Below are 56,582 nucleotides of genomic sequence, written 5' to 3' on the forward strand. Positions count from 1 at the left end.
CGCCGCGCTCGGCGATCCGGCAAGTACCTTGTGCGACGACCGCGCCACCGAACGCGCCGAAACTTGCGCGGATCAAATCGCCGTCGCGCTGGACCTCGCCCTCACCGATCTAACGGATCGCTACGGAGCCACCATGGGTCGTTGGCAGTGGGGCGATGCACACCGCGCGCGCGCCGAGCATCGACCGTTCCACGGGCAACCGTTCGTCGGCGGTCTGTTCGACATTGAAATCCCTTCCGGCGGCGACAGTTTCACCGTCAACGCCGCACACCACAGGATCGGCGACGCGACGCATCCGTTCCGGCAGTTCCACGGCCCGAGCTTGCGGGCGATCTACGATTTGGACGATCTTGACCGGTCGATCTTCATCCACTCCAGCGGGCAATCCGGCAACCGCCTGTCGAGGCATTTCAGCGACTTAACCGAACGCTGGCGCGACGTCGCCTATATTCCGATGCGGATGTCGGGGGAAAACGACGACACCGGTGGGCTCACGCTGCAACCGGAACGGTGATCGAGGTGCGCCCCTCGCTTGACGATATCCGGGACTCCGCCGCGGTGATCGACGGCGCGGTCCTGCACACACCCTGCGAACACGGCCAGATTCTATCGAAACTCGCCGATACCGACATTTGGGTAAAGTTCGAGAACCAGCAATTCACTGCTTCCTTCAAGGAGCGCGGTGCCTTGAACAAGCTGGTGTGGCTTGTGTCCCAAGGGACGGTGCCCGGCGTCGTGACGGTCTCTGCGGGCAACCACGCCCAGGGCGTGGCCTACCATGCCCAGCGACTCGGGATCGGCGCTACCATCGTGATGCCGCGGCACACGCCGCTCAACAAGGTCCAGGCAACCCGCGCGCTTGGCGCCCATGTCGTACTGGAGGGAGAGGACCTCGAAGCCGCGAAGCTGGTAGCCGACCGCTTGGCGGACGATGACGGCCTGATCCCGATTCACCCCTACGACGATACCCAGGTCATTGCCGGTCAGGGCACCGTTGCTTTGGAAATGCTGGACGATGTCCCCGACCTGGACTGCCTGGCAGTGCCCATCGGCGGTGGCGGCCTGATCTCCGGAATGGCAATTGCCGCAAAGGCGATCAAACCGTCCATTCACGTCATCGGCGTCGAAGCGGAACTATATCCCTCGATGGTCAACGCCCTGGCCGGACTCCCGCCGACGCGCGGCGGACTCACGGTGGCCGAGGGTATTGCCGTCAAGAAGATGGGCCGTTTGACCACGGAGATCGTTCGCGACCTCGTTGACGACATCGTCACCGTGAGCGAAGCCGCGATCGAACGCGCAGTGATCCGCTATCTCGAAATCGAGAAGACCGTCGCCGAAGGTGCCGGCGCAGCGGCCCTCGCAGCGGTGTTCGCCCACCGTGACCGCTTCGCGGGACGAAAAGTCGGCGTCGTCCTTAGCGGCGGCAATATCGACTCGCGGTTGCTGGCCTCGATCGTTCTTCGCGTGCTTTTTCGCGACGGGCGTTTGTTGCGGCTCGAAATCGACCTCAGCGACACCCCTGGCGCCCTGGCCGACGTGGCCCGGCTGATGGCGGATTCCGAGGCGAATATCATCGAAGTAGCCCATCAGAGGATCTTTTCCCAGTTGTCGGCGAAAGGGACCGAGATCGAAGTCGTGGCCGAAATTCGCGACCGCGCCCACGCCGACAGCGTCGTGGCGGCCCTTCGCGGCGCGGGATACACTGTACGCCTACCCGATCAGGGTTAACGCATTCGTTGACAAGTGCGGCCACCGATACCGTGGCGTAGGGCTGGAAAAATCGTACAATGGCCCTTAGATCGGTAATGTCAGGTCGGCCATATTCTGCCCGGTGGCGCAGGCCTCGACGCATTCGCGTCGCCCGTTCGCGGGCCTTTGTTCGGGCATAGGAACGTTGAAAGGTTTAGGCGGGGCGAATAATCCGAATGGAAGCCGGCCACAACCAACCGATAATCATCAACAAGAAGGTCAAGAAGGGCGGTGACCATGGTCACCATGGCGGCGCCTGGAAGGTAGCGTACGCCGACTTCGTGACCGCGATGATGGCGTTCTTTTTGCTGCTATGGCTGTTATCGACGACCACCGTCGAACAGCGTTCCGGGATCGCCGACTATTTCACACCGACCACGTCGCTACGATCGGGCGAGAGCGGCGCCGGCGGCATTCTCGGCGGACAGACGCTGAGCGACTCGGGCGCGAAAATCGGCGAAGGCGGCACGCCCTCGGTGGTCGTCGAATTGACGCCGCCCGGCAGCCGCGATGCCAAGGAAAAAGACATCGAGGAGCTTGCAGCGAAACGAGAACAGGAATCGTTCGAAGACGCCCTGCAGGCGCTGAACAAGGCGATCACCGATTCGCCCGAACTCTCCGACCTGAAGGATAACATCCAAGTCGATATGACGTCGGAGGGGATGCGCATCCAAATCGTCGACCGCGAGGGTGGCGCCCTGTTTCGCGCCGGGTCGGCCGATATGAACGCGCGCACGCGCGATCTCATCGGGCAGATCGCGAAAGTGGTTGCGGCGTTACCCAACGACATCTCGATTTCCGGACACACGGACTCGAACCCGTTCAGCCGCGGCGATTACTCGAACTGGGAGCTATCCTCGGACCGAGCCAACGCCAGCCGGCGCCAGCTTGTTTCTTCCGGGATCGATCCGACGAGAATCGTCCAGGTCGTCGGTAAAGCGGACCAAGAACCGTTAGTCGAAGAAGATCCGTTTCTGCCCGAGAACCGCCGGGTGAGTATCGTTCTGCGCCGGACCTCGGCGGTGCTTCCGCCGGGCCTTTTCAACTAGGCCCCGCACACCGCGCGCAGGATGAACCAAGCGCCGCAAACCCCACTTGTACGATTCTACCGGACACCGTCGATGCGGTGTCCCTATTTACCCGACCGAACCGAACAACTCGTCTTTACGCACCTCGGCGCAGGTAGCGGCGAACGGATGCATGGGGTTCTTGCCCAAGCCGGTTTTCGGCGAAGCCACAACATCGCCTACCGGCCGGACTGTCCGTCGTGCAACGCGTGCGTGCCGGTACGCGTTCGGGCGAGGGACTTCCTGCCTTCGCGGTCGCAAAAGAGAAATCGCTCTCTGAACAAGGAATCGACAAGCGCCGTCTGCAACCCCCAGGCAACCCAAGAACAGTTCGATCTGTTCGTCGGGTATCAGCAATCCCGCCATGACGACGGCACCATGGCCAAGATGGATTTCGCGGACTACCAAGCGATGGTCGAGGATACGCCGATCAAGACGTTCATTGTCGAGCACCGCGACGCTGAGGGGCGATTAATCGCCTGCGCGTTGTCGGACGTTTTGGCCGACGGCCTGTCGATGGTCTACAGCTTTTTCGACCCTGCGGAAGGTCGCCGCGGCCTTGGATCGTTCATGATTTTGGATCACATCGCCCGCGCGCCGACGATGGGCCTGGACTATGTCTATCTCGGTTATTGGATCGCCGAGGCGCCAAAAATGGCCTACAAGGCGCGGTTCGCACCGCTTGAATCACTGGGCGGTAGCGGGTGGAAGCATTTCTCCGGATCGGCCTCGCCAAGTTAACCCTACGGCATGCACCTCTGCTTACTTCCCACCCCTTAAAATACCTGTAATCTTTGCTGACCCGTTCGATTTAGCGGGCGAAGAAACAAGATAGCGATGGTGGCAGGGATTCCGTCCCGTCGGAAGTTACAAGCCCCGAACCACTATCTCTGGACGACACTTTGTGGATGGGCTGACCGCACCGGCACCGCCCAAACAGTCTGATGTGACGAACGCTTCGCAGGACACTGGAACATTGAAAACAGGAGCAAGAAAATGAACCGTCGTAAGTTCCTTCGCGCAACCGCGCTAGGCGGCGCCGCGACAGCCGCAACGTCTTTCGCCGCACCCGCCATTGCGCAGGGCCGCATTACCTGGCGCATGGTCACTACCTGGCCACGAAACTTCCCCGGTCTCGGTACCGGCGCCCAGCGCGTGGCCGATCGGATCACTGCCGCCTCGGACGGCCAGTTGAACATCGAGGTATTTGCCGGGGGCGAACTCGTCCCGCCGCTGCAGGCGCTCGATGCGGTCATCGACGGCTCGGCCGAGATGATGCATGGCGCGGCCTACTACTGGCAGAACAAGTCCGCAGGCCTGTCGTTCTTTACCGGCGTGCCCTTCGGCATGGTCTCGCGGGAACTCGCCGCCTGGGTCCGCTACATGGGCGGCCAGGAACTCTACGACGAAATCTACGACCAGTTCGGCGTGCAAGGCTTCCTGTCGGGTGACACAGGTACGCAGGCCGGTGGCTGGTTCAAGGATGAACTCAAAGGCATCGAAGACGTACAAGGGATGCGCTTCCGCACCCCCGGGTTCGGAGGCCGTGTCTGGCAAGCAATGGGCGCCTCGGTGACCAACCTTGCTGGAGGCGAGATCTTCGCCGCCCTGCAATCGGGCGCTCTCGATGCCGCCGAATTCGTCGGCCCGTACAACGACCGTGCGCTGGGCTTCCATCAGGTCCGCAAGCACTACTACACGTCGTCGTTCAACGAGCCAGGACTGGCAACCGAGGTTGTCGTCGACAAGGCCAAGTTCAGTGCGTTGCCTTCAAACCTACAGGCCATCGTGCGCGATGTCGTGCAGGCCGAATACGATCAAGTACCCTCGGAATTCTACGCCAACGACCCCATCGCCCTTGCGGACATGGTGCAGAACCACGGCGTCATCGTTCACAAGGAGTGGCCCGAGAGCATTCTGAAGGCCGCGGCAGCGGCTGCACGCGATCTGATTGTCGAGTTCCTCAACAGTTCCGATCCATTGACCAAGAAGACAGCCCAAAGCTACGTCAAGGCGTTGAACTTGCTACGCACACGTTCCGAGAACGTCGACCTAGTGTTCGCCCGCGCACGCGAGCAGTACTTCGACATTTCCGACCTGGGCTGAACGATCGGGAAATCTCCCGCCGACTGCCCTAACTTTGCGCCGCCCTGGAGAGATCCGGGGCGGCGTCCTCAACGTTCCAAAGCCGGCAATGCTCGAGGACTGTCATGCTCTCCCTGGCCGCGATCATGAGTGCAATCAACCTGCTTAATCGACTCGTCGGTAACGTCTTCATGTGGCTGGCCGTTGGTATCGTCGTGGTTTGCTTTTGGGTCGTGGTGGAGCGCTACGTCTTCCAAAACACACGTCTTTGGATGCAGGACCTCTACCCCTGGATGAATGGGGCAATGTTTACCGCTGTGGCGGGTTATGCCCTCTACCGCGACGACCATGTACGCGTCGACATCTTCTTTCGCCCTGCTTCGACCACCCGCAAGGCCTTGATGGACCTCGTGGGCGTGCTCTTATTCCTCATGCCGTTCACCTACGTGGTCTGGACCTACAGCTTCGAATTCGTAGGGCGTTCGATCCGACTTCTCGAGGCTTCGGCCAACCCTGGAGGTGCGCAGGGATTGTTCGTGCTGAAGTCCTTTATCCTTGTCTTCGCGGTACTTGTCGCCCTCCAAGGTGTGGCGATGCTGATCCGATCCGCCCTTATTCTGCTTGGGCGCGAGGAGCTAGTCCCCGAAGACTATCGCTACAAATACGACACGGACTAGCACGCGATGGATCCTGTACTGCTGGGCGAGATCCTAGCCGGGTCAATGTTTCTCGGCGTCATCGGCTTTCTGCTCCTTGGCTTCCCTGTAGCCTTCACGCTGGCCGGCGTTTCAATTCTTTTTGTCGTACTAGGAAGTACGCTGGGGGTTTTCGACGTTTCGAACCTGCGCGCACTGGCGGGTCGGTACACTGGGTACATGCTCAACGAAGTGCTGGTCGCGGTACCACTCTTCATCTTCATGGGCGTGATGCTGGAGCGCTCGAACATTGCCGAACAACTCCTAACCACCATGAGTCGGCTATTCGGCAACATGCGCGGAGGACTCGGCATTTCGGTAGTGCTGGTGGGCGCACTGCTGGCGGCTTCGACGGGCGTGGTGGGTGCCACGGTCGTGACGATGGGCCTGATCTCCCTGCCCGCCATGCTGCAGGCACGCTACGACCCTAAGCTCGCATGCGGGGCGATTTGCGCAAGCGGAACTCTCGGTCAAATCATTCCACCTTCCACCGTGCTGATTTTCATGGGCGACATGATCTCGGGCATGAATAGCCAAGTGCAGATGAGCCTTGGCAACTTCGCTCCCAAGACCGTTTCGGTCGGCGATCTGTTCGCGGGCGCTCTAATCCCGGGGCTGGTGATGGTTGCGCTGTACATTGCCTATCTGCTGTACAAGGCCGTTGTCGACCCCACTAGCTGCCCCGCGACCCCGGTACCCGAAGAGGAGCGCGAGGGCCTTGCACTCGAAATCGCCACGGCGCTGGTGCCGCCGCTCCTACTCGTAGGCGCGGTGCTCGGCTCAATTCTAGGCGGCATCGCTACGCCGACTGAAGCCGCCTCGGTCGGCGCCGTCGGCGCCACGGTCCTAGCGGGGCTACGCGGCAAACTGTCGCTATCAATTGTCACTGAGGTTGCCCGCCGAACCGCGGTTATCACCTCGATGATCTTCATCATCCTTTTTGGCGCCTCGGTCTTTGCAATCGTCTTCCGCCAACTTGGCGGCGGCGACCTCGTAGCCGAATTCCTGCGCGAAATGCCGGGCGGCGCGACGGGAGCGATGATCTCGGTGATGGTAATCATGTTCGTGCTGGGGTTCATCCTCGACACATTCGAGATCATCTTTATTGTCCTGCCCATCACGGCCCCGACACTCCTAATGCTCGGCATCGATCCAGTCTGGCTAGGCGTGATGATTGGGGTCAATTTGCAAACCTCGTTCCTTACGCCGCCCTTTGGATTCGCTCTCTTCTATCTGAGAGGTGTCGCGCCGAACTCGGTCAGTACGATGATGATCTATCGCGGCGCAATACCCTTCGTGGGCCTGCAGATCGCCGCGATCGTTCTCCTGTTCATTTTTCCGGGCCTCGTGCTTTGGCTGCCCTCGGTGCTGTTCTAAGCAACTGCCCGACCGAACAGGACGATGTTCTAGGTCGCTACCTTTAGGTCGCCCGCCGCAATCCGCTTCAAGGTTTCAATCAAAAACGGCTTCTCGCGGTCTTGTACCCGCGCGGCCAGCGATTCGGGCGTGTCGTCCGGCGCAACCGAAACGGTTGCCTGTGCCAGAATGGGACCGCGGTCATATTCCGCATCCACGAGGTGCACGGTCACGCCGGTCTCGCGCTCGCCAGCCTCCAGGACCGCTGTGTGAACCCGCATGCCGTACATGCCGGACCCGCCGAACTTGGGCAACAGCGCGGGATGAGTGTTAACGATACGGCCCTTGAACGCACTCAATACCTCGGGGCCGATTTTCTTCAGATAGCCCACCAGGACCACAAGCTCAACGTCGGCCGCCACTAGCGCCGTTCGAACCGCGGCATCCGCGGCGGCGTCGCTTCCTTCGGTCTTGGCACTGATATGCCGGGCCGCAATCCCTAAATGAGCGGCGCGTTCGAACGCACCCGACGCAGCATTGTTGCCGATCAGCAGGACGGGGTCGAAGGGGAGATCGCCCGACCGGCAGGCACGGGCCACCGCCTCGAAGGTCGTCCCGGCGCCGGAAGCGAGGAACGCGATCCTGCGACTCATCGGCGGGCTCGGCTCAGGTGAACTTGTTGGTCGCGGCGAACCCGCGCGGTGCCAGACGGCCCGCGTTACCGCGCTTGTTGATCCAGGCGACCAGATCGGTCTCGGTGCGGAACTTGCCGCCGGTGCGCCAAGTAAGTCCCTCTTTTTTGATGAAACAAATCACGTCCGACAGACCGCCGTCCTTGTAGCGTTGCAAGGTGATGCCACGGCCACGCGTCATTTCGGGGATGTCGGCCAGCGGGAAGATCACCATCTTGCGGTTCTCGCCGACGACCGCGACCGAATCGCCTTCAGCCGGGGTACATACGGCAGCTTTGTTGGCGCCCGCGACGTTGAGCGTTTGCTTGCCGCCGCGAGTCTGCGCCACGACAGCTTGTTCGGGGACGATAAAGCCACGCCCGTCGGCGGATGCCACGAGAATCCGGCGGGCCGGGTCGTGCACGAACAGGGCAACGATGTCCTCGTCGTTGCCGAGGTCGACCATGAGGCGAACCGGGTCGCCAAAGCCGCGCCCGCCCGGCAGTTTGTCGCAGGCGATCGTGTAGAAGCGGCCGTTGGTCGCGAACATCAGAAGTTTGTCGGTGGTTTCAGCTTGGAGCCAGAAGCGCGGCCCATCGCCGTCCTTGTACTTCTCTTCGCCGGTTGGTTCGACGTGACCCTTGACCGTCCGGATCCAGCCCTTGGCGGAACAGATCACGGTGACCGGCTCCTTCTCGACGAACGCATCGAGCGAGACGACCTCGCCCGAGGGCGCCGTGCCAATTTCGGTGCGCCGCGCGCCGAGCGCTGTCTTGCCGCCGAACTCGGCGCGGGTTGCCTTGATTTCGTCGGCGATCGTGGCCCAGCGCTTCTTCTCGTCGCGCAGCAAGGCCTTGAGGCCCTTCATCTCGGCGGTAAGCTTGTCGTGCTCACCCTTGATCTGCATCTCCTCAAGCTTGCGCAAAGCGCGTAGGCGCATGTTGAGGATCGCCTCGGCCTGGACGTCGGTCAGCTTGAACGCCTTGATCAGCTTCGGCTTGGGTTCGTCGCTGTCGCGGATGATTTTGATCACCGCATCGAGGTTGAGGTAGGCGATCAGATAGCCCGCCAGCACCTCAAGCCGGTGTTCGATATTGGCGAGGCGGTGCTTGGCGCGCCGCACCAGCACGTCGTGACGATGATCGAGGAACGCCTGAAGGACCTCGCGTAGGTTCATCACCTTGGGCGTCCGGCCCATGTCGAGGACGTTCATGTTGAGGCCGAAGCGGACCTCGAGATCGGTCGAGCGGTACATCAATTCCATGAACTGTTCGGGATCGACGCCGCGGCTGCGCGGGATCAGCACTAGGCGCACGTCTTCGGCCGATTCGTCGCGGATGTCGTCGAGCAGCGGGAGCTTCTTGTCCTGCATCATCTCGGCGACGCGCTCGATCAAGCGGGCCTTTTGCACCTGGTAGGGCATTTCGGTAATCACGATCTGCCAGGCGCCGCGTCCGAGGTCTTCGAGCGACCAGCGGGCGCGAATCCGCATCGAGCCGCGACCCGTGGTGTAGGCCTCGAGCAGGGCTTCGGGGGATTCGGCGAGAATGCCGCCGGTCGGGAAGTCCGGCCCCGGCATGTAATCGAGCAGCTTGGCGACGGTGGCCTTGGGGAACTTGATCAGGTGCAGCAGGGCATCGCAGATTTCGCCCGCGTTGTGCGGCGGGATGTTGGTCGCCATGCCGACCGCGATGCCCGAGGAGCCGTTAGCCAGCAAATTGGGAAAGCGCGCGGGCAGGACCAGCGGTTCTTCTTCGCTGCCGTCGTAGGTTTCGCGGAAATCGACCGCGTCTTCTTCGATCCCATCGAGCAACGATTCGGCCACGGCCGTCAGGCGCGCCTCGGTGTAACGCATGGCGGCGGCATTATCGCCGTCGATATTGCCGAAGTTGCCCTGGCCGTCGACCAGCGGATAGCGCGCGGCGAATTCCTGGGCCAAGCGCACCAGCGCGTCGTAGACCGATTGATCGCCGTGCGGGTGATATTTACCGATGACGTCGCCGACGACGCGGGCGCATTTCTTGAAACCCGACTTGGGGTCGAGCTTGAGCTGGCGCATCGCGTAGAGCAGGCGGCGGTGGACCGGCTTGAGGCCGTCGCGTACGTCGGGCAACGAGCGGGCGGTGATGGTGGAGAGCGCATAGGCGAGGTAGCGCTCGCCCAGCGCCGCCGTCAGCTCGGTGTCGCGGACCAGCCCGGTGGGGGGCGGTGCGTCGGCGCTCCCCTTGCGGCGTCCGGATTTACGCGCAGCCCGCGCCATGTCTTAGGTCCCAGTCTTAGGGGTTAAAGTCTTACGGTTGAAGTCGGGGTTGAAGAAGACCCCTCCCCCAGCGAACCGGGGGAGGGAGAGACACGTCTCTGAGAAGTACCTTTGCAACGGGCACTTATATACCAGATGTTGTAGCAGAAAGCGAAAGACGATCTACAAGTCGTAGCCGGGCCGGTGGAAGATGCCCGCCGTGGGGCTCCAGCACGTGGTGGGCGAGGAAATGTCCGGTGAGCGTCAATCCGGCGACCAGCGCCCCGGTATCGGGTGCCGCTGCAGGCGCATCGGCCCGCAGGAAATCGGGCAAGGCCAAGAGTTTGTCGCGGTAGGGCGCGCCGGCCTCGGCCGATACCGCGCGCCCCGAGCGCGGCGATACGTAGATCAGATTATCGACGACTCCGGTCGCGGCGCACTGCGCGAGGTCCAGGCCATAGCCGAGGTCGGCCAAGAGCGCGAGTTCCCAGCGCACATAGGCGCGCACCCACGCCGGATCGCGGTCGAGCGCATCCAGCAGCGCACAGAAATCGGCGTAGACCTCGGGGTGGCTTTCGCGTTCGGGCAACGCGGCCTGGACCACGGCGGCGGCGGCGGTAAGCGCGCCCAGGCGGCCCGCATCGTCGAGCCAGGCGGCCGCGCGGGCAGCGGCAAGTTCGACCGCGAAACTGCCCAACTGTTCGTCGAGCCGACCGCGCCAGGTGACCGACACCTGGTTGCCGACCTGCAGGTTGCCGCGCTGGCGCCGCCCCGCCCCGCCGCGCACCAACCCCGCATGGCGGCCGTGCCCAGGCGTCAGCACATGCAAGATCGCGGCGCTTTCGCCGTACTTGCGCACCGACAGGACGATGGCGTCGTCAGTCCACTGCATAATTTTTTGTGCCGAACGAAGCCAAAAAAGCGTTTGGAATCAATGGCCCACCTGCGAATACGCCAAACGAAGCCAAATCGGCGTTTGTTTTCATAGGGTTAAACCCAAATCGGGTGCCGGAAATGCCGGCCCTCGCCCCACAAGCGTTTCGCCGAAACAAAGCCAACTGCCGCAGTTTTCCTGGGTTTTCCTTGTCGGTCGCGGCGGGATCGCCGGCCGTCGTTGGGTACGACCCCCTCCCTGCCCTCCCCCTTGATGAGGGGAGGGATTTGCGTCCGGCGGTATCGGGAAGGGAGCGAAACGACGTCAAACCGGTGTTCGGGCCGCGGGCCCACCTCGCGTTAACGGAAAACGATCACCCGAGTCTAGTCGCGATCGGGGTGCGCGGGCGAATCACCTTCTCTGTCCCCAAATGCGCTCTGGCCGACGCATAGGACGGTCCATACGTCTCGAAACATTGAATTAGCAATTAGCAAACCATTGCCCCAAACGTCGATTGCGATTAGTAAAGAAGCTGCGGGTGCGCTTCGGCGGATGCCACAGTCGACGGGCATGCGGATCACCGCCAAGATCCGTCGGTATGCGGACGATCCAGCAAGCCTTGCCAACAACGTTACCGCCATGATCGGGCAACCCGGCGTGTATCGGTTGCGCGTGGGCGATTGGCGGGTCGTTTTCGACCTGCACGACGCTGGCACCGTGCACGTGCGGTGGATCGGGCCGCGCGGCGCGGCATGCCGGCAAGGGAGGGGAGTATGACCAAGGTTCAGTTCATTCGAACGTCAAAAGGCGGCGACCTCGCGATTTTACCGCGCGCCGACTATGAGGTATTGGTTCGGGAGGCCGCGCGCCACGATGCCGCAAAGGAACGGCGTGCGGCGCAGCGGCGCACCAAGAAGTTGCGGGACGACGCCCTCCCGTTCGACGTGGTGGAGGCCATCGTCGCCGGAACCTCGCCCCTGCGCGCATGGCGCGACTACGCCGGCATGACCGCCGCCGAGGTCGCAGCGGCGGCAGGGATCAGCGCGGGCTATCTCTCGCAAATCGAGACCGGGAAACGCGCGGGCACGCTGCGGGTGCTGCGGGCGATTGCCGCGGCGCTGGGGATTGAGCTTGCGGACCTGACCGGGGAGTCGTTCGCGTAAGCGTCCTTCGGGACGCGCCCTGGCGGGCGCGCCTCAGGATGAGGTTGTTTGTGAGGGGGGCTGCGCCGGTGGCGCGGTCTCACGACGGATCGGATGTCTCACCCCGATCCAACGACCCGCGCGTTTGGTCTAGGACTTTTTCCAACAGGTTGAACATTCGGGCCGGAGGGCTTTGCGGCGCCTGTTCGACGAATGGGCGCACGAGTTCCGCCCCTTCCTCGAACGACGCGATGGCGTCGGCCACGCGGCCCGCCGCCCGGAGGATTTGCCCCCGCGCGCCCAGGCTCGTCGCCAGGTCGGGGGCGTAGCGCGCTGGGTTTGCCGACGCAAGGCCACGGTAGACCTTCACTGCCTCCTCCACCGCCGCCAGCGCCTCGGCATGGCGGCCCGCATCGGACAGGCGGTTCGACAGATTGTTCAGGCTAGTCGCCAGCTCGGGGGCGTAGCGCGCTGGGTTTTCCGACGCCAGGCCACGGCGAATCTCCACCGCCTCCTCGATCGCCGCCAGCGCCTCGGTATTGCGGCCCGCATCGGACAGGCGGAGCGACAGATTGTTCAGGTTCGACGCCAGGTCGGGGGCGTAGCGCGCCGGGTTTTCCGACGCCAGGCCGCGGCGAATCGCCACCGCCTCCTCCACCGCCGCCAGCGCCTCGGCATTGCGGCCCGCATCGGACAGGCAGCCCGACAGGTTGTTCAGGCTACCCGCCAGGTCGGGGGCGAAGCGCGCCGGGTTTGCCGACGCTAGGCCACGGTAGACCTTCACCGCCTCCTCGATCGCCGCCAGCGCCTCGGCGTGGCGGCCCGCAGCGGACAGATGGACCGACAGGTTGTTCAGGCTACTCGCTAGGTCGGGGGCGAAGCGCGCCGGGTTTTCAGACGCCAGGCCACGGTTGACCTTCACCGCCTCCTCGATCGCCGCCAGCGCCTCGGCGGAACGACCCGCGGCGGACAGGTCATTCGACAGGTTGTTGAGAAAGACCGCTTTATTCTCGGGCTCGTCCTCCGTACCGACCAGGTGCTGCCGCGCCTCGATCATCGCGCGGAGGAACCCCTGTGTCGGCGCGCGCTGCGATAGCGTGTCCAAACCAACGAGAAGCTCTCGTGCCTCCAATGTTCCGGCATTGATCGCATGGTCGACAAAGCCCTCGAACCATCCGCTCAAGACACCTTCGCCGTTCTGCCCCATCTCCAGGGCGTTTTCGGAATCGTGCATCAGGCGTTCGAGGTTCGTGAGGGGAAATGCGTCCCGCGATAGATTGATGGCCTGCCATATGATTTCAGCCGGCGGAGAAAATTTCTCGTGTTGGCGCAGAACATGCACAACCAACGCCGCGGCCAACACATCGGGTTCCGGCGGCGGAAAGCGATAGGGTGTGCCGGACTCCTCCTCAGTGCCCTTCCAAAGGCCCACCTTGTCGAGCTTTGGCGTAAGATCGGCGGCAGACGGCACCGCTGGCGGCCCGTCGGATTCATGGATCGCTTGCAACTGTTCGGAAACGAGACCGCCCGTCATCGCAGCATGCGCGCTGAGCAGTGGGAGAGCCCAGGCGTCGAGGCCGACGGTTGCGCTTTCGCTGATCTCTCGCAGTTTTTGCAACTCGCGCTCCGCGAGTGCGACGATGATGTCACGACCGCGAATGCCGAAGGTTGCGCTTTGACCCGCAGTGCGTTTCCAATGATCGGCGTGATGGACCGCCGCGGCCGCGATGTAGAGCGGTCGGCGGTTCTCAGCCGCACCGGAGTCGAACCAGGCGCGGAACATCTGCCGTTCGACGGCGGGCGCGCTGACGTCGATGACGCGATTGGCCTCCGCCAGCAGCGCCTCGAACATAGCGTAGGCGTCACGTGGACTGTCGTCCAAGGGGAGCGGCGTTGCGTCGAAAATGCCGGAGTCCTTTAGCCCGGTCCGATCCAGCCACGCCTCGAGCGGATCGCGCGACAGCAGCAAAATGCGAAAGCGCTTGAGCTTTTTGAACGACGGATTGGCACGTTCGGCCTCGACAACCTTGAGGAACTCCCGGACCGCATCAATGTCGTGCTCGGGATAGTCGACGATCAGGAGCGTACCGTTCTTGCCCGAGTCGTAGGAAGCCGCCGTTCTGAGCGAATGGGTGAAGCCAGCCGACCATTTCTTCGTTCTCAGGTCTGTGGCGAGCTTGGCGGCGAGCGCGGTCTTGCCGACGCCGCCTTCGCCGCTGAGTACTTTGACCGAGGCAAGCCGGTCGGACGTAGCCCAGGCGACGAGCGCGTTGAGCGCCGCCTCGCGGCCTCGAAAAGCACTACCGAGGTTCCGCCAACTCAGGAGTGCGGCAAAGCTAGGCTGGCCGACCGGCAGCGGATCGGGGTTGTATCCCGCGCTGAGTTCGACGCGCGGCGGCTGGTTCTTGCCGCCAAAGTTGAACTGAAACAGCGTGCCCGACGCGAAACTAAACGAGGCGCCCGTCACCGAAAACGGTGTGATGCTGAACGGCATTCCATCCCCCTACAACCAGGAGTTTAGCGCGGGCGGCCCTTCGACTCAGCCTTAATCGCCGTGGTCGGCGATTGAGGCTGGCTCAGGATGACGGTTTTGTTTTTGGGCGGCTTGGGTCCGGTGGCTGGGTCCGGTGTGCGGGGCCGGTGTTTGCGGCCGGGCCCTTCGACTCAGCCTTAATCGCCGCGGGCGGCGATTAAGGCTGGCTCAGGATGACGGGGTTTTACTCCCCCTTGGGAAACTCTAGGCCCATGGCGCGGTAGCGTTCGGGGTCGTCGACCCAGTTGTCGCGGACTTTGACGAAGAGGAAGAGGTGGACGCGGCGTTCCAGGATCGATTCGAGGTCGGTGCGGGAGTCCGCGCCGACTTTTTTGATTTGCTGGCCGCCCTTGCCTAGGACGATTTTCTTTTGCGAATCCCGGCGCACGTAGATGACTTGGTCGATCTTGACCGAGCCGTCTTTGCGTTCTTCCCAGGTTTCGGTTTCGACGGTGAGCGCGTAGGGCAGTTCCTGGCGCAGGGCGAGGAAGAGCTTTTCGCGCGTCACTTCGGCGGCGAGTTGGCGCAGCGGGATTTCCGAGATCTGATCTTCGGGGTAATGCCATGGGCCCTGGGGCGCGCGTTTGGCGAGGCTGTTCAGCAGGTCGGTGACCCCGTCGCCGGTGAGGGCCGAGATCATGAAAATGTCGTCCGCGATGCCTTGGGCGTCGATCCAGGCGGCGAGGTCGAGGAGTTTGGTGCGCTCGACCGCATCGACCTTGTTGATCGCGACGACGGCGCGGCGGTTTTGATCCTTGAGCGCGGCGACGATGGCTTGGGCGTCGCGGTCGGGGACGCCATTACGGGCCGCGGATGCGTCGATCAGTAGGACAATGCCGTCGGTGTCGGCGACACCGGTCCAGGCCGCCTCGACCATGGCGCGTTCGAGCCGGCGGCTTGGCGCGAAAATACCCGGCGTGTCGATGAACACGAGTTGCGCGGCGCCGTGCAGCGCGATCCCGACGATGCGGCTGCGGGTGGTTTGCACCTTGGGCGTGACGATCGCGATCTTGGCGCCGACGACGCGGTTGAGCAGCGTCGACTTGCCGGCATTGGGCGCGCCGATGATCGCAAAGAAGCCGCAGCGGGTGGGATCAGCGTTCATGCGCGCGAGGCGTACGCCTTTGGCGCGGCGAAGGGAAGGGAAAAGCCGTGCCGTGACTGCACGGGACGGTGGACCGGCGGTCTCACGTTTCCTGGTCTGCGGTGACGGCAGCCAACAGGGCTTGGGCGGCGGCCTGTTGGGCGCGCCGCTTGGAGGTGCCCTCGCCGTGGACCGGCGGGTGGCCCTCGAGCGAGGCCGCGATCACGAAGACCGGGTCGTGGGCGGGGCCGGAGCGTTCGACCTCTTCGTACATCGGCGGGTGGAGACCGGCGGCGTGGGCCCATTCCTGCAGCGCGGTCTTGGCGTCGCGACCGGCATGGCCGTCGGTCCCGACCAGGGGATCCCAGTGGCGGTGGATGAAGTCGGCCGCCGCCGTCAGGCCACCGTCGATATAGAGTGCGGCAATCACGGCTTCCATCGCGTCGGCGAGCATCGCGGCCTTGTTGCGGCCGCCGGATTCTTCCTCGGCTTTGGACATGCGCAGAAAATCGCCAAGCTCGACCGCGCGGGCGACCGTGGCCAGGGTTTCGCGGCGCACTAGGCTGTTGTAGCGGCGGGCTAGCGCGCCGGCTTCGGCCTTCTCGAAGGTCGCGACGAGGTGGTCGGCGATGACGAGGCCGAGCACGCGATCGCCGAGGAACTCGAGCCGGTCGTTGTCGGGACCGTGGGCCTGGTCGCGGCCGCCATCAAGACTGGGGTGGGTCAGCGCCTCGGTGAGGAGCGTGGGATCGCGAAACCGGTAGCCGATCAACGCACAGAATTCTTCCTCGGTGCGCAGCGCCATGGGCGCTCAATACTCCTGCACGGTTTTGAACAGGCGCTGCCAGCGAATGACCGTGGGCCATTTCCAGACCTCCCAGAAATGCCCGGTGCCGTTGGTCGAGAAGAACATGACCTCGGCGCGGCCGACGAGGTTTTCCTCGGGCACCTGCCCGACCGCGAAGGTGACGCGGCTGTCCTGCGAATCGTCGCGGTTGTCCCCCATCATGAAGTAGAACCCCTCGCGGATCTGATAGACCGAAGTATTGTCGAGCGGGCCGTCCGGGGTTTGGTCGAGGGTGCGGTAGCGGCGGCCGTTAGGCAGCGTCTCGACATATTGCGGCACACGCAGGACGTTGCCGTTGCCGCGGGTGACGATGAAGTCGTCGATCCGTTCGCGCGCGACCGGTTCGCCATTGATGTGCAGGACGCTGTCGATCATTTGGATACGATCGCCCGGCATCCCGATCACGCGCTTGATGAAATCGGTCGAGGGATCGCTTGGCAGCTTGAAGACTGCGACGTCGCCGCGCTCGGGCGCCTGGCGGAACACCCGGCCCGGAAAGAGGTCCATCCCAAGCGGCAAAGAATAGCGGCTATAGCCGTAAGAAAATTTCGAAACGAACAAATAGTCGCCGACCAACAACGTGGGGATCATCGAGCCCGAGGGAATGTTGAATGGCTCGAATGCGACCGTCCGAATCACGACGGCGATTAGGACCGCATAGATCAGGGTTCGGATGGTCTCGCCGATCCCTCCCTTGCCCTTGCGGGCGGCACGCGTATTCGACAAGGCGGAATCCTCTAACGGTCAGACGGGGGCCGGCTCGGCGGCACAGCGGTAATCACGACAATAGCCTGGGCAAGCGGGTGATCGTCGGTGATGGTGAGATCGATCTGAGCTTTCATGCCCGCCGGAAGCAACTCGTGCAAGCGTTTCAGCGCCCCGCCGGTCAGTTCCATGGTGGGTTTGCCCGAGGGCAGGTTCACGACACCGAGATCGCGCCAGAACACGCCGCGGCGAAACCCGGTGCCGAGCGCCTTGGAGCAGGCTTCCTTGGCGGCGAATCGCTTGGCATAGGAAGCGGCCCGATTGGCACGGCGGTCGGATTTGCGCTGTTCGATCGGGGTGAAGCAACGGGCGACGAAGCGGTCGCCGAAACGCTCGAGCGTTTTCTCGACCCGCCGAATATCGATCAGGTCGCTGCCAAGGCCGATGATCATGCCGGGCACCGCCCCATCAGGCGCTGCGCGCGCCGCTGGTTTCGGCGCGCGCCCGGTCCATCAGGGCGCGCATCCGTTTGATTGCGGAATCGAGACCGCCGAAAATCGCTTCGCCGATCAGGAAGTGGCCGATGTTGAGTTCCACCAGGTTGGGGATCTGAGCAACCGGCGCCACGGTGTCGTAGGAGAGGCCATGACCCGCGTGGCATTCCAAGCCAAGTTCGGCGGCCTGTGCAGCCGCTTTGCGGAGGCGGGACAGTTCTTTGTCGCGCGCCGCGCCCTCGGCGTGGCAATACGCACCGGTATGGAGCTCGACCACCGGCGCACCGATACGAACGGCGGCGTCGAGCTGATTCGGGTCGGGCGCGATGAACAGCGAGACGCGGATGCCGGCGTCGCTCAGGCGGGCAACGTAGGGCCGCAAAGTATTTTGCGCGCGGTGGACTTCGAGGCCCCCTTCGGTGGTGCGCTCCTCGCGCCGTTCCGGTACCAGGCAGGCGGCGTGCGGTTTGTGGCGCAGGGCAATGGCCAGCATTTCGTCGGTCGCGGCCATTTCGAGATTGAGCGGCAGGATGGTCTCGCGTCCCAATCGTTCGATATCGTCATCGGAGATGTGGCGGCGGTCTTCGCGTAGGTGCGCCGTCAAGCCATCGGCACCGGCCTCGGCGGCCAACCGCGCCGCGCGCACCGGATCGGGGTGCGGTCCGCCACGCGCATTGCGAATGGTTGCCACGTGGTCGATGTTCACACCGAGACGCAGACGCTTTGTCATTGCACTGGTTCCTTGCTCGCTTCGATCGCGCCTTTGCGACGGATCGTGCGTTGACGCACCATGCGTTCGACACGGTGCCGCCGGGCCCGCCGGTAGGATCGTATCAAATACTTAAAGGGAAAGTAGGATACGAACCACACGACAAGCGCCGTCGGCAGTCCGCCTACAAGCATCGGCAGGAAGATGCCGAGGAAATCGTCGCGGATCACGGTCAGCGTAAATTCCTCGGAGACCCCCGCGTCGGCCCCAAGAATCCAGGTACCGAGTTTATAAATCCACAACCAGATCAGCGGGAACGTCCACGGGTTGCCGAACGCGGTGCCAAGCGCGGAAGCGAGAAAGTTGCCACCCATCACCCACGCAAGGAGCGCCGCAACCAAGAAGTGAAACCCCATCAGCGGGGTAAACGACACGGCAATCCCGCACGCCAGGCCGATCGCGATGCTTTCCGGGGTGCCCGGCAAGCGTGCCACGCGGTGGCGCAAATAGGAAAACGTGCGGCCCCAGCCAGCCCGCGGCCAAAGGATATTGCGGGCGCGGTAAAGGATCGAGCGAGGCTTACGGGGCTTGAACAGCACGATCTACTTCAGTCCCCGGCTACCCGGCTTGACGGCGGGGATTGCAGCGAGCGCCGGTGGCAAGTCGTCTTCCGCATAGGCGGGCACTTTGAAGCCGGTCAGCGAGATCAAAGGTACGCCCAGATCGACCGCACCGTCGCTGCGATCGATCAGGCACGACGCCGCCACGACCGTACCGCCGAAAGACGAGATGCACGCGATGCATTCGAGCGAGCTTTTGCCCGTGGTCACGATGTCTTCGGCCATCAGAACGCGGGCGCCCTTGGGGATGTCGAAGCCGCGCCGCAGCGTGAACGATCCGTCGACGCGTTCGGTGAAGATCGACGGGACGCCAAGCTGGCGGGCGAGCTCGTAGCCGACGACGACGCCACCCATGGCTGGCGAAATCACCATATCCACGGCACCGGCGCCGATTTGTGCGACGATTTTGTCGGCAAGCGCCCGACACAAAAGAGCCCCGCGTGCCGGATCCATCATGACCCGGGCGCATTGCAAATAGACCGGACTGTGGAGGCCCGAGCTGAGGAGAAAATGGCCGTCGAGAAGCGCACCCGCGGCTCGGAACTGTTCGAGCACTTCGTCGCGGGTCATGCGCGCACCCGGTCAACTTTGTGAATACGCTCTTCGGCGCGGAGCGCCGCAATCATACCTGTCATGTGTTTCACGTCCCGCACCTCGACATCGACCAGAAACTCAAAGAAGTCGTCCGACCGGTTGCTGACCTTAAGATTGGTGATGTTGGCATTGTTCCTGGCAATAACACCCGTCAACGCATTGAGGGCGCCAGGTTCGTTGGTAAGCGTCACTTTGATCCGACCGAGATGTACGTCGTCGCTGTCGCGCTCGACATCCCACGATACATCGAGCCAGCTCTCAGGCGAACTGCCAAAGCTGCGCAGGGTCTCGCAATCGATGGTATGGATGCGAACCCCCTTCCCCTCAGTCAGGATTCCAACGATCCGGTCGCCCGGCAGTGGATGGCAACAATCGGCGAAGTGCACCGCAACGCCCTTGATCAGGCCCTTGATAGGGATGGCCTTCTCGACATCGCGGCCGGCGCGAACGCGGCGAATGGCGGCCCGCACGAAATTGGGGATGCGCCGCTCGTCCTCGGCCGGAAACACGATATCGAGGACCTCCTTGCCCGATACGAAGCCCTGGCCGACATGGGCGTAAAGTTCGTTCGGCGTCTTGAGACGCAGTACCGTCAGCGCGCGTTCCAAGGCTTTCTCGTTGATTTCGTGACCGGCTTTTTGGAAGGCGCGCTCGAGGATCGCCGACCCGAGATCGACATACTGTTGATCCTGCTGGCCTCGGACGAAGCGACGGATGGCCGAGCGGGCCTTGCCGGTCGCGACGAAGTTGAGCCACGTCGGCGACGGCGTTTGCGCGGAAGAACGCATGATCTCGACCTGATCGCCGTTTTCCAGCACCGTCCGCAAGGGCGCGATGCGACCGTTGACCTTGGCCCCGACGCAAGTATCGCCGATGTCGGAATGCACGGCATAGGCGAAGTCGACCGGTGTCGCGCCGCGAGGCAACGCGATCAAAGCGCCCTTGGGCGAAAAACAGAAGACTTGATCTTGATACATCTCGAGCTTGGTATGTTCGAGGAACTCCTCGGGCTGGCCACCGTGCTCTAGAATCTCCAGCAACTGCCGTATCCAACTGAACTGCTGCGCGCCCTCCTTGAGGGACAGGCCTTCTTTGTACTGCCAATGGGCGGCGACACCGTGTTCGGCAACAGCATTCATCTCGCGGGTGCGAATTTGAACTTCGATGCGCCGTCTCTGCGGACCGATCACCGTCGTGTGGATCGAGCGGTAGCCGTTAGGCTTGGGTGTCGAGATGAAGTCCTTGAACCGCTCGGGCACCATCGAATGCCTGCGATGAACGATCCCAAGCGCCCGGTAGCAGTCGTCCTCGCTGTCGACAAGAATGCGAAAAGCCATGACGTCCGCCAGCTGCTCGAACGAAATGTTCTTGCGCTCCATTTTGCGCCAAATCGAATAGGGCCGCTTTTCGCGCCCGAACACCGTTGCCTCGAGGCCGGCGGCGGCAAGGGTCTGCTGCAGCTCATGCGTGATGCGCGCGATGATATCGCCGGTCTCGCTGCGCAGGAAATCCAGCCGCCCGACGACCGACTTTCGGGCCTCGGGATTTAGTTCCGCGAAGGCAAGGTCCTCCAATTCGTCCTTGATCGCGTGCATGCCGATCCGCTCCGCCAGGGGGGCATAGATATCCATCGTTTCGGAGGCGATACGATGGCGCCGTTCCGGCTTGGCAATGAAGCTGAGGGTCCGCATGTTGTGCAGCCGGTCCGCCAGTTTGACGATGAGGACCCGCAGATCGTTCGACATCGCGACGAGCAGCTTGCGGAAGTTCTCCGCCTCGCGCGACCGTTGGGTCGGCCGCAGGTGTTCCAGCATGGTGAGTTTGGTAACGCCGTCGACGAGTTGGGCGATTTCGGACCCGAACTGTTCGTCGATCTGGGCAAGCGTCGCGACGGTGTCCTCGACGGTATCGTGCAGCAGCGCCGTTGCAACCGACGCGGCGTCGAGGCGCATGTCGGCAACGATACCGGCAACCTCCAACGGATGGGAGAAATAGGGTTCACCGCTGGCGCGAACCTGGGTGCCATGGGCACGATGGGAAAAATCGAAGGCGCGGCTGACCAGCGCAACGTCGACACTTGGGTCGCTGCGCTGAACCCGGGCGACGAATGCGGCTTGATCAATCACAGCGGGCCATTCGTTGCGACGCTTGCAGCGCCGTCGCACGATGCCCGCCCACGGTCACGGCTGCGACGGGGCGCGGGGCCGCGTTAGATATCCTCGGACGCGGCTGGCGCTGGCGTCGGTTTGCGGAAAACGTCTTCTTCGACATAGTCGGGTTCGGGTTTTGCTGGCGGCTGGGGTTCGGGCGTCCAGTCGCTCGACATCAGCATCGCCATATCGTCTTCTTCGGGTTCGTCGGACTCGACCTGCTTTTGCAAGCTGAGGATCAGCGCGTCGTCGAGGTCGTCCTTGCCAATGGTCTTGTCGGCGATTTCGCGCAGCGCAATGACCGGGTTCTTGTCGTTGTCGCGCTCGACCGTGAGCGGCGCTCCGGCGGAGATTTCCCGCGACCGCTGCGCGGCCAGCACCACGAGTTCGAAACGGTTGGGGACGATTTCAACGCAGTCCTCGACGGTGACGCGGGCCATTCAACTCTCCAATACGGCTATCTGAGGCATTCCCGAACCCGGATCGGCCTCCGGAACGCTTCCCTTAGATATGCGGTTGCGCTGCACAACGCAAGGGTTTGTGCGCTATTTCAAGGGATTGGCGGGCTCTGCAGCAGCGGGTGGACGTTTTGGTTGGGGTCCAGACCCGCCAGCAGGGCGGCCAACGGGCGGCCACTGCGCGGGTGGACCCAGTCCGGATCGAGGTCCGCCAGGGGATGCAGGACAAACGCGCGATCGGCCAGACGGGGATGGGGGAGCGTCGGTTCGTCCCCGGCTTCAGATCCGGCCTGGCATAGGCCGTCATAGTCGAGCAAATCCAGATCGAGTACCCGGGCCTCCCAGCGGCGGTGGCGGACCCGCCCGAAAGCCGCCTCGATCCGGTGCAACGCAGCCAGGGTTGCCGTGGGGCTGTGCGTCGTTTCGATCCGAGCTACGGCGTTCACGAACCAGGGCTGGTCGGACGCCGGTACCGGGGCACTTTCGAAGAAACGCGAAACCGCCACCACAGTAAGGTTCTCGCCGCCAAAATGGTCCAAGGCCGCCGCGAGCGTCGCTGCCGGCAGGCCGTACACGGGATGGGGCAGATTGGCGCCCAGACCGACCAAAATCACGGTGATGTGCACTCCTTGCGATTGGCCCTTGCCGACCACACTTCGCACTCTACATACAGCAATTGAAAGGGCCGCCGCAGATTCGCGTGCGAACCCGCGCCCGGACGCCGGTCGGCTCAAACACGCGGAATAGATATGACGTCGTTATCCACCGAGCGAATCGGTCTTTTTATCGACGGGTCGAACCTTTATGCGGCGGCGCGCGCGCTCGGATTCGACATCGACTACAAGAACCTCCTGGCGGTCTTTAGCGAGCGCGGCCGCATCGTGCGCGCGCTTTACTACACCGCCATGATCGAGGATCAAGAGTATTCGCCGCTGCGTCCCCTGGTCGATTGGCTCGATTACAACGGCTATTCCTTGGTGACCAAACCGGCCAAGGAATTCATCGACCACGCCGGGCGGCGAAAGATCAAAGGCAACATGGACATCGAAATCGCGGTCGACCTGATGGAAATGGCGCCGCGCCTAGACCATGTGTACCTGTTCTCGGGCGACGGCGACTTTCGCCGATTGGTCGAATCGGTGCAGCGCCAGGCAGTGCGGGTAACGGTCGTCAGTTCCATCGCCACGAGCCCACCGATGATCGCCGACGACCTGCGCCGACAGGCCGATGCCTTTATCGACCTTACCGACTTGATGCCGCGCATCGCGCGGACCCACCGCGACCCGCAAAAACCCGCCAACGAACCGGACGGCCCGCGCGCGTTGCGCGACAGCGCCTGATCCTTAAGGTTGGGGGATGGAGATACCCGCCCCCGACTGTTCGCTCTGCCCACGATTGGCGGCGTTTCGCGCAGACAACGCCACAACTTTTCCCGATTGGCACAATGCGCCGGTCGCGTCGTTCGGGGCGGCCGATGCGCCCTTGCTGATCGTCGGCTTGGCCCCCGGTTTGCGCGGGGCGAACCGCACGGGACGGCCCTTCACCGGCGACTGGGCTGGTCAGCTCTTGTATCCCACCCTACTGAAGTTCGGCCTCGCCGAGGGACCTTACGGCGAACGTCCCGACGACGGGCTGCGATTGGTTGACTGCCGGATCACCAATGCGGTGCGCTGTGTGCCGCCCCAAAACAAGCCGACCGGCGCCGAAGCCAAGGCGTGCCGGCCGTTCTTGGTCAGCGAGATCGCCGGCATGCCGCGGTTGAAGGGTATCTTGGCGCTCGGGACGCTGGCGCACGACGCGGTGCTGACGACGCTCGGCGAAAAGCGCGCGGCCCACCGCTTCGGGCACGGCGCGGTACATACCTTGGCAAACGGGCTGTGGCTGGCGGACAGCTATCACTGCTCGCGCTACAACACCAACACCGGTCGACTGACGACCGAGATGTTCGACGCAGTGGTCGGCGCGGCGGTCGCGCGCTTGCGCGGTTAGGTCGCACGTAGGGCGCTAAGCCGCGCCAGGGTGAAACAGACCAACGCGCTCGCCGTCACGACCGCCAGCACGATCGCTAGCGGCATTGCGGTTTGGTGGGTAACGAGCCCCGCCGCGACGGTGCCCCCTGCCCCCATCGCATAACCCCAAAACCCCAACAGCGACGACCCGGCTCCGGCCATGCGCGGGTCGGCACCCACCGCCAGAGCGTTGACCATCGGGATCGCAAATCCATTGCCGAACCCGAAGATCGCCACCGGCAATGTGATCGCCAGGACCGGGCCGGCGTCGGTCAACGCCAGCAGGCCAAGTGCCGCCGGCGAGATCAACGAGACAGCAGTGCCGAAAACCACCAGCGACTCGGGCCGGAAGCGATGGCCGATCCGTACCACGACGAAGTTGGCGCCCAGGAAAGCGAGCGTCAGCGACATCATGATGAGACCGACCCCTTCGACCGGCGTCCCGAAGGCGTTGGTCAGGACGAAGGGAACCGACGCGATAAACGCGAAGAAGCCGGCGCGCAGGAAGCCGCCGCCGATCACGTTGAAGGCAAACGGCGCGCGGCGCATCAGCGACCAGTAGTCCGCGAGATACCCGGCGATACCGGCGGGCCGCTCGACACTGCCGCGGGCCAGGAGCGGCGCGCGCCGTGCCGATAGGTAGAGAACCCAGAGCGCCAAAGCACCGAGCACGATGAAACTGACCCGCCAACTTCCCGTAAGTCCTTCGAGCCCGCCGCCGATCAACGGGGCGGCAGTGGCGGCAAGCGAGGCGGCCATCGACAAATAGACGAACACGCGGGCGGTGTCGGCTTGGCCGAAGGAATCGCGTGCAATCGCCCGTGGCAGGACGGCGACCCCGGCTGCACCCAGCCCCTGGAGCATCCGTCCGGCAATCAACAGCTCGATGGTCGGCGCGAGGGCGCATCCGGCTGTGCCGATAACGAAAATCACGAGGCTACCCGCGAGGACCCGCCACCGGCCCAACCGGTCCGACGCAGGCCCGTGCCAGACCTGAACTAGGCCGAACGTCAGAATGAAGGCCGTCAACGAAAACTGCGCCAGGGCCGGCGTCGTTCGCAGGTCCGCCGCGATCGAGGGGAGCGAGGGAACATAGATGGTCGATGCCACCACGGAGACCATGGTCGCGATCATCAGGTAGGGAATGGCGATCGGCGGCGGCGCCGCGGGCGTGGAGGGCATTGCTGCACGCTGTGGCGACCGAACCGATTCGTCAAGGGCCGGACCGGAGCGCTAGACTGACGTTCATGCACCGCGTGACGTCATGGGGACGACCGACCGGCTGGGCTAGTAGCGGCGGCTGAGATGCGCCCGTTCGCCGACACCGCAGTGCAATCGGCCTACGAGGCCTATCCGACACGGATACGGGCCACGATGATGCGGCTGCGCGAGTTGATCTTGGAGTGCGCGGCCGACGAGGAAATCGGCGGCGTCGTCGAGACGCTGAAGTGGGGACAGCCGGCCTATCTGCCTGCCAAGGCGCGGACCGGAACAACGGTACGGCTCGGGCAGGTACGCGAAGCGCCGGACGCCTGCGCGCTGCTGGTGCACTGCCAGACCGATTTGATCGATAGTTATCGCGGGTTATTCGGCGACGAGCTTGTGTTCCAGGGGGACCGTGCGATTTTGTTTCCGCCGGGGGCCACCGTTCCCTCCGCGGCGGTCCGCCACTGCATTACGCTCGCCCTGACCTACCACGCCCGCAAGCGGGCGCGGGGCACCGCGCGGCGCTAACCGCGGCTGCGCAACAGGCGGGCCTGGCTGAGTTTCCAGTCGCGCGCTTTGACATCGGCGCGCTTGTCATAGTTCTTTTTACCGCGACCCAAGGCGAGTTCGAGTTTTGCAATGCCGCGGGCATTGAAATAGATCTTGAGCGGGATGATCGTCATGCCGCCACGCCGGACCTCGCCCAAGTATTTCTCAAGCTGCTTTTTGTGCATCAGCAGTTTGCGCGGGCGCGTCGGTTCGTGGTTGGCGCGGTTGGCCGCTTTGTATTCGGGGATGTGGGCGTTGACCAGCCATAGCGCGCCGTCGCGTTCGGCGGCGTAGGCTTCGGCGATGCTGCCTCCGCCCGCGCGCAGGCTCTTCACTTCGCTGCCGGTTAGGATGATCCCGACTTCGAGCGAGTCCTCGATGTGATAGTCGCGCCGCGCCTTGCGATTGACCGCGACGGTGCGGTCGACCCGCGGCGGTTTAGCTGCCATGTCGTCACTCGATCAGGCCGACAGACTTCAGGGCAGTTTGCACGCGTTCTTTGGTCTTGTCGCCGATGCCTACCAAGGGCAGGCGCAATTCGTCGGAACACTTGCCCAGCAGGCTCAGCGCATATTTGGCCGGCGCCGGGCTGGTTTCGAGAAACAGCGCGATATGCAGCGCCATCAACCGGTCGTTGAGGGCCAGCGCATCGAGCGGACGCCCCTCCGCCCAGGCCGTTTGAAACTCGGCACACAGACGCGGCGCGACATTCGCGGTCACCGAGATGCAGCCGTGCCCGCCGTGGGCGTTGAAGGCCAGCGCCGTCGGATCTTCGCCCGACAATTGGCAAAACTGCGGCCCCAGCAACAGCCGCGTCGAGGTGACGCGGGGAATACTTGCGGTGGCATCTTTCACGCCGACGATGTTGGGCAGTTCGGCCAAGCGCGCCATCGTCTCCTGCGACATGTCGATAACGCTGCGCGGCGGAATATTGTAAATCAGGATCGGGAGATCGACCGAATCGTGAATCGCTTTGTAATGGGCGTACAGGCCTTCTTGCGTCGGCTTGTTGTAGTAGGGCGTGACCACGAGGGCGGCATCGGCGCCAGCGGCCTTGGCGTGTTGGGTGAATGCGATCGCCTCGGCGGTCGCGTTAGACCCGGTGCCCGCGATCACCGGCACGCGGCCCGCGGCGGCCTCGATGCACAGCTCGGTCACACGCTTGTGTTCGTCGTGGGTGAGGGTCGGCGACTCCCCGGTCGTTCCGACGGGGACGAGACCGTGGGTCCCTTCGGAAATCTGCCATTCCACGAGGTCCTGAAAGGCTTTCTCGTCGACAGCGCCGTTCTTGAAGGGTGTCACCAACGCGACGAAGGAGCCCTTGAACATGGCTAACCCCATAGAGACATTGTGGAAATTCGCGCGACCATAGCGTGCAGGGCACACCCTCGCAAGCGAGGGTAGTGTATGATCGCACCGGAATGAGGTGAGAGGACCATGGGCCGACTACTCGGGTCGATCATCGCCGGAACCGTCGTGTTCGGTCTCTGGTCGGGGGTACCAGCCGCCTGGAGCGCCGAAGCGTTGTCGCCGAGCGACCGGCTGCGCTACACCGAGGCGTTCGCTGACGCCGAGAAAGGGCGCTGGGCGGCGTCGATGGAAGCCGCCGCGCAGGGTACCAATCCGCTCGCCACCAGCTACTTCCGTTGGCGCTACTACAGTCAGCCCGGGGCGACGCCGACCTTCGACGAGATCGCTTCGTTCATCGACACCCATCCAGACTGGCCGCAAATGGCGCGCATGTTGCGCAATGCCGAAGCGTTGCTGCAGGCCCGCCCCGAAGACGACGACCCCTTCGTGTTGGACTGGTTCGGGCGCTATCCGCCGGTCAGTACGACGGGAAAGATACGCCTCGCCGAGGCCCAATTACGCAGCGGCCAACTCGATGCCGGCTACAAGCTGCTGCGCGAAGCATGGATCGAAGGCAATTTCGAGCGCGGCGACGAACGCACCATCCTGCGGCGCCACCGCCAACTCCTAACGCGCGACGATCACGCCGAACGGCTGGACCGATTGCTGTGGGATCGCCGCCGCGGCGACGCGATGCGGCTTCTGCCCAATGTATCGAGCGAATTGCGCGCGCTCGGCCTGGCGCGGATCGGCTTGATCGAATCGGCAGGAAACGTCGATACGCTGATCGGCCGGGTGCCCGACGCACTGCGCGACAATCCCGGCCTTGCCTTCGAGCGCGCCCGGTGGCGCCGGACCAAGGGATTCGACGACCGCGCCCGCGAGATCATGCTAGAGCCGCGCCTGAGCGAATTGCGGGCCGACAAGTGGTGGCAGGAACGGCGCATCCAGGTTCGCAACGCACTTTATGAAGGCCAGGTCACCGACGCCTATGTCGTGGCGACGTTGAGCGACTTGGAACCGGGCGGGGCGGACTACGCCGAAGCTGAATGGTTAGCGGGCTGGGTCGCGCTGCGGTTTCTCAATCAGCCCGACTTGGCCTTGGATCACTTTGCGAGATTGCACGACGCGGTGTTGTTTCCGGTCAGCGTGTCGCGGGCGGCCTATTGGGCCGGGCGCGCCGCCGACGCGTTGGACGACACCGACCTGGCAGCGAAGTGGTATGCGGACGCGGCGCTCTACCCCCTCACCTATCACGGGCAGCTCGCGATCGAACGCCTGGGTGCCGCGCCGACCTTGGCGCTGCCGCCCGAGCCCGCCCCGACCATTGCCGAGGCCGAAGCGTTCCCGGGCAAGGAGATGGCCCGCCTGACGCGTTTGTTGGCCGACCTCGGCCAAAGCCGGGAGGTCGACCCGTTCGTATTGACCTTGGATGAACAGGTGCGTACCGCCGGCGAACGGGTGCTTGTCGCCGTCCTCGCCGACGCGCTGGGCCGGCGCGACCTTGCGGTGCGCGTCGCCAAGAACGCCGAACGCGACGGCGTCTATTTGCCGACGCGGGCCTATCCCGTGATCGAGATGCCGCGGACCTACGTTCAGGACACCGCGTTGCTACTCGCCATGTCGCGCCAAGAAAGCGCCTTCGACCCCGAGGCCGTGAGCCATGCCGGGGCGCGCGGCCTGATGCAATTGATGCCGGCGACGGCCCGGCATACCGCCAAGAGTATCAATGTCCGGTACAGCGCCGCGCGCCTGACCAGCGATCCCGCCTATAACGCCATGCTGGGCTCGGCCCACCTGAAGGAATTGCTGGAGACATTCGACGGTAATTATGTGTTGGCGGTTGCCGCATATAACGCTGGCGAAGGCCGGGTAAGGCGCTGGCTGCGCCAAAACGGCGACCCGCGCACAGACGCGGTCGATGCCGTCGACTGGATCGAATTGATTCCCTTCACCGAAACCCGCGACTACGTTCAACGGGTGATGGGCAATCTGCAGGTCTATCGTACCCGCCTCGCCAAGGGCGAGACGGTACCGCTGCGCCTGACCAAAGACCTGACCAACTAAGAAGGCATGAGCATGACCGTAGCGGCACCCGAGGCCGGTTTTCGCGCGCGTACCTTTACCGTGGGAGACGGGACGCAACTTTACTACCGCGACTATGGCGACATCCTATCGACCAAGACGGCCATCATTTGTCTGTCGGGCCTGACCCGCAATTCGAAGGACTTTCACCGGCTGGCGCTGCGATTGGCGCCGGACCGCAGGGTCGTCGCCATGGATTACCGTGGGCGGGGGCGATCGGATTACGATTCGAACCCCCAGAACTACCTACCCGAGACCTACGTGCGCGATGTCCTCGACCTCGCTGCGGTGACGGGCATCCACCGCGCGGTTGTGATCGGCACCTCGCTCGGCGGTCTCGTCTCGATGGGCCTCGCTGTGGCACGGCCGACGCTCCTGGCGGGCGTCGTGATGAACGACATCGGCCCGGAGATCCCGCTCGCCGCACTCAAGCGGATCGGCAGCTATGCCGGCAAGGACGAGACTTTTGGCAGTTGGGAAGCGGCGATCGCCGAATGCAAGGCGCGCTATGGGTCCGCCCATCCCGGCAAAACGGATGGCGACTGGGCGGAACTGGCGCACGACAGCTTCGTCGAAAAGGACGGGCGGATCGTACCCGACTACGACATTCGCATCACCAAAGCCCGACCGCCCAACCCGCCACCTGACCTTTGGGCGCTGTTCGGCGCGCTTGGGCGCATCCCCGTCTTGGCCGTTCGCGGCGAGATCTCGGACGTTCTGACAGAGGAAACCTTCGACAAAATGGCTGCGGCCAAGCCCGACCTGATCCGGGTCACCGTGCCTCGATGCGGACATAATCCAAGCCTGGGCGAACCCGAAGTGCGCGCCGCGCTCGACCCGTTCTTAGACCGGATCGACGCGCGCGAAGTTAGCCACGGGTAGCGCCCCTAGGCTCGGACCGATAAAGTCCGCGGCGTTTACCCAGGAGGCGCCGTGGCCGAATACCGCGAACATACCCACACCACCCGCGAGGGATTGTCGCTGTACTACCGGGCTTACGGTCCGGACGACAACACCGGCACGCCGGTCCTGTGTCTGAGCGGACTGACCCGAAACTGCCGCGACTACCATGCGCTTGCAGTGCATCTTGGCCGCTCGCGCCGGGTGCTAACGCTGGATTACCGTGGCTGTGGGCGTTCGGACCGCGATCTCGACTACATGAACTACCAGGTCGACAACGACACTGCCGATGTCGTCGACCTGCTGGACGGAATCGGCGTGAGGCGCACGATCTTTGTCGGTACGTCGCGCGGCGGCCTAGTGACGATGACCTTGGCCCTGTCGCGCCCGGATCTGATCGCCGGCGTCGTCCTGAACGACGTCGGTCCGGCCCTGCGTAGCGGCGGTCGGGGTAAGGTGGCCAAGTATTTCGACCTCCCCTATGCCTACGCCAATTGGACCGACGCTTGCGCCGCCTATCGCGCTTGGTCGGAAAAGACCACGCCGGGCCTGACCGACGCCCAATGGATGGAACGCGCCCGCGCGACGTTCGTCGAAACCCGCGACGGTCGGGTGCACTTCGATTTCGATCCGAAGATGGGCGACGCCTATCGCGGCCGCACCAACCCGCCCCATAGCTGGGCCAAGTTCGAGGCGATGAAAGACAAGCCCATCCTGTCGATTCGCGGCGAATGGTCGGGCATTCTCACCGCCGAAACCGTTGCGGAAATGCGTGGGGTCAAACCCGACCTGCAAGCGGCGACGATTCCCAATCGCGGACATACGCCATTGCTGGACGAACCCGAATCTTTGGCCGCGATCGACGCTTTTATGGCTGGGGTACCGTGAACGCCCCCTACGCCGGCACCGCCCTCGAACAGGCGCCAGACCGAGCCACGTCGGACTTACCGACCTATGAGGACATTCTCGACGCTGCGGCGCGCTTGCGCGGCATCGCCGTCCGCACGCCGCTTTTGGAAGCGGCGCTCCTTAACGACCGTGCGGGCGCACGCGTCTTGGTCAAAGCGGAAATGCTGCAAAAGACCGGATCGTTCAAGCTGCGCGGCGCGTGGAATAGGATCGGTAGGCTGACGGCGTCACAGAAAAAGGTGGGCGTACTGTGCTATTCGTCCGGCAACCATGCGCAGGGCGTCGCGGCCTCGGCGCTGCTGGCCGGCACCAGCGCTACGGTCTTGATGCCGGCCACAGCGCCCGTGTTGAAGGTTGCGCGGTGCCGGGCCCTAGGCGCCACAGTCATCCTGCACGAAGGTGACCGCTACAGTATGGTGGCCCGGGCCATCGACATGGCGAACGCGGAGGGTCGGGTCTTGGTTCCGTCCTACGACGACCCGCTCATCATTGCCGGTCAGGGCACCGTCGGCCTGGAGATTGCCGAGGATTTGACCGCCGCCGAAATCGTGCCCGATGCAGTGCTGGTGCCCTGCGGTGGCGGCGGCCTCTTGGCAGGCACCGCAACGGCGATCAAGAAACGCTTTCCGCACGCTGCCGTCTACGGCGTGGAGCCCGCCGGTTTCGACGACACCGTGCGCTCGCTTGCCGCCGGGTCACCGGTCGCCAACCAACCCGGTGCACGCACGATTTGCGATGCCCTGATGGTGCCCGAACCCGGCGCCCTGACCTTCGCCGTCAACCGGACGTTATTGACGGGTGCCGTCGCGGTCGACGACGGCGCGGTACGCGGCGCGATGGCGGCAGCCTTCGAACATCTGAAAGTCGTTGCCGAACCGGGCGGCGCGGTGGCGCTGGCGGCGCTCCTAGCCGGCGCCGTCGACCTTCGCGGCAAGACGGTGGTGGTGGTTGCCTCGGGCGGCAACGTGGACCCCGCGACCTTTGCCGATGCCATTGCGCCCCACCCCTAGACCAGGAGACCGGACGATGATGAAGAATTACCTGGCGCTGCGCGCCGAACACAATCAGTGGGCCAACGCACGGCTATACGGTGTCGCCGGACAGTTGAGCGAAGCCGACTATATTGCCGACCGTGGCGCGTTTTTCGGATCGGTGCACCGGACGCTCAATCATATTGTTGCCACCGACCTGATTTGGATGCACCGGATCGACGGCACCGGGAGCGTACCGGCCGGTCTGGATACCGTATTGTACGACACGTTTGCCAGCACCCGGGACGCGCGCGAGGCGCTGGATGCACGCATCATCGCCGCGGTCGATGCCCTCGACGACAACAGTCTGAGGGAACCGATTCGGTTCACCTCCCGCGCCGGCGATAAGGTGGCAATCGCCACCAACCTGATGGTCGCCAATCTGTTCAACCACGAAACCCATCACCGCGGGCAGGTCCATACGATGCTGACAGGCCTCGGCAAAGAGGTCCCGCCGCTCGACTTCTTCCCGTTCCTGATGGCGACCGGACGGTCGGGCGGCTAGGCGCTGCTCTTCGTTTCGGTTGTTTCGCCGATGATCGGCGTGGGGGCGGCGTACTCGTCGTCGCGGGCGGTTTCGATCAAGGGGCTGACGGCCTCGGGCGGCATCCCGAGGAGGCGCATGGTTTGCGCGGCGAGCTGGAGACTAGCTTCCACCGTTTCGGGCACCGTCCCGGTGGCCCCGGCGCGTTCGAGTTCGGTCGCGTGTTTGCGGTCGCGGGCGCGCACCAACACGGGCACGCCGGGCCAAGACTGCCGCATGGTTGCAACCGTGCGAGCGGCGCGCGCAGGGTCGTCCATCGTGACGACAACGCACGCCGCATGGCCGGCGCGGGCCCGCTCCAAGACATCCTTGCGGCTGGCATCGCCGTAGAACACTGGGAGGCCGTGGGCACGGCAGGCACCGAGCCGACGCGCATCGAGGTCGAGTGCGATGTAGGGCACCTTTTGCGCCTCGATCAGGCGGCCGATGGTTTGCCCGACCCGGCCGAAACCCGCCAGCACGATGTGGTCTTCTAGATCCGGCGCCGCAATTTGCGCGTTGGGGCGAATTTCCAGCGCGTGGCGGTCCATCATAAGGACGGCGCGGCGGCCCAATCCCGCCACAATCGGCGTCGCCATCATGGTGACCCCGGTAACGATGATCATGAACTGGGCGACGTCGCCTTGCAGGATACCGAGCGCCAGCGCCGCGCCGACGACGATGAACGCAAATTCCCCTGACTGCGACAAGAGGAAGCCCACCTGCATTGCGACAACGCGCGGTTGCCGAAACAGAAGGGCCATGCCTGCCGCAATCACGCCTTTGATCAGCATCAGGCCGATAACCGACAGAACCACCCAGTGGAGACGGTCGGCGACGGCTGCGAAATCGACTCCCATGCCGACCGAGATGAAGAACAGCCCGAGCAACAGCCCTTTGAACGGCTGGATATCGGTTTCGACCTGGTGGCGAAACTCGGTTTCCGCCAAGAGCAAGCCTGCGAGGAATGCGCCGAGGGCCATAGAGAGACCGGCGAGATTGGTCAGCGTGGCAATCCCCAGGGTGACCAGCAGTGTTGTCGCGACGAACAGTTCGGCGCTGCGGGTTCCGGCGATGACGCGGAACAACGGCCGCAGTGCCCGGCGCCCGACGACGTAAATGACGAGAACCGCGGCGGCGGCGGTGCCGAGGGCGAGCGCGAGGTCGACAGCGAAGTTCCCCGCGGTCCCGCCCAGGACAGGAAGTAGAAACAGGATCGGCACGACAGCGAGATCTTGGAACAACAAAACCGAGAACGCGGCATGGCCGGGCGGCGTCGCCAACTCGCCGCGTTCGGACAAGAGCTGGACGACAATCGCCGTCGACGACAGGGCAAGACACAGGCCCAGCACCGTCGCAGCCTCGAGCGAGTTGCCCCAGGCCAAGGCCACACCGCCGATCACGACCGCGCTCACCATGACCTGGGCGCTGCCCATCCCGAAGACGAGGCGGCGCATCGCCCACAACCGCCGCAACGGCAATTCCAACCCGATGGTGAACAGAAGAAAGACCACGCCGAGTTCGGCTAGGCCGGCCACGCTCTCCACATCGTCGATCAGGCCGAAACCGTGCGGGCCGATGGCCACTCCGATCGCGAGATAGCCGAGGATCGGGCTGGCCCGCAGCCGGTGAAAAATGGGCACGATAACGACGGCGGCGATCAGGAAGATAAACAGATCGACCATGACCTGGGACGTAGCATCGTGCGGCATCGTTCAACCTTTCGCCGTACTGGCGGGCGTGTCCCCAAAGGTGCTACCAAAGTGCCGGGGACAAAGCCAGTCGGACATTGAGGGGAGGCGCGCATGACCCACAAAACGGCCTTTGGCCGAATCCACTACACCAGTAAGAAGCCTGACCGGATGGATGCCGAGCGCGGGCGCGAATGGTTTAGCATGACCAAGCACGGCGACGGCTCGCGCACCCTCACCGCCCATTGCGAAATCGACGACGCCCCGGCGGTGATCCGCGACGTGTCGTTGACCGTAGACAGGGATTGGCGGCCCAACGATTCGTCGGTGCGCATTACGGTCGGCGGCAATTTCGTCGGGTCGGGCTGGTTCCGGTTCACCGACACCGAAGCCGAGTGCCAGACTTCTACCGTGGCCGAAGGGCGGCTGACCCAACGCATTGCGGTGGCAGAGAAACCGCGCGGTTTCGGCAACCACGCGATCGCATCGGACGGCTGGCTGTTGAACTGTTACGACCTCGGCAAGGGGCCGGGCACCCAGTATTTGAACGACATGATGATTTCGTCACCGGACCACCGGGGCGCGACTGGCCCGACGATCTTTCGCCTGAACTTCGGGATCGAATTTGTCGGCGAAGAAAAGTGCACGGTCGGCGCCGGCACGTTCGATGCCCTGCACTTCAGGATCGTCGGCACCGAAGGCCAATTGCCAGAAACCCACCCGCCCTACGACATGTGGTGCACCGCCGACGGCGACTATGTCTTTCTCAAAGGCGCCGTAACGGGGTACATGATGACTCACTACGAATTGATCGAACTGCAGAGGTAGAGATGGCTGACGACAAAGGCATGCTGGTTTCTTGGACTGAAACCAATCCCGCGTTCGACGCGGAACTGCGCGAATGGTTTGTTCGCGAACATATCGACGAGCGCGCGCTGGACACACCGGGTTTCTACCGCGCGCGGTTCTACGACGCTGTCGACGCCAAGGTTGAGTATTTCGCGACCTACGAGACCGAGAGCCATACCGTATTGACCGGCGACGGATACCTGGAACGGGTCGGCAACCAAACGCCATGGAGCCTCAAGGTCATTCCACAACTGACGGTCCTAAACCGGATGACCGCGCGCGTGACGATCGACATGATGCACGGCGTCGGCGGGGCCGTGGCCGCGGTGCGCTTCTATCCGCCCCAGGATCAGGCCGGGCAGGAAAAGCTCCGCGTGCATCTACGCGATACTGTCTTTGCGCCGATGGTCAAAGAGCAAGGCGTGATGGGCGTGTGCCTCGCCGAAAACATTCTGGAGGCGGCGAACGCGACCGGGGCGAAGGCCCGCGCGCTCGGCGGAGCGATGCCGGTGCTTGAGAAGGTGGAATGGCTGGCGGTGATCGAAGCCAGCACCGATCAGATCGTGCGCACGGCCGCGCGCGGCGCGTTCGGCCCCGACGCCCTCAAGGCACACGGCGTCGCCGCTGCCCCCGAAATCGGCCTGTACCGTTTCGTCTACGGTATGGATAAACGCGGCGCCTGAGGGCGCCGCTAACCGCGCGCGGCCATCATCAAATCGGCAACGGTGCGGTTCCCCTCGCCGTCCAGCGCGCCCAATGCTGCCGCCACGCCCGCGATGTCTTCGGCGCTTCGGTTTTGGCTGAGTTTCCGTTTTCCTTCGATGCGGGCGAGCGGGATTTCGAAGGCGACGATGCCGTTGAGCATCGCGCCCATCTGCGCTTGGGGGAGCGCCCCCAGGGTCCAGGGTGGCTTCGGCGCCAAGCCTGCCTCGGACGCGGCGCTTAGATCGGCCAAGAGGGCGCACACCCGCTCGGGGTCTTCGACGATGCGTGGGACGCCGTAGGCGTGCACCGCAACGTAATTCCAGGTCGGGACGAGCCCCGGCGTGGCGTACCAGTCGGGCGAGACATACGCGTGCGCTCCCTGGAAAACGACCAGCGCTTCGCCCCCACCGAAGGCCCGCCAGATCGGATTGGCGCGGGCGATGTGCGCGCGCAGGGTGCCGTATGGCCCACGGTCGCGGTCGACCACGACCGGCAGGTGGACGGCCTCCAAGGAGCCCTCCAGCGTCACGGTCAACACCGCGAACGGGTGGGCCGCCATGATGTCGAACAGAACATTGGTCTCGCCGGGCGGAAACGCAAAGGGTGCGGGAACGTACATGGCAGCGCCTTCCGATGGGGTGGCACACCCCTGAACCGGGGTCGGGGAGGATGCGACAATCCTAACATTCGCTGCCCCTCGTCGCCGAACGCAGATCGGCCCCTCCTGTACTCGGGCGCCGTGGCACGACCGGCGCCGACATGCCACCATGGCTGCCGCGTCTTTTGATCCTCGTGTGGAGTTCTTTGTGACCGGCAATCTTTTTGCGTTGTTCGAAAGCCGGTTCCCGGCGGACCGCGACGCACCCCTGATCGACAGCCCGCGCCGCGGCATCTTTAGCTTTAGCGATGCGATCCTGTGGAGCGACCGCTTCGCCCGCGCCCTCCAGGCTGAGGGTGCTAAACCGGGCGACCGGATCGCCGTTCAGGTCGACAAGTCGCCCGAGGCGATCTTTCTTTACCTCGCCTGCCTCAAGGCCGGACTGGTCTATTTGCCGTTGAACACCGGGTACGAACTTGAAGAGGTGCGCTACTTCGTGAGCGATGCAGAACCGAGCGTCTTCGTGACGAGCGATGCCGCACGGCCCAAGATCGCCGACGCGCTCGGCGCCACGCCAGTGCTGACCCTGAACGCCGACGGCAGCGGGACTCTCGTGGCGGCAGGTGCCGCGTTTACAGACGAGAGCGTAGCCATCTGCCCGCGCGACGACGACGACCTCGCGTCGATCATCTACACCAGCGGCACCACCGGGCGGCCCAAGGGCGCGATGCTGAGCCACGGCAACCTATCGTCCAACGCGCGCACGCTGCACCGGATTTGGGGGTTTGTGCCAGGCGATGTGCTGCTGCACGCGCTGCCGATCTACCATGTCCATGGACTGTTCGTGGCAACGCACTGCGTGCTGCTGAACGGATCGCATATGATTTTCTTGGAGTCTTTCGATGCCCCCACCGTGATCGAGCTGTTGCCAAAGGCAACGGTGATGATGGGGGTGCCGACCTTCTACACGCGACTGCTGGATGACCCTGCTTTCACCGCCGATGTCTGCGCATCGGTTCGATTGTTCGTTTCGGGCTCGGCACCGCTGTTGCCCGAGACCTTCGAGGCGTTCGAGGCGCGAACCGGGCAGACCATTCTGGAACGCTATGGGATGACCGAGGCGGGCATGATTACCTCCAACCCACTCGACGGTGCGCGCTTGGCCGGTACCGTCGGCTACGCCCTGCCCGATGTGGCGGTTCGCGTGGTCGACGACGCGGGTACGCCGCTCGACGCGGGCGGCGTCGGTGGGCTTGAGGTGCGGGGCCCCAACCTGTTCAAGGGCTATTGGCGCCAACCTGAAAAAACCGCCCAAGACATGACCGCGGACGGCTACTTTCGCACCGGCGACATGGCAACCCAGGCGGCGGACGGCCGCGTATCGTTGGTCGGCCGGGCCAAAGATCTGATCATCAGCGGCGGCCTGAACGTCTACCCCAAGGAAATCGAGACCGAGATCGACGCCGTACCGGGTGTCGGCGAAAGCGCCGTTATCGGCGTACCGCATCCCGACTTCGGCGAGGCGGTGGTCGCGGTGGTGACGCGGCTCGACGAGATCGTCGATGAGGCCGCGATCCTGCGGGCCCTGGACGGACGGTTAGCGCGGTTCAAACGCCCCAAGCGGATATTTTTCGTCGACACCCTACCGCGCAACGCGATGGGCAAGGTGCGCAAGAATACGTTGCGCGAGACCTTTGGCGGCTCCTTCGAGACGCCCGCCAAGACATCTTGACGGCAATCAATGCCGGAGGCGCGGCACCGGCGCACGGTGAAACGGTCGCTTTCTGATCCGACCGGAGGCCGCGCGATGCATGCCGTTACAACCTGGGTGATATTGGCCGACGCCGGTCGCGCTCGCATTGTCGAGTCGCCCGGGCCCGGCAAAGGCCTTAGCGAAATAGCGACTTTCGACTCTCCGTCGCGGCATGACGCGGCGCGAGAACTCGGCAGCGATCGACCAGGGCGGACCGGCGACCGAATGGGGCCAGGCCGACATGCTCTGGAACCTCGGCAAGACCCCAAGGATATCGCGACCCAAGGATTCGAACGCGCGTTGGTGGCGCACCTTGTAGAGTCCGCTAAACGGAAAGCGTTCGACAGATTGGTCGTGGTCGCCCCTCCAAAAGTACTAGGTGATCTGCGCGAGATGCTGGATGGGAAAATTGCGATCGAAACGACTCTCGCCAAAGACCTCGTATCGGTAGCGACCCACGACCTTGAAGATCATCTGCGCGCCGTCATCAATTTCTGACGTCGCTGGCAGACTGCCTCGGAGGCCAAAATGAAACCACGCGTCGCCATTGCCGCAGCCTTCGGCCTCGGCCTTGCCGTCGGCGTAGCGGGCACCGCTTCTTGGGCGCCCCAGGCATCGCCGAGTCCGTCATTGACGACCGCCGATATTCTCGGCTTCGACGAGCGCGTTCGCCTTATCGTCGAGGAATGCGTCATCGCGGGTGCCGGTACCAACCTCGCCAGTCTGCGCTGCCACCTGGAGTGACAGCGGCAGGGTCGATCGACCGCCGCCGGTCGGCGACGGTCGACTTCGGTACGGACGGCTAGGCCGCTTTGACTTCGATCTTGCGGGTCTTGGCCTTGGACTCCGCGCTCTTTGGCACCGTGATTTCCAAAATGCCATTCTTCAACGTCGCAGCGACTTTGGTATCGTCGATGCCCGGTGGCAGCGACACCGATCGGCGATAGGTCCGCCGCGAGCGCTCGACCCGGTGGTAGTGCTTGTCTTTTTCCTCGGTCTTTTCTTCGTGCTTGCCAGTGATCGTCAACACGCCGTCGGCAACCTCGACATGCATGTCCTTCTCCGAGACTCCCGGCAGCTCCGCGGAGATGTGGACCGCTTCCTTGGTTTCCGACACATCGAGCCGGGGCAAGGCGAAACCGTCTTCGCCCTCCGGCTCGCGCCAGGGAGTCATGCGGGCTCCCCAACCGCCCATGAAGTCGTCAAACAGGCGATCGATCTCTCCTTGCAACGATGTCAGGGTACCAAGCCCCGTGCGACGCGGAATCACTTCACCTTTTGCCATGTTGTCCTCCACAAGTTGGATCCCCCAATGGGATACCTTCCTCTATTGCGCACAGGTGGGTCTGGCGTTGATCGCGGTCAAGATTCCAATTGATCCGACGCAACGCCCGCGAGGAACGGCGTGCGACCATGGTCGTTCACATCGGAGGTGCCACTTATGTTCGACCGAAACCACCATCATCCGCACTACCGCGAACCGTTGTTGGGCCGAGTGCTCTTCGTGATCGGGATCGCGGCCTTTACCGTCAACGTCGTGGGCGCGGTGCTGACTTACCCGGCCTGGATCTCAGGCAACCTGAGTATTCTGACGGTGTGGATCGCCGGACTAAGCAGCGCGTTGATTTTGGTTGCGATGGGCCGGGTTCTGGATGTCCTCGCGGATATCCGACATGAAGCGACGAGCGTCCACCAACTCTTGCAATCCGCGGCAGGGTCGCCAGTCGGACAGCCGGATCGACGGGACGACGACTAGCACGCCTCTCGCCCGCAATCGCGTCGACGCCGGGCCGGGATTTGCGGACAGCCGTTCCTGGGGGGCACAATTGCCCCGAGGAGGCGTCCCATGTTCCAACCCCGCGGCCACAGCGCCCACAACGACACGTTCGCCCGCGACAACCTGCCACCGCTCGACCTTTGGCCGGACATGGACTACGGCGCGGTGCCCGCCCTGGCAGCCTATCCCGGCCAAATTAACGTCGCCCGCGACCTCCTAGACATCCACGTCGCCGCCGGTTTCGGCGACCGTCCAGCCCTGCACTTCAACGGTGCGTCCTGGTCCTATGCGGTGTTGCACGCGCAGGCCAATCGCATCGCCCGTGTATTGGTTGAGGACATGGGCCTGGAAACCGGCAATAGGGTGTTGTTGCGCGCACCCAACAACCCGATGCTGGTTGCCGCATGGTTCGCGGTGCTGAAGGCCGGCGGGATTTGCGTGACGACCATGCCGATGCTGCGGTCGGGCGAACTCGTTCCCCTGATCGAGAAGGCCCAGGTGAGCCACGCACTGTGCGATATCGCCCTTGCGACCGACCTCGATACCGCGTGCAAAGGCTTGCCTATCACGGCGCTGCATTTCAGTGCCGATGGGACCGGCGACCAGGCACTGGAGCGCGCAATGGCTGGCAAACCGGCGACCTTCGACACCGTGGATACCGCCGCCGACGACGTTGCGTTGATCGCGTTCACCTCCGGTACGACCGGCGGTTCGAAGGGAACGATCCATTTCCACCGCGATGTCCTGGCGATTGCCGATCTGTTTCCGCGCCACGTGATTTCCATCGGCCGCGACGATGTGTTCGCGGGATCGCCGCCCCTCGCCTTTACGTTCGGGTTAGGCGCTTTGGTCGTGTTCCCGATGCGCTACGGCGCATCGTCGGTGATGGTCGAGCGGTTCGGGCCCGACACGATGCTGGAAACCGTTCAACGGTACGGCTGCACCGGAATTTACACGGCGCCGACGGCCTACCGAGCCATGCTGCCGAAGGTGAACGACTTCGACCTATCGCGCTTGAAGGTGTGCGTATCGGCCGGCGAACATCTGCCCAAGGCGACGTGGGAGGCCTGGCACAAGGCCACCGGCATCGCGTTGATCGACGGCATCGGCGCGACCGAACTCCTGCATATCTTCGTTTCCGCGTCGGGCGCGGAAATTCGGCCCGGTGCCACCGGTAAGGCGATCGCCGGCTACGAGGCCCGACTGATCGACGCCGAAGGTGAACCACTGCCGCCCGGCGGCGAGGGGCGCCTTGCGGTACGGGGACCGACGGGGTGCCGCTATCTTGCCGACGCCGAACGCCAGAAAGGCTACGTGCAGGACGGCTGGAACGTGACCGGCGACGTCTACCGCGAGGACGCCGAGGGCTACTTGCACTACATCGCCCGGTCCGACGATATGATTATTTCGGCGGGCTACAACATCGCCGGGCCCGAGGTGGAGAACGCACTGCTGACCCACGCAGCGGTGCAAGAATGCGCCGTCGTCGGCGTGCCCGATGACGCGCGCGGCCAATTGGTCAAGGCTTTTGTCGTCGCAGCACCCGGCGTCAGCGGCGATGCGGCCCTGGCTAAAATCCTGCAAGACCATGTCAAAGCGACGATCGCGCCCTATAAATATCCCCGGGCGATCGACTTCGTCGACGCGCTGCCGAAGACCCAGACCGGAAAAGTTCAGCGCTTCAAGCTGCGCGACAGCTAGGCCGACCGATCACAAACGAAACAGGGAGAAAGCCATGGAGCATCGTACGTTGGGGCCCTCCAATCTGGAGGTTTCGCTGGTCGGATTGGGGTGCAACAACTTCGGCGGCCGCATCGGCGTCGAGGAGACGCGGGCCGTCGTGGATGCCGCGATCGACGCCGGAATCACCCTGTTCGATACCGCCGACGTCTATGGCAAGCGCGGCGGTTCGGAGACCTGCCTCGGTCAGGTCCTCGGCAACCGGCGCAAGGACATCGTGCTGGCCACCAAGTTCGCGATGCCGATGAGCGACGACGGGGCCATGCGCGGCGCGTCGCGGACCTACATTATGCGGGCCTGCGAGGCGAGCCTGAAGCGGCTGAAGACCGATTGGATCGACCTCTACCAGGTCCATACTCCGGACGCTGGCACGCCGATTGAGGAGACGCTGCAGGCGCTCGACGATCTCGTGCAGCAGGGCAAGGTGCGTCACATCGGTTGTTCCAATTATTCCGCCGACCAACTGGACGAGGCCCAGGATGCGGCGAGCGGCAACGGGTGGCATGGCTTCACCAGTTGTCAGGACCATTACAGCCTGCTCGCCCGCGACATCGACGACACGCTGCTGCCGGCGATCGTTCGCCGCGGCCTCGGGCTGTTGCCTTACTTTCCGTTGGCGAGCGGGTTGTTGACCGGGAAATACAGCCGCGACAATCCCCCGCCCGCAGGCACCCGAATGGCCGAAATGCCGATGATGGCCGACCGCTACATGACCGACCGCAACTGGGATATCGTCGACGGCCTGTCAGCCTTTGCCGCGCGCAACAACCGGTCGTTGCTTGAGTTGGCCTTTGCCTGGCTGGCTGCCCGGCCGACCGTGACCAGTGTGATTGCGGGTGCAACGCATCCCGATCAGGTGCACCTCAACGCGGCGGCGGTTGGTTGGAAACTCGGGGCGAAGGACATGGCCGAAATCGACCGGATCACCGGCGCCGCCTGACGTGAAGCTGTTCTATTCGCCGACGCCAAGCCTGCACAAGGTGCCCATTACCGCGCGGGAGAAGGGCGTGTGGGACCGTATCGCGGTCGTGCCGGTCTATCCCTACAGGCCCGCTTACGATATCAGCGCGATCAACCCGCTTGCCAAGGTACCCACGCTGACACTCGACGACGGCAGCGGGCTGTACGGGAGCCAAGTGATTTGTGAGTACCTCGATTCGCTTGGCCCCGCGCCGGTGCTGTTTCCGCCTTCGGGCCCGGCGCGGTGGGACGCGCTTCGGCGCATGGCCTTGGCCGATACCGTGTTCGAGGCGACCGTTTCGATCAATTTGGAGAATGGACGGCCGCGCGCGGAACGCCGCGCCGATCACTTTGCCCGGCAATGGCCGAAGATCGTGCACGGGCTCGACCAAATGGAGCGCGATGCCGGGGCGCTGGGCGACCAATGGGACATCGGACGCGTCGCGACCCTGCATCCGCTGAGCTATATCGATCCGGCGCGCGGTGCCGAAGATCCGTTATATCCCCATTACGATTGGCGGCCCGGACGCGCCGCGCTTGCGGCATGGTTCGATAAGCAGTCGACGCGGCCATCAGTGAAGGCCCAGCGGGCAACCGAGCCAGGCGACGATTCGCCCGAGAATTTGGCGCGCCACATCGCGGAGGTGTTGCGCGCGCGAGGGTCCGCCTAGGCCGCGCCGTCGCCGCGGGCGCCTAGCCCTTGCGGGCGCCGAACAAACTGCTGCGGTTCAACTCGCTGTCGGTGTCGTTGGTCGTGACGATGGCCGGCGATCCCGAGGCATCGACCGTCGCCCACGCTTCGCGCACGGAGCCCTTGGGGAACCCCGCCTGAATAAACAAATCGGCGGCCCCGATGTCATGCAGCGGCCCCCAGAAGGGTTCGTTGTTGTAGTAGGTATCCCAGTCGTGGACGAACGCATCGTGCGGATCGAGGCCGCGTCCGAGTTGCGGATCGGAATGCATCGTGACCCCGCCCGGCCGCAAAACCCGGTGGATCTCGCCCATGATGTTGCGGATCGCTTTGCCCGATGTCTCGTGGCACAGGCCGTGGGAGACCACGAGGTCGAAATAGTTGTCGGGAAAATCGGTGCGTTCGGCGTCCTGTTGCGAGAAATGAATCCGGCGATCGAACGCCTCGGCCCGCGCATGCCCGTAGCGCAGTTGCGGCCCCGCGACGTCGATGGCGTGGACCTCGGCATCCGGATAGGCCTCGACATAGGGAAAGGTGCCGCGGCCAATGCCGCAGCCCATGTCGAGAATGCGCCGGGGCTTAAGGTCGGGGAATTCCTGGCGGATAAAGCGAATGATGTTGTTGCCGGCGGCGCCGCCGTATAGGCGCGCACGGGAATCCTTAAAGGTTTCTGCGCGACGGCCCATGAAAGGCACGACATAGTAGTACCCGCCGCGGTCGACGAGCGCGCCTGCGTAGACATCGTCTTCGGTGATTTCGCCGCCGTAGCCGCCCGGCATACAGTGGATATCGATTGCCGCGTTGTAGCGCGGCACCTTGACCGCGGGGTCGAGACGGAGCGTCCCCTTTGGCCGTTTAACCTTGGCGCGGGCGATGAGATCGGGGAGTTGGCGTTCGATCGTCTCGCCGACGTTATCCCACATCATTTCTTGCAGAGTGCGGGCGACCGAACTCCAGGTTTGGCAAAAGTCGTCTTTCAGCAAGGCGCGGCGCACCTCGTGGCGATTGGCCGGCGCCCGCCCCGATGCCTTCGTAACCGCCGGGGCGACGCGCGCGCGGTAGACGTCCTTGCTTTTGGGATAGACCTCTTCCTCGGCGTGGATTTTGAACGCCGCGACATAGTTCTGTCGCGCCAACTCGTCGTGACTCGCGCGCGGCATCATGCGGTGGGGATAGGGCTCAAACATGGACGTCTCCTGCCGGACCGATCTAGGCGTAGTTTAGCAGTCACGGACCGGGCATAAAGAGGGCGTATCGCACCCGCGAGGCCACACCTATCGGAAAACGGGTATCTGCCTTGCGTTTTCCACATGCCCACGCGACGTGGGCACACGATAGAATGATGCCCGTCTCTTCGCCCGGAAGGCACCGCCGATTGGCGTTGCCCAGGTCCAGCCCATAGGACACGCCACAAATGGTCATGCGCCATGCTTCCCGCGCTCACAACCTCATTTCGACCATCGTCGTCATTTGGGTCGTTGCTTATTCGCTGCTCTTTCTCGGCGAGATTGCCTTGGAAAAGCTCGGTGTACGATCTGGCGGTTGGGGCGAACATCACTGGACGTTGATGGCGGCGATTGCCACTGGTATCTGGGCTGTTGTGTTCGCCGGAGTCGTCATGAGAAACCGCCGCGCTAGGTAGCGCCTTATTCAGCCAGTCACGAAGGTCGGTCACAGAACTGTCACCGAATGACCATAGGGTGCGCGGCTGGAGGAACGCCGCCGGGCGGTGGGTTCATTTCGTGGAGCGACCATGACCGACAAGATTTTCAACGTTCTGTTCCTGTGCACCGGGAACTCAGCGCGCAGCATCCTGGCCGAGGCCATTTTGGAGCGTGAAGGGATGGGTAAGTTCCGGGCCTTTTCAGCCGGCAGCCATCCGAACGGCGCCGTCAATCCCTACGCGACGGCTTTGTTGAAAAAACTGAACTACCCCGCCGAGCGTTTCCGGTCCAAGTCGTGGGACGAATTCGCCGTGCCGGATGCGCCGAAGATGGATTTCGTGTTCACGGTCTGCGACAACGCCGCCAGCGAAGTGTGCCCGGTATGGCCGGGCCAACCGATGTCGGCCCATTGGGGCGTGCCCGACCCCGCCGCAGCGGAAGGGACGCCTGTGGAAATCCACCTCGCGTTCTCGGACACCTACCGGATGCTGTCGAACCGGATAAGTTTGTTCGTCAACCTGCCGTTCAATTCGCTGGAAAAATTGGGCCTTCAGAAACGGCTCGACGCGATCGGCGCGGACAAGGCCACTCAAAACGCCTGACGTCTAGGCGGGCCGCCATGCCCCGTGCAGACCGGTGACGATCCGGTGGGGTAACACCACGGTAGCGATCGGCGGGGCGTCGATCGCTTGGGCGTCGAGGACCACGAGATCGGACCGGTTCTCCGCGCCGCGATAAACCAACGCAAGGAGATAGCCCTCGCCCTCAGCGGCATCGGCGCGGGCGGGTACGAAGACGGGTTCTTGCACGAGACACCCCTCCCCCGGCACGAAGCTGCGGCGCGCGCCCGTTGACCAGTCGTAGTGATGGACCGCGTCGAGACCGCGCACCGCACCGCTCCACCCGGCGCTATAGCCGTGGCGATAGGGGCGCCCGCGAAACCGTACGTCCATCACCGGCATTTCGCCGTTGGCCGCGTCGAACCGCCGCTGTTCCACGGTGCGTGACGTGGGATCGACGGTCCAGCGGTGCAGGGCGGGAAATTCGAGGCCGGCCGGCCACGATCCGTCGGGGTCGGGGAACAGCATGGCGCGGGGATAGCGAACGACGTCGCACAGGAGTAGGCCGTCCTGTTCGTAGGCGTTCATGGTGTGCGAGCCCCAGCAGCCTTCGAACGCGATCCAGTCGATGTCCGCACCGCTGCCGCCCTTGGGCAGGATGCCGAGGAACGACGCGCGCTCCTTTTCCCAAGCGACGTAGGGACCGCCGGCGGCCTCACGCGCATGGTCGTAGACCGCCGGGAACACCGTCAGCACGACGAAGTTCTCGGTCATGAACATGTCGTGGGTCATGCTTTCGTAGGGGACTTCGATTTCTGCGCTGTGGGTCACGGCGCCGGCCGCGTCGACGATATGGTAGGTGACGTTGCCGGGTGCGGGGTGTGGCGCGGTACGGCCAAAGACGTGCATCTCGCCGGTGGCCGGGTCGATCTTGGGGTGGACCATCATGTCGTGGGGGATCGCCCCGCCGAAATTGTAGGGACCGCGTGTCTCCAACGTCTCCGGATCGATCTCGTGCGGCAGCCCGGTCTCCCAGGTCGCGAGTACCTTGCTACCGTGGCACACGATCGTGGCGTTGGCAGTATTGCGGCTTGCCGCCCTGACCGACGGTGCCGCGGATAGCGGCTCGAACAGGGTGCCGAACAGCGCCTCGCCGGCCTCGCGTTCGCGCACGAAGCGCTCGGTGCGGACCCACTTGTTGGTGTAGTGGACGCGGCCATCGTCGAAGCGAAACGCATGCACCATGCCGTCGCCGTCGTACCAGTTGGCGTAGAAGCCGCGCGGCGGAAATTGCGGGTTGGGTCCGTTGCGATAGAACGTGCCCACCAGCCCCGGCGGTAGCGTACCGACGACCGGTAGATCGAAGGCTTCGCCTTCGAGGCGCCAGGGCGCAGCATTGCCCTGGAAGGAGTCGGGAAAGGGCTTGCTCATGGTCAGGCCGATTGCCGTCCGATTACTCGGCGGCGTCGCTTTTCTTGGGCGCGGCTTCCTCCGCCTTTTGGCGGTCGATGATCATTTGCTGGGCGCGGGCGGCGGACGCCTTAAAGTCTTCCTGGCTGTCGCGGACCCAGTCGTAGGATTGCCGGCGCTGGATGTTGTGGCCCTGAAAATGCGGCATGACGTGGCGCGCGATGAGTTCGTAGGACTTGAGCTTGTCTTCGAACCGGGCCCAGCCATGATCGACAGCGAGGTAGCAGCCGAACCCGCCGGTTTCTTTTTGCAGTTTTTCGATCTGGCGGATGGCGTCGCTCGGATCGCCAATGACGGCGCGCCCGATTTTGACGAGGTGCTCGGCCGGGTCGCCCTTGCCTTCGGGCGGCACCATCGGATGTGTCGCGACATCCTCGAAATACTGGATCCATTCGTCGATCCCGTAGCGCACGTTGGCGAAGGCCTGTTCGCGGGTTTCGGCGATGTGGACGGTGCTGACGAGGCGCCAGTTGGACCGGTCCATCGTATGCCCGTGTTTGCCGGCCATCTCTGTCGCGATGTTCCAGTTGCGAACCGCGGCGGCAATGCCCTCGGGCGAAGTGCCGCCCATCGCCATGAGGCTCGTCCCGAAACGCCCGGCGGAACGCGCTCCCGACGGCGAGATCACGCTGGCAGTGGCGACCTCGATCGGTTGGTTGGCGTAGGGACGCAATTGGAGACGGGCGTCTTTGAGTTCGAACCAGTCGGTTTTCATCGTGACGGTCTCGCCCGCGAAAAGGCGCAAGATCACATCGAGGGATTCGTCCATCATGTCGCGCTGGCGTTCGGCGACGATCCCCATCGCCTTGGCGTCGGAGACCAGCGCGCCGGGACCGGCACCCATCATCGCGCGCCCGCGGGTCATGTGATGCAACTGCATCATGCGGTCGGCGAGGATCAGCGGGTGATGATAGGGCAGCGACGAGACGCCGGTCCCGAGGCGAATGCGTTTGGTGCGATCACCCAGAACAGCGAGCACGAGTTCCGGCGAGGCGATCACCTCGGTGCCGGCAGAGTGGTGTTCGCCGATCCAGGCTTCGTCGAAGCCCAGCGCGTCGAGGTGTTGGACAACCTGCATGTCGCGCTCGATGCACAGGGTCGGATTCTCGCCAACCGGGTGGATCGGCGGAATGAAAGTGCCAAAACGCAAGTGGTTCATCGTGTTCCTCCCTCGGATCGCCCATTGTGGCAGGGCGGCGGCCGGAGTCTAGAAACGGCGATAAGGGCGCCCGGGGGGCGGTCGGCGCGCTAGATGGGCTCGGGCGGGAACTGCATGACCAGAACCGCCGCCCCGGTGGGGCCGGCCGTGAAGGTTTCGGTCTCATCGGCGCCGATGTAGACGCAACTGCCGGCGTCGAGGTCGGTGCCTCGGCCGCGCAGACTGCCTTGCATCACGAGGCCGTAACGTCCCGCGCCGGGGCGGCCCAGGGCAAGGCCGGTAGCGGCGCCCGCACCCAGGCCAAAGGTCGAGACGCCGAGCCCGTCGTCCTCGCACGGCATCGCATCGTGGCGTTCGACAGCGCCGGGCGGCAGCGACGCGACCTCGGGCAGGACAAACTCTTCGACCATCGCGAAGCGGCGGCGGACCGGACGCAGGGTCGGCCGGCTTTGGGGCATCGTCTTGCCACCCGAATCCCAGCAATTGCGAAGGGTGAGGTAATGGGTGGCGCGTTCCGTCGTGACGATCGGGCCGTAGGGCGTGTGGCCGCCGGCGAAATGCACCGTGAGGGCACCGACGGTCTTTTTGCCAAAGAGTGCATCGCCGCGCAGGAAGGCCTGGAACTGGTTGGTGTCGTGGTAGTGCGGCGGCACCGTGGCGCGCGGCGGTTGTTCGACGTAATAGGCCTGCGGCCGCCCCATCGCCGTGGCCGGCGGGTTCGGATCGACGTTGGCGGGCAACGCGCCGAAAAACGGCGTGACGTAATAGTTCTCGTCGCTCCCGGTCTCGGTATAGCCCGGCACCATCAACACTTGGCGGCGGGCGAACGCCTCCTGCGTCGCAACAACCTCAACCACGGCATGCCTCCCCTCGTATCATCCGCCGATTGTGCCGGGACGGCGCCCGGCCTGTACAGCGCAATTAACGGCGCGCAGGAACCAAGACCGGAAAACCGCGTGGGAGAAGGGTTATGTCGGCGGGCAGCGACGCAACCAAGTCGCCGTCGCCCTGCATCGGGTCGCCCACGGGGGCTAGTATGTGCACATCGGTCGCGGTGATGTAGCGCACATCGTTGAGCGCCGGTAACCGGTCAAGAAAAACCGCAAGCCCGTAGCGCAATGCGTTGTAGCGCCCCGACCGCGTCATCAGACAGACCTCGAAACTGCGGCGGTCCAGACCCGCGCGCGGCGCGACGATGTTCTTACCCCCGTAGTAGCGCCCGTTCGACACGATCACCGATGTGGCCGACAGCCGTTCACCGTCGATCACGAGATCAAAGCGGGGGAAGCGGTAGGTGAACAGACCGATGGCGCCACTGAGGACGTAGGCACCCTTGCCGGCATATTTCTTTATCCGCTTGCTCACATGGGCGACGATGTGGGCGTCCGCGCCGACCCCCACCATCTGAACGAACCGCCTGCCGTTGACCTGGCCGATCGCGATCTCGCGCCGGTCGCCATTGACGATCGTCTCGGCGATTTGCGCCGTCGTCCGCCCTAGTCCGAGTTCAAGCGCCAACACGTTCGCTGTGCCAAGCGGGACGATCCCGAGCGGCGGGGCGGCGGCGCCCAGGCCATTGACGACTTCGTTGATCGTGCCGTCGCCGCCGGCGACGACGACCGCATCGACATCGGGACCGAGGCCGCGTGCCAACCTTTCGGCGTGGCCCGGCGCTTCGGTCAACAAAAGATCCACCGTGCAGCCGAGCCAATCGAGGCGCGACAGTACGCGATCGAGGCGCCCGCGGCGGCGCCACCCGGCCGTCGGGTTGAAGATGACGGCGATCCGCCGACGCGGCACGGCGCCGGCCGCCTCGGGACCGTTACAGTTATGTGTCAATATTATTACTTCAATATTACTTAGTTTGCGCAGACCTTTAGTTAATAGGTCTGTAACCAAACATTAACGAGACAGGAGAACTATCATGAATATTATGAATACTCAAGATGTGCGTTTGCTAGTACCGAGTACAACTGCATATAGAGGCCGATGAACGTTATCCACATGCCGCGCCACTATCGCACCCTGTGGTTATCCGACATTCACCTGGGGACGAAAAGCTGCCGCGCCGACGACTTGCTGCGATTCATCCAGTCGGTCGAGTTCGACAACCTGTATCTGGTCGGCGACATCGTCGACTGCTGGCGGCTCAAGAAATCCTGGTACTGGCCGCCAAGTCACTCAGCCTTCGTGCAGGAAGTGCTGAACCGCGCCGCCGCCGGGGCCAACGTGATCTTTGTGCCGGGCAACCACGACGAAACCGCGCGCGACTATGCCGGCCTGACGGTCGGCGACGTGAAGGTAATGACCGATGCCATCCACGAAACGGCTGACGGACGGCGCCTGCTCATTCTGCACGGCGACGCGTTCGACGGCGTCGTGCGCTACGCGCGCTGGCTCTACTACTTCGGCGACTGGTCCTATCGCAGCGCCATCGTGTTGAACCACTGGTTCAACATCGCGCGAAAGCGCTTGGGAATGCCCTACTGGTCGTTGTCGGCATTCTTGAAACACCGAGTGAAGAACGCGGTGCAGTTCATCGCCAATTTCGAAGACGCGGTGGTCGCGGAAGCGCGGCACCGAGGTGTCGATGGGGTCGTTTGCGGCCACGTCCATCACGCCGAAATGCGAATGATCGACGGTATCCTTTACTGCAACGACGGCGATTGGGTCGAAAGCTGCACGGCCCTGGTCGAACACCACGATGGCACGATGGAGATCGTCAGGCCGTTGGAAACCGTCGAGGTCGACGTACGCGCCCTCGCCTGGGCGTCTTGAGCCCATGCGCATCCTGATCGCGACGGATGCCTGGCATCCCCAAATCAACGGTGTGGTCCGCACGCTAACCACGGTTGGCGACGAACTTGTCGCAATGGGGCACGAAACGCAGTTCGTCACGCCCAACGAATTCCGATCGGTCCCGATGCCGACCTATCCGGAGATCCGGCTGGCACTTGATACATGGAATGTCGCGGCCAAGATCGATGCAGCGGCGCCGGACGCCATTCACATTGCCACGGAGGGACCGATTGGTATGGCCGCACGACGCTATTGCTTGCGCCGGGGACTGCCCTTTACCACGTCGTTTCATACGCGGTTTCCGGAGTATATTCAGGCTCGAACCCGGTTGCCGTTGGCGATCGGTTATGCTGCCGTTCGGCGTTTTCATCGCCCGTCGCGGGCGGTGATGGTGGCTACGGCGAGTGTACGCGACGATTTGACGGCGCGCGGCTTCGGCAACTTGGCGACGTGGACGCGGGGCGTCGACACCAATCTGTTTCGACCGCAACCAAAGGGATTCATCGACGACGTCCGCCCGATTCTGCTTTATGTCGGTCGCGTCGCCGTCGAGAAAAACATCGCCGCATTTCTCGAGACCGATCTCCCAGGGAGCAAGTACGTCGTCGGCGATGGACCGCAGATCGAGGAACTACGCAAGCGTCACCCCGAAGTCCGCTTCGTCGGCGCCAAATTCGGCGCTGAACTCGCCCGGTACTATGCCGCCGCCGACGTCTTCGTTTTTCCAAGCCGGACGGACACCTTCGGCAACGTCATTCTCGAAGCCCTAGCCTCCGGCGTCCCGGTGGCCGCCTATCCGGTACCGGGTCCGATCGACATCATCGCCGGCCGACCGATCGGCGCATTGGACGAGGATCTTGCGACCGCGACGCGCGCAGCGCTTGAAATCTCGCCCGCCGCGTGCCGCGCCTTTGCCATGACAATGTCCTGGCGCGCCAGCGCCGAACAGTTCTTTGCGAACCTTGCCCCCATCGAGGGGCCGCTACGGACCTGGACGCCCCGGATCGTGGCGCAGAACTAGGTACCGACCGACGGAACCGGCGGCGCGCCGTCGAGTTCGAATCCGCCAATCTGTTGAATCATCGCGTCGATCGGGTCGTGTACCGACAACGTGCGCGCATTGCGCCAATACCGGTCGAGCCGATAGGCGTTACTGGTCGCCCGGCCGCCAGCCAATCCATGGAGCTGGCCGGTCACTTCGAGTGCCGCGGCGACTGTCGCCGCCTTCGAGCGCATCATGTGGATTGAGCACAGGCCCCGGTCGGCGTTGCCAGCCTCGGTGTCAACAACCATCTGACTGGCCTCGCGCTGAAGTGCACGCGCCGCGGCAAGCGCGGTGGAGGCCCGGCCTAGATGGAGCCGGTTGACCGGATCGTCAGCCGCGCGATCAAGGGTCGGTAGATTCGGGCGCGCGTGGTCGCGTACGAAAGCTGCCGCCGCCGACAATGCCCCGAACCCCATGCCCAGAATCGTCGCGCCGATGAGCAACTGAAAGAACGGGCCGATCACGCTGGCCGCGCCGGTCAACCCCTCAGCACCGGCGGCCATGGGAAAGCAGAACCGCTCGGGCACAAAGACATTCTCGAAGGTGATGGTGCCGCTGCCCGTCGCCCGCTGGCCCATGTTGTCCCAGTCGTGATGCGGCTTGACCCCATCGGCATCCATACGCACGAGCAGGTATACGACGCCCGCATCTTCCTTGCCGCGAATCCGCACAGGGGTAATCGTGTAGGTCGCACCGACGGTGCCGGTATTGAAGACTTTGACGCCGCTGAACCGGTAACCGCCGTCGACCGGATCAGCCACTGTGTGGTACTCGCCACGGCGCGGGCCGCGCTCGGCCGCCGAATTGGCAAGGCGCATGCCGTCCTTCAGCAGGCCATCGGCAATTTCTCGGCGGACGTCCTCACCGACCTGCAGGGCCCCGCCGAAAATCAACCGAGCTGCAACGAGATGGATGCTCCAGATCTGCGCGGTGGCGCTTTCGCCCGCGGCGAGGTCGGTCAGGACGTCGGTCACGAGCGGCAGGTCGGCGGCCAGCGTTTGGGAGGACGCAATTCCGCCGTAGGCCTGGGGAAGCAGCAGACGGGTAAGACCTACCTCGTGAATACGCTGCATGTTTTCTGCGGGGTCCCGCCCACTGCGGTCGATTTCGGCCGCAGTGAGCGAAAATTCTTGGCCCAAGGCTTGTGCCGCGCCGCGTGCGAGCGCGCGTTGGTGCGCTGCGTCCTTGTCAGTTGCCACGTTTGCATCTCCTGTCATTCTTTCGCCATCGCCCGGCAACAGCCGGCCCCTCGACGTCATCTCGCCCAGGAGGATTACCATGGACGCGCAGCGAATCAATCTCGAGAACGACCCGTTCAAACAGTTCTACATTTCGCAAGGGTTTCGCATCGGCGACCTCATCTTGCTTTCCGGCCAAGTCGGGATGGACGATGCCGGCAACACCGCAAGTGGCTTCGACGCCCAGGCCGACCAAGCGATGCGGAACATCCAGCGGGCGCTCCGCGCCGCGGGCAGCGATATCGACCGAATCGTCAAGGTGACGATCTATGTGACCGACATGGCGTACCGGGAGAACGTGTTTGCGCTGCGCCAGCGTTGGTTCAAGGACCCCTACCCCGCCGACACCTTCGTCGCGGTCGCGGCCCTGGGGCGGCCCGAACGCCTGATCGAGATCGACGCGACCGCTTTGCTGACGGGGCGGGTCTTGGCGTAAGGCAGTAGGGTGTCCCACCCGTATATGGGCATGGGGCCGGCGCCAGGGGACCGCACTTTGGGCGCGATTAGGGGAAGCCTTGGCCAAATCGGCGCCAAAGTGACACTATCGGCGAAATCGTGATCCACAGTCGAACCCGTAGAATACGCGCTTAATGCATTCCAACGACTCTTCTGGCGACCGCCGGGCGGCGGGCGATTTCGCCGTATTGTGGCGAATCGTCAGGCTTGCCGTGCGATACCGTGCCCGCGTTGTCATCGCGGTGGTCGCGACTCTTGTCGCCGTTGTTCTGCAACTGATGGTGCCGCGCCTGCTGGGCGACGCGGTGGACGGCGCACTGTTGTCGCTGGGCGACCGCGCGATCGACCTCGACGTTGCCCGCGACACGCTATGGGCTACAGCGGGATTGTTATTCGTGGTCTCGGTGCTGCGCGGCGCCTTTACTTTGATCCACAACTATGGCGGCGAGTCGATCGGGCACCTTGTGGGCTACCAATTGCGATTGGACTTCTACGCCAAACTGCAAAAACTGAACTTCTCGTTCCACGATAGCGTTCATACCGGCGACCTCGTGACTCGCGCCCTTCTCGACATCGAAGGCGTGCGGATGTTCTTCAATATGGCGGTCCTGCGCTCGCTACTGCTGGTGGTGATGGTGGCGGTGGGCGCGGCCCTGGTGCTGTCCACCGACATTGTGTTGGGGTTGTTGAGCTTGAGTTTTGTTCCGTTTGTCGCGTGGCGGTCGGCGACGATCAGGCTGCGGCTGCGCGGGCTATGGTTGAAGCTGCAGGAAAGCCTAGGTGTGTTGGGCCGGATCATGGATGAGAACCTGACCGGCATTCGCGTCGTGCGGGCGTTCGGCGCGGAAAATTACGAAATGACGAAATACGATGCGACCGCGCTGCCCGCGCTGGAGATTTCGCGCGAACGGATTAGCGCCCGTTCCTCGGCGACGAGCGCCATGACGTTCGCCTTCTTTGCCGCGATGGGCTTGGTGCTGTTCGTCGGCGGCGGGCGGGTACTCGACGGCACGATGACGGTCGGTACGCTGACGGAATTCCTCACCTTCATGACCATCCTGCAACAACCGGTTCGGCAGATCGGTATGGTGGTGAACGCCTTCGCCCGGGCTTCGACCTGCGGCAATCGCTTGTTCGCTGTGCTGGATGCCGATGTGACGATCGCAGATTCGCCCGACGCCCAGGCGTTGACGGGTGGCGACGGCACCGTCGCCTTCGAGCATGTGACGTTTTCCTATGACCCCGGCGTCAGCCCGCCGGTCCTCCGCGATGTGTCGTTTTCGGTGGCCCGCGGCAAGACGCTTGGGATCGTCGGGCCGCCAGGGAGCGGCAAATCGACTATCTCCCATCTGCTGCCCCGGCATTACGATCCGACCGAGGGGCGGGTCACGATCAACGGTCAGGATATCCGTACGGTAAAGGGATCGTCGCTGCGCGAAGCGGTTTGCGTCGTCGCGCAGGACCCCTATCTCTTCACCTCGTCGATCGAGAACAATATCGCCTACGGCAATCCGTGGGCCGAGGAAGCCGACATCCGCGATGCGGCCGGCGCGGCGCAGATCGGCGGGTTTATCGACACCCTGCCGGCGGGCTATGAGAGCCTCGTGGGGGAGCGCGGCGTGTCGCTGTCCGGCGGACAGAAACAGCGGGTAGCGATCGCGCGGGCCGCCTTGCTCCAACCCGACGTGCTGGTCTTGGACGATTCGACCGCCGCGATCGATGCCGGCACCGAACGGCAAATCCAACAAGCCCTGAATTCGGGCGCCGGCGATCGCACGACCATCATCGTGTCACATCGCCTGAGCGCCCTGAAGCATGCCGACGCGATCGTTTTCCTGGAGAACGGACAGATCGTCGAGCGCGGTACCCATGAGTCGCTACTGGCCCAAGGCGGTAAATACGCCGCGCTGTATCGGCTGCAGACGACCGGCGACGAGGCTGCGGTCGGCACGCTCGAGGTGGCGGAATGACGTCTCTCGACCCGGCGCAGAAAGCGGGACGGAAGCTACGCGCGGTCGTCGGATCGCAAATCAGCCGCGATGAGGAAATGTTCGGCGCGGCGTTCGACCGGCAGGTGGTGCGCCGCTTCATGGGCTACGTTCGACCCTACCGCGGCGCCATCGCCCTTGCAGTCCTCGCGGTCCTTACCTTTACCGCCACCCAGTTGGCGATTCCGTTGGTGATCCGGTGGGCCATCGACGATGCGCTGCTGGCCGGGCCGAACGGCACCACGCTCCTCACGCTGATCGTCGGGGTTTTCGCGCTGGTAGTGCTGATCAACTATGCCGCCAACTGGCTTCAAGACTGGCTTGTCGGTTGGACGGGCGAGCGTGTGATCTTCGAACTCCGGCGCGCCATGTTCGAACACCTGCAGCATGTCGCCCTGACCTTCATGGACCGGACCGAAGTGGGCCGCATGATGTCGCGCCTCCAAGGCGACGTGAACTCGTTGCAGGAGTTTCTCGACAACTCGATCACCGCGATCGGCGATCTCGTTCTCTTGCTGGGAATTGTCGTCATCATGCTGACGATGAATTTCGACCTTGGTCTCTTGACCCTAGCGATCGTCCCAACGTTATTCCTGGTGCGTATTGTCTGGTTGCCACGGGCGCGGCGGGCGTTCCGCCATGCCCGCGAAACCAACTCGATCGTCAGCGGGGCGATGGCCGAAGGCATCCGCGCCGTGCGCACCGTCCAAGCGATGCGCCGGGAGGGCGTCAACTACGACTTGTTCGACATCAAAGCCCGCGACAACCTGCGGGCGCATTTGCGCGCTGCCAAGTTCGGACA

The 56,582-nt window shown here is 63.8% G+C and carries 59 protein-coding genes (2 of these 59 only partly in view); 33 read left to right on the plus strand and 26 right to left on the minus strand.

Going from position 1 to position 56,582, the window contains the following annotated elements; genetic code table 11:
• The 7 genes from RID42_16340 to RID42_16370 all read left to right on the plus strand — a co-directional run.
• Positions 1–514: the 3' end of a penicillin acylase family protein gene (locus tag RID42_16340; protein ID MEQ8249250.1), read on the plus strand. Its footprint begins 1,853 nt before the window's first position; 514 of the gene's 2,367 nt are visible here — the last part of the coding sequence; the start codon falls outside the window, past its left edge; it ends in the stop codon at positions 512–514.
• A gap of 5 nt (positions 515–519) precedes the next feature.
• The gene (locus RID42_16345) at positions 520–1,731 is read left to right on the plus strand and encodes a threonine ammonia-lyase (protein ID MEQ8249251.1); all 1,212 of its coding nucleotides are present in this window, start codon (positions 520–522) and stop codon (positions 1,729–1,731) included.
• A gap of 197 nt (positions 1,732–1,928) precedes the next feature.
• Positions 1,929–2,801 (plus strand): flagellar motor protein MotB, encoded by an 873-nt coding sequence (gene motB / locus RID42_16350; protein MEQ8249252.1) that lies wholly within the window; start codon positions 1,929–1,931, stop codon positions 2,799–2,801.
• A 21-nt stretch (positions 2,802–2,822) separates the two neighbouring features.
• Complete coding sequence (locus RID42_16355; protein ID MEQ8249253.1) at positions 2,823–3,560, plus strand: arginyltransferase; 738 nt, start codon at positions 2,823–2,825, stop codon at positions 3,558–3,560.
• 255 nt (positions 3,561–3,815) lie between these two features.
• Complete coding sequence (locus RID42_16360; protein MEQ8249254.1) at positions 3,816–4,925, plus strand: TRAP transporter substrate-binding protein; 1,110 nt, start codon at positions 3,816–3,818, stop codon at positions 4,923–4,925.
• Positions 4,926–5,029: 104 nt separating this feature from the next.
• On the plus strand, positions 5,030–5,581 hold the full coding sequence (locus tag RID42_16365; protein ID MEQ8249255.1) for a TRAP transporter small permease subunit: 552 nt from the start codon (positions 5,030–5,032) through the stop codon (positions 5,579–5,581).
• Between the two features lie 6 nt (positions 5,582–5,587).
• Positions 5,588–6,976: a TRAP transporter large permease subunit gene (locus RID42_16370; GenBank protein ID MEQ8249256.1), complete on the plus strand. Its 1,389-nt coding sequence runs from the start codon at positions 5,588–5,590 to the stop codon at positions 6,974–6,976.
• Between the two features lie 29 nt (positions 6,977–7,005).
• Here the strand turns inward: RID42_16370 and purN are convergent, their stop codons facing one another.
• The 3 genes from purN to recO all read right to left on the minus strand — a co-directional run bounded on the left by purN (position 7,006) and on the right by recO (position 10,757).
• On the minus strand, positions 7,006–7,608 hold the full coding sequence (gene purN, locus RID42_16375; GenBank protein ID MEQ8249257.1) for a phosphoribosylglycinamide formyltransferase: 603 nt from the start codon (positions 7,606–7,608) through the stop codon (positions 7,006–7,008).
• A 13-nt stretch (positions 7,609–7,621) separates the two neighbouring features.
• Positions 7,622–9,886 (minus strand): DNA topoisomerase IV subunit A, encoded by a 2,265-nt coding sequence (gene parC, locus RID42_16380; protein ID MEQ8249258.1) that lies wholly within the window; start codon positions 9,884–9,886, stop codon positions 7,622–7,624.
• Positions 9,887–10,010: 124 nt separating this feature from the next.
• A complete protein-coding gene (gene recO, locus RID42_16385; protein MEQ8249259.1) occupies positions 10,011–10,757 on the minus strand; it encodes a DNA repair protein RecO in 747 nt (248 codons plus the stop codon).
• 534 nt (positions 10,758–11,291) lie between these two features.
• Here recO and RID42_16390 point away from each other — a divergent pair.
• Together RID42_16390 and RID42_16395 are read left to right on the plus strand one after the other, a co-directional pair.
• Complete coding sequence (locus RID42_16390; GenBank protein ID MEQ8249260.1) at positions 11,292–11,516, plus strand: type II toxin-antitoxin system RelE/ParE family toxin; 225 nt, start codon at positions 11,292–11,294, stop codon at positions 11,514–11,516.
• Entirely contained in the window at positions 11,513–11,902 is a 390-nt protein-coding gene (locus RID42_16395) for a helix-turn-helix transcriptional regulator (protein ID MEQ8249261.1), read from the plus strand. Before RID42_16390 ends, RID42_16395 begins: the two co-directional genes overlap by 4 nt.
• Before the next feature lie 79 nt (positions 11,903–11,981).
• Here the strand turns inward: RID42_16395 and RID42_16400 are convergent, their stop codons facing one another.
• The 11 genes from RID42_16400 to folK all read right to left on the minus strand — a co-directional run bounded on the left by RID42_16400 (position 11,982) and on the right by folK (position 22,689).
• Positions 11,982–14,375, minus strand: coding sequence for a tetratricopeptide repeat protein (locus RID42_16400; GenBank protein MEQ8249262.1), 2,394 nt, complete (start codon positions 14,373–14,375; stop codon positions 11,982–11,984).
• A gap of 223 nt (positions 14,376–14,598) precedes the next feature.
• Positions 14,599–15,519 carry a GTPase Era gene (gene era, locus RID42_16405; protein ID MEQ8249263.1) on the minus strand — a complete coding sequence of 307 codons (921 nt, stop codon included), beginning with the start codon at positions 15,517–15,519 and terminating at the stop codon, positions 14,599–14,601.
• Positions 15,520–15,601: 82 nt separating this feature from the next.
• Positions 15,602–16,303 carry a ribonuclease III gene (rnc, locus tag RID42_16410; GenBank protein MEQ8249264.1) on the minus strand — a complete coding sequence of 234 codons (702 nt, stop codon included), beginning with the start codon at positions 16,301–16,303 and terminating at the stop codon, positions 15,602–15,604.
• A 6-nt stretch (positions 16,304–16,309) separates the two neighbouring features.
• The gene (gene lepB / locus RID42_16415; protein MEQ8249265.1) at positions 16,310–17,071 is read right to left on the minus strand and encodes a signal peptidase I; all 762 of its coding nucleotides are present in this window, start codon (positions 17,069–17,071) and stop codon (positions 16,310–16,312) included.
• 11 nt (positions 17,072–17,082) lie between these two features.
• On the minus strand, positions 17,083–17,502 hold the full coding sequence (gene acpS / locus RID42_16420) for a holo-ACP synthase (GenBank protein MEQ8249266.1): 420 nt from the start codon (positions 17,500–17,502) through the stop codon (positions 17,083–17,085).
• A gap of 16 nt (positions 17,503–17,518) precedes the next feature.
• Positions 17,519–18,274 (minus strand): pyridoxine 5'-phosphate synthase, encoded by a 756-nt coding sequence (locus tag RID42_16425; GenBank protein MEQ8249267.1) that lies wholly within the window; start codon positions 18,272–18,274, stop codon positions 17,519–17,521.
• On the minus strand, positions 18,271–18,852 hold the full coding sequence (locus RID42_16430; protein ID MEQ8249268.1) for a DUF2062 domain-containing protein: 582 nt from the start codon (positions 18,850–18,852) through the stop codon (positions 18,271–18,273). Before RID42_16430 ends, RID42_16425 begins: the two co-directional genes overlap by 4 nt.
• Before the next feature lie 3 nt (positions 18,853–18,855).
• Entirely contained in the window at positions 18,856–19,443 is a 588-nt protein-coding gene (pyrE, locus tag RID42_16435; protein MEQ8249269.1) for an orotate phosphoribosyltransferase, read from the minus strand.
• Positions 19,440–21,593, minus strand: a complete 2,154-nt coding sequence (locus tag RID42_16440; protein ID MEQ8249270.1) for a bifunctional (p)ppGpp synthetase/guanosine-3',5'-bis(diphosphate) 3'-pyrophosphohydrolase — start codon at positions 21,591–21,593, stop codon at positions 19,440–19,442. The genes pyrE and RID42_16440 overlap by 4 nt, the downstream gene beginning before the upstream one ends.
• An 83-nt stretch (positions 21,594–21,676) precedes the next feature.
• Entirely contained in the window at positions 21,677–22,057 is a 381-nt protein-coding gene (gene rpoZ / locus RID42_16445; GenBank protein MEQ8249271.1) for a DNA-directed RNA polymerase subunit omega, read from the minus strand.
• Between the two features lie 110 nt (positions 22,058–22,167).
• Positions 22,168–22,689 (minus strand): 2-amino-4-hydroxy-6-hydroxymethyldihydropteridine diphosphokinase, encoded by a 522-nt coding sequence (folK, locus tag RID42_16450; GenBank protein MEQ8249272.1) that lies wholly within the window; start codon positions 22,687–22,689, stop codon positions 22,168–22,170.
• A gap of 135 nt (positions 22,690–22,824) precedes the next feature.
• On the opposite strand from folK, the gene RID42_16455 reads away from it, so the two are divergent.
• Positions 22,825–23,415, plus strand: coding sequence for an NYN domain-containing protein (locus RID42_16455; GenBank protein MEQ8249273.1), 591 nt, complete (start codon positions 22,825–22,827; stop codon positions 23,413–23,415).
• 16 nt (positions 23,416–23,431) lie between these two features.
• Positions 23,432–24,064 (plus strand): uracil-DNA glycosylase, encoded by a 633-nt coding sequence (locus tag RID42_16460; GenBank protein ID MEQ8249274.1) that lies wholly within the window; start codon positions 23,432–23,434, stop codon positions 24,062–24,064.
• Here RID42_16460 and RID42_16465 read toward each other — a convergent pair.
• Positions 24,061–25,266, minus strand: coding sequence for an MFS transporter (locus RID42_16465; GenBank protein MEQ8249275.1), 1,206 nt, complete (start codon positions 25,264–25,266; stop codon positions 24,061–24,063). The genes RID42_16460 and RID42_16465 overlap by 4 nt on opposite strands.
• Before the next feature lie 123 nt (positions 25,267–25,389).
• Here RID42_16465 and RID42_16470 point away from each other — a divergent pair, with 123 nt between their 5' ends.
• On the plus strand, positions 25,390–25,818 hold the full coding sequence (locus tag RID42_16470; protein MEQ8249276.1) for a DUF1801 domain-containing protein: 429 nt from the start codon (positions 25,390–25,392) through the stop codon (positions 25,816–25,818).
• Here RID42_16470 and smpB read toward each other — a convergent pair.
• Positions 25,815–26,288 (minus strand): SsrA-binding protein SmpB, encoded by a 474-nt coding sequence (gene smpB, locus RID42_16475; protein MEQ8249277.1) that lies wholly within the window; start codon positions 26,286–26,288, stop codon positions 25,815–25,817. The genes RID42_16470 and smpB overlap by 4 nt on opposite strands.
• 4 nt (positions 26,289–26,292) lie before the next feature.
• Positions 26,293–27,168, minus strand: coding sequence for a 4-hydroxy-tetrahydrodipicolinate synthase (gene dapA, locus RID42_16480; GenBank protein ID MEQ8249278.1), 876 nt, complete (start codon positions 27,166–27,168; stop codon positions 26,293–26,295).
• Positions 27,169–27,276: 108 nt separating this feature from the next.
• On the opposite strand from dapA, the gene RID42_16485 reads away from it, so the two are divergent.
• From RID42_16485 to RID42_16505, 5 genes are read left to right on the plus strand one after another with little or no spacing between them, the layout of a single operon-like run.
• Positions 27,277–29,256: a lytic transglycosylase domain-containing protein gene (locus RID42_16485; protein MEQ8249279.1), complete on the plus strand. Its 1,980-nt coding sequence runs from the start codon at positions 27,277–27,279 to the stop codon at positions 29,254–29,256.
• 12 nt (positions 29,257–29,268) lie between these two features.
• Positions 29,269–30,156 carry an alpha/beta hydrolase gene (locus RID42_16490; protein MEQ8249280.1) on the plus strand — a complete coding sequence of 296 codons (888 nt, stop codon included), beginning with the start codon at positions 29,269–29,271 and terminating at the stop codon, positions 30,154–30,156.
• A 51-nt stretch (positions 30,157–30,207) separates the two neighbouring features.
• Positions 30,208–31,062 carry an alpha/beta hydrolase gene (locus RID42_16495; protein ID MEQ8249281.1) on the plus strand — a complete coding sequence of 285 codons (855 nt, stop codon included), beginning with the start codon at positions 30,208–30,210 and terminating at the stop codon, positions 31,060–31,062.
• Positions 31,059–32,093 carry a threonine/serine dehydratase gene (locus tag RID42_16500; protein MEQ8249282.1) on the plus strand — a complete coding sequence of 345 codons (1,035 nt, stop codon included), beginning with the start codon at positions 31,059–31,061 and terminating at the stop codon, positions 32,091–32,093. Before RID42_16495 ends, RID42_16500 begins: the two co-directional genes overlap by 4 nt.
• A gap of 16 nt (positions 32,094–32,109) precedes the next feature.
• On the plus strand, positions 32,110–32,619 hold the full coding sequence (locus RID42_16505; GenBank protein ID MEQ8249283.1) for a DinB family protein: 510 nt from the start codon (positions 32,110–32,112) through the stop codon (positions 32,617–32,619).
• Here the strand turns inward: RID42_16505 and RID42_16510 are convergent.
• Positions 32,616–34,349, minus strand: a complete 1,734-nt coding sequence (locus RID42_16510) for a monovalent cation:proton antiporter-2 (CPA2) family protein (GenBank protein ID MEQ8249284.1) — start codon at positions 34,347–34,349, stop codon at positions 32,616–32,618. The genes RID42_16505 and RID42_16510 overlap by 4 nt on opposite strands.
• A gap of 93 nt (positions 34,350–34,442) precedes the next feature.
• Here RID42_16510 and RID42_16515 point away from each other — a divergent pair, with 93 nt between their 5' ends.
• The gene (locus RID42_16515; protein ID MEQ8249285.1) at positions 34,443–35,156 is read left to right on the plus strand and encodes a hypothetical protein; all 714 of its coding nucleotides are present in this window, start codon (positions 34,443–34,445) and stop codon (positions 35,154–35,156) included.
• A gap of 2 nt (positions 35,157–35,158) precedes the next feature.
• Positions 35,159–35,860 (plus strand): hypothetical protein, encoded by a 702-nt coding sequence (locus RID42_16520; protein MEQ8249286.1) that lies wholly within the window; start codon positions 35,159–35,161, stop codon positions 35,858–35,860.
• A gap of 8 nt (positions 35,861–35,868) precedes the next feature.
• Here the strand turns inward: RID42_16520 and RID42_16525 are convergent, their stop codons facing one another.
• Positions 35,869–36,501 carry an FMN-binding negative transcriptional regulator gene (locus RID42_16525; GenBank protein MEQ8249287.1) on the minus strand — a complete coding sequence of 211 codons (633 nt, stop codon included), beginning with the start codon at positions 36,499–36,501 and terminating at the stop codon, positions 35,869–35,871.
• A 187-nt stretch (positions 36,502–36,688) separates the two neighbouring features.
• Between RID42_16525 and RID42_16530 the strand changes: the two genes are divergently transcribed.
• The 3 genes from RID42_16530 to RID42_16540 all read left to right on the plus strand — a co-directional run bounded on the left by RID42_16530 (position 36,689) and on the right by RID42_16540 (position 38,977).
• On the plus strand, positions 36,689–38,212 hold the full coding sequence (locus tag RID42_16530) for a malonyl-CoA synthase (protein MEQ8249288.1): 1,524 nt from the start codon (positions 36,689–36,691) through the stop codon (positions 38,210–38,212).
• A gap of 75 nt (positions 38,213–38,287) precedes the next feature.
• Positions 38,288–38,731, plus strand: coding sequence for a host attachment protein (locus RID42_16535; protein ID MEQ8249289.1), 444 nt, complete (start codon positions 38,288–38,290; stop codon positions 38,729–38,731).
• A 30-nt stretch (positions 38,732–38,761) separates the two neighbouring features.
• Positions 38,762–38,977 carry a hypothetical protein gene (locus RID42_16540; GenBank protein MEQ8249290.1) on the plus strand — a complete coding sequence of 72 codons (216 nt, stop codon included), beginning with the start codon at positions 38,762–38,764 and terminating at the stop codon, positions 38,975–38,977.
• A gap of 58 nt (positions 38,978–39,035) precedes the next feature.
• Here the strand turns inward: RID42_16540 and RID42_16545 are convergent, their stop codons facing one another.
• Positions 39,036–39,518, minus strand: coding sequence for an Hsp20/alpha crystallin family protein (locus tag RID42_16545; protein ID MEQ8249291.1), 483 nt, complete (start codon positions 39,516–39,518; stop codon positions 39,036–39,038).
• Between the two features lie 156 nt (positions 39,519–39,674).
• Here RID42_16545 and RID42_16550 point away from each other — a divergent pair, with 156 nt between their 5' ends.
• From RID42_16550 to RID42_16565, 4 genes are all read left to right on the plus strand, one after another.
• Positions 39,675–39,989 (plus strand): hypothetical protein, encoded by a 315-nt coding sequence (locus RID42_16550; protein ID MEQ8249292.1) that lies wholly within the window; start codon positions 39,675–39,677, stop codon positions 39,987–39,989.
• A 90-nt stretch (positions 39,990–40,079) separates the two neighbouring features.
• The gene (locus RID42_16555) at positions 40,080–41,711 is read left to right on the plus strand and encodes an AMP-binding protein (GenBank protein ID MEQ8249293.1); all 1,632 of its coding nucleotides are present in this window, start codon (positions 40,080–40,082) and stop codon (positions 41,709–41,711) included.
• Between the two features lie 34 nt (positions 41,712–41,745).
• Complete coding sequence (locus RID42_16560) at positions 41,746–42,690, plus strand: aldo/keto reductase (protein MEQ8249294.1); 945 nt, start codon at positions 41,746–41,748, stop codon at positions 42,688–42,690.
• Between the two features lies 1 nt (position 42,691).
• On the plus strand, positions 42,692–43,381 hold the full coding sequence (locus RID42_16565; protein MEQ8249295.1) for a glutathione S-transferase N-terminal domain-containing protein: 690 nt from the start codon (positions 42,692–42,694) through the stop codon (positions 43,379–43,381).
• Between the two features lie 22 nt (positions 43,382–43,403).
• Here the strand turns inward: RID42_16565 and RID42_16570 are convergent, their stop codons facing one another.
• Positions 43,404–44,588, minus strand: coding sequence for a class I SAM-dependent methyltransferase (locus RID42_16570; protein MEQ8249296.1), 1,185 nt, complete (start codon positions 44,586–44,588; stop codon positions 43,404–43,406).
• A gap of 227 nt (positions 44,589–44,815) precedes the next feature.
• Here RID42_16570 and RID42_16575 point away from each other — a divergent pair, with 227 nt between their 5' ends.
• Complete coding sequence (locus tag RID42_16575; GenBank protein MEQ8249297.1) at positions 44,816–45,043, plus strand: hypothetical protein; 228 nt, start codon at positions 44,816–44,818, stop codon at positions 45,041–45,043.
• A gap of 111 nt (positions 45,044–45,154) precedes the next feature.
• Positions 45,155–45,667 (plus strand): arsenate reductase ArsC, encoded by a 513-nt coding sequence (locus tag RID42_16580; protein ID MEQ8249298.1) that lies wholly within the window; start codon positions 45,155–45,157, stop codon positions 45,665–45,667.
• Between the two features lie 3 nt (positions 45,668–45,670).
• Here the strand turns inward: RID42_16580 and RID42_16585 are convergent, their stop codons facing one another.
• The 4 genes from RID42_16585 to RID42_16600 form a co-directional block, all read right to left on the minus strand.
• The gene (locus RID42_16585) at positions 45,671–47,056 is read right to left on the minus strand and encodes a carotenoid oxygenase family protein (GenBank protein MEQ8249299.1); all 1,386 of its coding nucleotides are present in this window, start codon (positions 47,054–47,056) and stop codon (positions 45,671–45,673) included.
• Positions 47,057–47,078: 22 nt separating this feature from the next.
• The gene (locus RID42_16590; GenBank protein MEQ8249300.1) at positions 47,079–48,254 is read right to left on the minus strand and encodes an LLM class flavin-dependent oxidoreductase; all 1,176 of its coding nucleotides are present in this window, start codon (positions 48,252–48,254) and stop codon (positions 47,079–47,081) included.
• Between the two features lie 89 nt (positions 48,255–48,343).
• The gene (locus RID42_16595; protein ID MEQ8249301.1) at positions 48,344–49,111 is read right to left on the minus strand and encodes a hypothetical protein; all 768 of its coding nucleotides are present in this window, start codon (positions 49,109–49,111) and stop codon (positions 48,344–48,346) included.
• A gap of 64 nt (positions 49,112–49,175) precedes the next feature.
• Entirely contained in the window at positions 49,176–50,093 is a 918-nt protein-coding gene (locus RID42_16600) for a YegS/Rv2252/BmrU family lipid kinase (protein ID MEQ8249302.1), read from the minus strand.
• Between the two features lie 150 nt (positions 50,094–50,243).
• On the opposite strand from RID42_16600, the gene RID42_16605 reads away from it, so the two are divergent.
• Together RID42_16605 and RID42_16610 are read left to right on the plus strand one after the other, a co-directional pair.
• Positions 50,244–51,032: a UDP-2,3-diacylglucosamine diphosphatase gene (locus RID42_16605; protein MEQ8249303.1), complete on the plus strand. Its 789-nt coding sequence runs from the start codon at positions 50,244–50,246 to the stop codon at positions 51,030–51,032.
• Positions 51,033–51,036: 4 nt separating this feature from the next.
• Positions 51,037–52,074, plus strand: coding sequence for a glycosyltransferase family 1 protein (locus RID42_16610; GenBank protein ID MEQ8249304.1), 1,038 nt, complete (start codon positions 51,037–51,039; stop codon positions 52,072–52,074).
• Here the strand turns inward: RID42_16610 and RID42_16615 are convergent.
• A complete protein-coding gene (locus RID42_16615; GenBank protein MEQ8249305.1) occupies positions 52,071–53,297 on the minus strand; it encodes an acyl-CoA dehydrogenase family protein in 1,227 nt (408 codons plus the stop codon). The genes RID42_16610 and RID42_16615 overlap by 4 nt on opposite strands.
• Positions 53,298–53,376: 79 nt before the next feature.
• Between RID42_16615 and RID42_16620 the strand changes: the two genes are divergently transcribed.
• The 3 genes from RID42_16620 to RID42_16630 form a co-directional block, all read left to right on the plus strand.
• Positions 53,377–53,772, plus strand: a complete 396-nt coding sequence (locus RID42_16620) for a RidA family protein (GenBank protein MEQ8249306.1) — start codon at positions 53,377–53,379, stop codon at positions 53,770–53,772.
• Between the two features lie 154 nt (positions 53,773–53,926).
• Entirely contained in the window at positions 53,927–55,762 is a 1,836-nt protein-coding gene (locus RID42_16625) for an ABC transporter ATP-binding protein (GenBank protein MEQ8249307.1), read from the plus strand.
• On the plus strand, positions 55,759–56,582 hold the beginning of the coding sequence (locus RID42_16630; protein ID MEQ8249308.1) for an ABC transporter ATP-binding protein. 1,060 nt of this gene lie beyond the right edge of the window; 824 of the gene's 1,884 nt are visible here — the first part of the coding sequence; its start codon is at positions 55,759–55,761; its stop codon lies off the right edge, out of view. Before RID42_16625 ends, RID42_16630 begins: the two co-directional genes overlap by 4 nt.

It is taken from the genome of Alphaproteobacteria bacterium (genome assembly GCA_040216735.1).
Lineage (GTDB): Bacteria > Pseudomonadota > Alphaproteobacteria > SHVP01 > SHVP01 > CALJDF01.

Coding starts and splice junctions, on each gene's coding strand:
- motB (MEQ8249252.1), top strand. CDS start 1,929: ATGGAAGCCGGCCACAACCAACCGATAATCATCAACAAGAAGGTCAAG.
- RID42_16355 (MEQ8249253.1), top strand. CDS start 2,823: ATGAACCAAGCGCCGCAAACCCCACTTGTACGATTCTACCGGACACCG.
- RID42_16360 (MEQ8249254.1), top strand. CDS start 3,816: ATGAACCGTCGTAAGTTCCTTCGCGCAACCGCGCTAGGCGGCGCCGCG.
- RID42_16365 (MEQ8249255.1), top strand. CDS start 5,030: ATGCTCTCCCTGGCCGCGATCATGAGTGCAATCAACCTGCTTAATCGA.
- RID42_16370 (MEQ8249256.1), top strand. CDS start 5,588: ATGGATCCTGTACTGCTGGGCGAGATCCTAGCCGGGTCAATGTTTCTC.
- purN (MEQ8249257.1), bottom strand. CDS start 7,608: ATGAGTCGCAGGATCGCGTTCCTCGCTTCCGGCGCCGGGACGACCTTC.
- parC (MEQ8249258.1), bottom strand. CDS start 9,886: ATGGCGCGGGCTGCGCGTAAATCCGGACGCCGCAAGGGGAGCGCCGAC.
- recO (MEQ8249259.1), bottom strand. CDS start 10,757: ATGCAGTGGACTGACGACGCCATCGTCCTGTCGGTGCGCAAGTACGGC.
- RID42_16390 (MEQ8249260.1), top strand. CDS start 11,292: ATGCCACAGTCGACGGGCATGCGGATCACCGCCAAGATCCGTCGGTAT.
- RID42_16395 (MEQ8249261.1), top strand. CDS start 11,513: ATGACCAAGGTTCAGTTCATTCGAACGTCAAAAGGCGGCGACCTCGCG.
- RID42_16400 (MEQ8249262.1), bottom strand. CDS start 14,375: ATGCCGTTCAGCATCACACCGTTTTCGGTGACGGGCGCCTCGTTTAGT.
- era (MEQ8249263.1), bottom strand. CDS start 15,519: ATGAACGCTGATCCCACCCGCTGCGGCTTCTTTGCGATCATCGGCGCG.
- rnc (MEQ8249264.1), bottom strand. CDS start 16,303: ATGGCGCTGCGCACCGAGGAAGAATTCTGTGCGTTGATCGGCTACCGG.
- acpS (MEQ8249266.1), bottom strand. CDS start 17,502: ATGATCATCGGCCTTGGCAGCGACCTGATCGATATTCGGCGGGTCGAG.
- RID42_16425 (MEQ8249267.1), bottom strand. CDS start 18,274: ATGACAAAGCGTCTGCGTCTCGGTGTGAACATCGACCACGTGGCAACC.
- pyrE (MEQ8249269.1), bottom strand. CDS start 19,443: ATGACCCGCGACGAAGTGCTCGAACAGTTCCGAGCCGCGGGTGCGCTT.
- rpoZ (MEQ8249271.1), bottom strand. CDS start 22,057: ATGGCCCGCGTCACCGTCGAGGACTGCGTTGAAATCGTCCCCAACCGT.
- RID42_16455 (MEQ8249273.1), top strand. CDS start 22,825: ATGACGTCGTTATCCACCGAGCGAATCGGTCTTTTTATCGACGGGTCG.
- RID42_16460 (MEQ8249274.1), top strand. CDS start 23,432: ATGGAGATACCCGCCCCCGACTGTTCGCTCTGCCCACGATTGGCGGCG.
- RID42_16465 (MEQ8249275.1), bottom strand. CDS start 25,266: ATGCCCTCCACGCCCGCGGCGCCGCCGCCGATCGCCATTCCCTACCTG.
- RID42_16470 (MEQ8249276.1), top strand. CDS start 25,390: ATGCGCCCGTTCGCCGACACCGCAGTGCAATCGGCCTACGAGGCCTAT.
- smpB (MEQ8249277.1), bottom strand. CDS start 26,288: ATGGCAGCTAAACCGCCGCGGGTCGACCGCACCGTCGCGGTCAATCGC.
- dapA (MEQ8249278.1), bottom strand. CDS start 27,168: ATGTTCAAGGGCTCCTTCGTCGCGTTGGTGACACCCTTCAAGAACGGC.
- RID42_16485 (MEQ8249279.1), top strand. CDS start 27,277: ATGGGCCGACTACTCGGGTCGATCATCGCCGGAACCGTCGTGTTCGGT.
- RID42_16490 (MEQ8249280.1), top strand. CDS start 29,269: ATGACCGTAGCGGCACCCGAGGCCGGTTTTCGCGCGCGTACCTTTACC.
- RID42_16505 (MEQ8249283.1), top strand. CDS start 32,110: ATGATGAAGAATTACCTGGCGCTGCGCGCCGAACACAATCAGTGGGCC.
- RID42_16510 (MEQ8249284.1), bottom strand. CDS start 34,349: ATGCCGCACGATGCTACGTCCCAGGTCATGGTCGATCTGTTTATCTTC.
- RID42_16515 (MEQ8249285.1), top strand. CDS start 34,443: ATGACCCACAAAACGGCCTTTGGCCGAATCCACTACACCAGTAAGAAG.
- RID42_16520 (MEQ8249286.1), top strand. CDS start 35,159: ATGGCTGACGACAAAGGCATGCTGGTTTCTTGGACTGAAACCAATCCC.
- RID42_16525 (MEQ8249287.1), bottom strand. CDS start 36,501: ATGTACGTTCCCGCACCCTTTGCGTTTCCGCCCGGCGAGACCAATGTT.
- RID42_16535 (MEQ8249289.1), top strand. CDS start 38,288: ATGCATGCCGTTACAACCTGGGTGATATTGGCCGACGCCGGTCGCGCT.
- RID42_16540 (MEQ8249290.1), top strand. CDS start 38,762: ATGAAACCACGCGTCGCCATTGCCGCAGCCTTCGGCCTCGGCCTTGCC.
- RID42_16545 (MEQ8249291.1), bottom strand. CDS start 39,518: ATGGCAAAAGGTGAAGTGATTCCGCGTCGCACGGGGCTTGGTACCCTG.
- RID42_16550 (MEQ8249292.1), top strand. CDS start 39,675: ATGTTCGACCGAAACCACCATCATCCGCACTACCGCGAACCGTTGTTG.
- RID42_16555 (MEQ8249293.1), top strand. CDS start 40,080: ATGTTCCAACCCCGCGGCCACAGCGCCCACAACGACACGTTCGCCCGC.
- RID42_16560 (MEQ8249294.1), top strand. CDS start 41,746: ATGGAGCATCGTACGTTGGGGCCCTCCAATCTGGAGGTTTCGCTGGTC.
- RID42_16570 (MEQ8249296.1), bottom strand. CDS start 44,588: ATGTTTGAGCCCTATCCCCACCGCATGATGCCGCGCGCGAGTCACGAC.
- RID42_16575 (MEQ8249297.1), top strand. CDS start 44,816: ATGGTCATGCGCCATGCTTCCCGCGCTCACAACCTCATTTCGACCATC.
- RID42_16580 (MEQ8249298.1), top strand. CDS start 45,155: ATGACCGACAAGATTTTCAACGTTCTGTTCCTGTGCACCGGGAACTCA.
- RID42_16585 (MEQ8249299.1), bottom strand. CDS start 47,056: ATGAGCAAGCCCTTTCCCGACTCCTTCCAGGGCAATGCTGCGCCCTGG.
- RID42_16590 (MEQ8249300.1), bottom strand. CDS start 48,254: ATGAACCACTTGCGTTTTGGCACTTTCATTCCGCCGATCCACCCGGTT.
- RID42_16605 (MEQ8249303.1), top strand. CDS start 50,244: ATGAACGTTATCCACATGCCGCGCCACTATCGCACCCTGTGGTTATCC.
- RID42_16610 (MEQ8249304.1), top strand. CDS start 51,037: ATGCGCATCCTGATCGCGACGGATGCCTGGCATCCCCAAATCAACGGT.
- RID42_16620 (MEQ8249306.1), top strand. CDS start 53,377: ATGGACGCGCAGCGAATCAATCTCGAGAACGACCCGTTCAAACAGTTC.
- RID42_16625 (MEQ8249307.1), top strand. CDS start 53,927: ATGCATTCCAACGACTCTTCTGGCGACCGCCGGGCGGCGGGCGATTTC.